This is a genomic window from Bradyrhizobium sp. ISRA464 (assembly GCF_029910095.1).
In the GTDB taxonomy this organism is placed as follows: domain Bacteria; phylum Pseudomonadota; class Alphaproteobacteria; order Rhizobiales; family Xanthobacteraceae; genus Bradyrhizobium.
Genome location: NZ_CP094526.1, coordinates 7,301,199 through 7,358,869 on the forward strand (window position 1 = coordinate 7,301,199; position 57,671 = coordinate 7,358,869).

Sequence of the window (57,671 nt, forward strand, 5' to 3'; positions counted from 1 at the left end):
CACCCGCGATCGTGTTGATCGCGATGGTCGGCGGCGTCTCGTCAACGCTAACCGAATGTGAATCGGATGCAGCGGTGCTCGATCCAACTTTCACGGCCGCAGTGAGCGTGTAGCTACCGTCGGGGAGCAGGTTATGCGCCAGATCTCCCGCTGGAATCACCGCGGACCAGGTGCCGTTGGCCGCGACAGTGGCGGTGTAGTTGTGGCCGTTCAGCGTAACGATGAGCTGAGCGCTGGGCGTGAAGTGAGCCACCGTCCCCGTAACGGTGACCCCAGCATTTGCATCGGCGAGATTGATGAGCCAGGGATTCGATTGCGTAGGTTCGATTGGATTAATGTGGACCGTGAACGCGCTGGGCGGGTCGACTGCAATGAAGTCGCTTGGATTGAGCGCCGTGACCCCTGAGACTTGGAATTTCAGATCGGCGGCGCCGTCCCCGTTGGTATCAGCATAGACATAGACCCCACCAGATCCGTCGGGGGTGTACCAAACGCCGTAGCCATTGCCCGATCCCATCGAGGATGTGTTCGCCGGCTGCGCGCCGAACCAGCGGAATTCCGCAAGCCCAGCCGCGAACGCGGTCACGCCTCCCGCGCTCGAGACCGACTGGTCGTTGATCAGTTGGCTGAAATCGATTTTGTCGGTGCCAACCTGGAAATTAGTGATCTGGTCCCAGGTTTGAGCGAGCTGTCCGCTTGAATTCAGCTGCCCCGCGACGGGCGAGTCAGTCGCCTTTGCAAATACGAAATAGTCAGAACCGATTCCGCCGGTGAGAACGTCTGCACCGCTCCCACCCTGGATGATATTGTGAATGGCGGCGTTGCTTGCGATGCCCTGAATATTATCTTTACCGGCGCTGCCGTCAATCGTGTCGGTGATCAACTGCGTGGTGCCGGTGAACAGCGAGACGTTGTTCACCTTCAGATTGTTGACCTGCGTCACGAAGTCAGCAAGTGAGCCGGTGAAGCCCTCAAGCAACGGCTGCGCGGATCCCGTGACCGTCTGACCGGTAATTGGGTCGAATTGACTAACGGGCGTTCCGTACTGGTCGGTCTGCTCAAGAAAGAAACCCGCCGGAAGCCCGCTCTGATAGTAGACGGAGGCAGTGCTGTTATAGCCGATGGTGTAAAACGACGAACCGACCTGGAACGTGAGCAGGAGCTGGCCCGCCTCGAACGCCTGTTGAATCGTAACAGTTTGGGTCGCATTGGTACTCGTCGTGAGGAATGTGCTGATATCGGCCCAGTAGATGTACTCGATGCCGCTGGTGTCATTGGTCTTGATCGCGTCAAGCACATTGAGGTTGTCGACCGTCGTGCCGGTGCTGGTATCCATGATGCCCTGGTAGCTGACCATGCCTTCGCTTGTGATGGGAGCGACTGCAGTTGTGTCGAGAGTCCAGCTTCCGCCTCTTTCAGAGGATCCGACGAGATTGCTCGAGCCTCGTACGCCAGCTTGCGTGCATTGCGCGATGGCCGCCACGAGCGCCCTGCCGCGGGTGCCTCGGGCCGTTTGGCAAGACCACAGCCGAATCTCACCATCGGCAACAGCTGCCCCGATCAGGGCAAGCTCATCGATGTGGTCCGGAAGCGTTTCAGGCGACAGCGATCCGGAGCTGAAGGCGATTTCGCCGGGCTTTCCGTGCGCGATGACGTGAATGGCTTCCAGAGTCCCCCTGCCCTTTAGCGCGCCAGCGATCTGTCGCATCGCAGGCTCGTCCTTCGAGAGCACGATCGGCTCGACGTCGGCCCGCATGCCTTTCAGTAAGGTTTGGAGGTGATCGATGCCTGGATCGATAAAAGCGATTTCGCGCTTGGGTGTAGCGCTGGTCATGCCTGAATGAGCGGGCTCCATGGCGCGATCGGTTGCGTTGGGGATCGGCCTCGCATTCGTGTTCAAACGGCTGGTCATGAAAAGCTGCTCTCTCAAATCGAGTGGATGAATGCTTTGGTGTAAGAATCGGTGGAAATCGCGGGATAAGCGGCCGCTGCGTCGGGCAGGCTGCATGTCGTGGAGGTGCGCGATTGAGGGCGCAGCGCCCGATGGCGCAGACGCGAAGCATCGGCAGGCGAGCCAGAATGTCGGCAGCCGAAGATCATTCGATGCGCAGCGGCCTGCCCGGGGTAGTGACGGCGGGCTCGATACTTCGCAGGACCTGGCGTGTACACCCGCGAGACGGGTCCGGAAGTGGACCGATGGAACGGCGGCTCGGCGGCCTTTGCGACAAAAACGACGCAACACAACGCGCAACTCCCTCACTCCGCAATCGCAGAGCAGGCGCGAAACGCATTCGCCTCCAGCCTTCACCGAAAGTGCCGCGCCCCCAAAGCTAAACTGGAGCGCATGGACCGAGTAGTTGCCGCTACTCAAATCCGCTCAGTGGCTCGATCTACGTGAAAATGCTTCCGAACGCTCTCTTCGACCCCTGCTCGGCTGGGGTGAGCGGTACCGCAGCCGCCCACCCTGCGTAAAAACCCTGTTCGAAAATTCTTGCTTTGTATCGTCTTTGGATTTGCCGCCGGACCCCGATGATGCCGTTGGCCGGTGACAAAGCCTTACGTCTAATTCTGGACACTTTGACGCAAAATTGCGTGACCGTCTATATGTCATGCGCATTGAATGCATTTTCATCATTAACTGCGTTCGTCTGATACTCCCGTAGGATTACGGACGCTTCTGGTGGAAACCGGCATGGGAAATCCTGCCTGCTTTGAGCGCCTATGTCATCGTCTCGCATGACCGGATCTGGCGCCCCGCGAACTCATCATCATTGCGATATTGATGCGTATGGGTTCTGCGGGATATCCGGAAAGATTTTTCGGGAGATCCCGAACGGGCTCCCATGCGCTGGGACGGAAATCCAAGAGGCGCCTTCACGACGGGTGAACCGTGGCTGCCGCTCGAGACGCATGGCTCGCGCAACGTTGGCGAGCAGCAGTCGACGAATGCTCGACGTTGCATCTCTTTCGTCGGCTTGTCGGCGTTCGATGCTCGTCCGTGCCTTCGTCAGGGCGGCTACCAACGGGTTCGGTCGCGCAGCGACGTTACTCGCGTTCAAGCCGATAATGGACGGAGGTGAGCTGCTCATCCTGCTCAACGTCGCCGCTGAGCCGAGGCGCTGGGCTTGGGGGCGACCAGAGCCAACTGTTGTCGTTAACTGAGCCAACCGCATCGCCGCTGCTCTCGAACAGCCATCTATCTTGCTTCACGGCAATGAAGGAATGATCATTCACTTGCACCACTCGATTCCTGTGATTGGTTAAGCGGGCAATTTCCAAAGTTCATTGAACATGCGCCCCTGCATACCGAAGCCAGTCGGTGACCTTTTCTTGCTGTAGCACCCGCGTCCGTCACGTTTGGGGCGTTTCGTCGATTTCGTTGCGGTGTTCTCGCGGAGAACGGCGCTGACACCGACCAAAGCTCGATCCATTCTTCTATGCGACCTTTCGACGATTGAGAGCGAAGCCTATAGCCAGAGCCGCGATCATGAGTACTTGGGCCGCGACCGTTTGGGTGGTCGGGAACAGGCCGACCAGCGCGATACGCGGCACCAGGCGTAAAGGTGCGATGCTGACGATGCCGGCCTCTTGCAGGGCGGCAATGCCCTTGCCGGCCAGCACGACCGTCAGGACCGCCATGAGCCACGAGCTGTAGGTGAAAAACTTGCCGATCGGCAGCCGGCGGCTATAGCGCAGCATCGCCCACGCGATGAGCGCCAGCGCCCCACACGCGCTCAGCGCGCCCGCGAGGATCATGCCGCCGTTTCCCTGGGTCCACAGCGCTGCGTAGAAGAGGATCGTCTCGAACACCTCTCGGTAGACGACGATGAAAGCGAGCAGAAACAGAAACCAGGCCGAACCACCGGATAGCGCCTTCGCCACCTTCTCGCGAATGTAGCGTTGCCATTGATCGGCTTGCGCCTTGCCGTGCATCCAGATGCCGACCGAGAGCAGGACGACGGCGGCGAAGACCGAACCGAATCCCTCCGTCAGCTCCCGGCTCGCGCCGCTGATCCCGATCACCCAGGTCGCGACGACCCAGGTCAGGAAGCCCGCGACGAGGGCGCCTACCCAACCCGCATGGACGTAGGGCATGACCTCCATCCGCTCGGCCTTGCGGAGGAAGGCGATCATCGCAACGACGATCAATAGCGCTTCCAATCCCTCCCGCAGCAGGATTGTCGCCGCTCCGAGAAACGTCGAGAGGCCGCTTGCCGCATCGAGCGAAAGCGACGCCTCGGCGTCATCGAAAAGGTTGTCGAGGACCTGCACGCGCCCAGCCGGCGCATCCGCGCTTTCTCCGCTCTGGATGGCGGCGCGGTAGTCGCCCATCGCCCCCTCGATCCGCTCCATGAGCGGACGATCGCGCGTCCCGAGCGTCGGCTCGACCGGCTCGAAGCCATCGAGATAGGCGGACAAGGCCAGGTCACCGGCGTGCTGGCGATCCCCCGCTCGATAGGCGGCAAGGCTCTCGGCGAGACGCCCGCGCACCAGCGACAAGGATCCGCCCTGCGCCTGCGTGACCACCTCGGGATGACGACGCAAATACGCCATGAGCGCGTCGGCCTTGTCCTGTCCGATCTTGCTCGCAAGCGCTGCGGGCGTCGTGCCGACGAGCGCCTTCAGATCGGGAACCAGCAGGTGAAGCGAGGCGTCTTGCTTCCACAGCCGTTCGCCTACGGCCGCAGCGGCCTCCGAGAAAGCGAAATGAGCGGCGTAGAGAGCCAGAGCCCAACGATCATCGCTCGGAAGGGCGTCAAAGCTCGGCATCGCCGTCCCATCAAGACCCTGCGTGATGACCTGGTAGAGGGCGAACACGCTTCGTTGGCGGGCGCGGTCGGCATCCGTGAAGGCGATCGGCGGCGTATCAAGCGTGACGGCATCTGATCCATGGCCGTCGCCGGCCTCGCCATGGCAGGCGGCGCAGTTCTGACCGTACAACGTCGCGCCACGTGCGAAGTCCGGAACCTTGTTCGGCGCCAACGGCACCGGGTAGGCCGCCAGCAACGCAGCCGCCAGGCCATTCGCTATACCTGCGACTTGCTCAGCATCAGCGTTGTCTGCGATGGCGCGTTGCAGGCGGGCGGCTTCCATGGCAAGCGCTTGCCGTTCCGGCTGACGCGGGAGCGCGGCGAGCTTTGCGGCAACGGTGGCCGCGAACTCCTTCTGCTCGTCGTACTCGGAGGGACTTGACACTACGCCATGCGAGACGGCGCCGGCGTAATCCACCGCGATGTAATCCAATAGTCGCCACGTGGTTTCGACGTCGCTCGTCTCGGCCCTCGCGGCGCTAAAGAAAGACAGAGCCAACAGCATGGCGAGCAGTGCTAGACGCGATGGCAAGGATAGCGGCCTCACGGGATGCCAGGTTGAAGGTTGGGTCCGACAACGGTCGTACCGCCGGTCGCAGGTCAGTGCAATTTGAGGCGTTCTAATCACGCTCCAGGTCAACTTCTTTTGAGGCTTGTCCGCTCGCTTTCTCGCTTTGCAATCGCCCCGCGAATGCCAGTAGCGGATTTTCCGATCGAGATAAAGCTTTACTATCCCTCGAAGATCGGACGGCATGATGGCCATGATTTGAGTGTCGCCCAAGCGGGGCGAAGAGCTTTGCCTGTGAATGGCTTTTGCCGTCTGATTGTCGGCCTTGATGAGGCTGAATCGGCTTACTTCTCTTTCACGGCGATGGAAATCGGCAACGTCGAAGGTGGCAGGCAGATTAGTTTGGTGCAGGCCTGAGCCGTGACGGCGCCTTGAATCGCGTCAATCCCCTGCAGACTGCCCTTGGGAAACGTGGCGACGATCGCGATCGAGCCTTCGTAAACATCGAGGCCTTCGGGCGCGAACCGGGAGGTAAATCGAACCGATTTCGGATACTCAACGTTCGCCGGCTTGACACCTTTGAACTCCAGGGCAGTCGGAATCAGGAAGTCGTAAGAAGCCGGGTTGGCGTTGATGTGGAAGTTGTCATCCACCCTGACCGTGACGACGATCGCATCTCCGTCCGGGACCGATTTCACGGAAGCGGCCACCTGAACGTGATCGGCCGAAGCGAGCTCCCGGAGATCTCCCGGCGGATTTATCCCCGTCGTCGCGTTTGCAACCGCCGCGCTTTCGCGGCTGGATGGGAGCGGAAAACGATTGAGGGTGGTGATGGCAGATGCCCATGCTCCCGGACGATCCTGGAATTCACCGCTCAATTGGCGGACGGCGTTCGTCGCTGCGGTGAGATGGCGCGCTTCACTGGAGGCCTTATACAACCTGAGAAGAAGATCGATGGCCATCGACGTGCCGGACGGCATTTCCAGGTCACCCTCATCTCCGATCGCGATCAGAACGCCATTTTCAGTGTGCGTGGTCAAAAATGATCCATCCGGACGACCAAACCGACCGAGCATCTGGTCGGCGAGCTCAGCCGCGCGCTTCTGCCAGATTTTCTCGCCGGTCACGTCGAGCAGTGCCATGAAAGCCGAGCCGAGCGACGCATAATCCTGCAGAAAGCCATCCGTTTGTGCCTGACCACGGAAGACCTCATGCTGGAGCGTGCCGGTCCTTTGGTTAAAGGCGAGCGACCAGAGCCGGTCGGCGGCTGCCTTTGCCCAACCGACGAATTCGGGCTGGTCCAGGATTCGTCCGCTTTCTGCGAGCGCGGCAATCGTGAGCCCGTTCAGCGCAACCACCATCTTTTCGTCACGCGCCGGTTGCGGCCGTTTCTCCCGGACCGCCATCAGCGCAGCTCGGTCCGATGCGAATGCAGCGAGCATCCCTGCAGTATCATTGAAGCCGACGTCCTTGAGCGTTTGGTCGATCGGTACACGCAGCCTCAAAATGGCCGGCGGCTCGCCATTGACGCTCTGCGGATGGGCGATATCAGGGACATCCGACCTCGGCAGCGGTGTCAATCCATAGACACTGAGAAACCGCTCGGCCTCTTTGGCGCCCAATATCGATACGATCTCGCCGTGCGTCCACAGATAGCCTGCCCCTTCCGCACCATCGAGCTGCGCATCACGCGCGGTGTAGAAGCCGCCTTCCGGCGCCATCATGTCCTTTGCCAGGTACCGGGCGGTCTCGAGAGCGATCTCCCGGTAGAGCGGCTTCTTGGCGAGCTGAAACGCCGTCGAATAGAGTTGCAGCAGCTGCGCATTGTCGTACAGCATTTTCTCGAAATGCGGGACCGACCATGACGGCTCGGTGCTGTAGCGATGGAACCCGCCGGCAAGCTGATCGTGGATGCCGCCGAAAGCGATGGCATCGAGCGTCGTCAACACGCTCGATAGGGCGTTTGGCGTGCGATTGAGCTGGTAGTCGGTCAGCAGAAGGGCAAGGCGCGGCGCATTGGGAAATTTGGTGCCGCTGCGATCCGCAAGCCCGCCCTGGAGCGGATCAAACTGCGACAACAACTTGTCTCGAGCCTTGGCCAGCCATGCGGCCGGATCGACGGGCGCCGTGCCGTGGCCGCTCATGGCCGACTGCAGACGATGCAGCGCAGTCATGACGTTTTCACCAACGCCGAGCAGCTTAGCCCGGTCGGACGACCATGCCTGATTGAGCGCGGCGAGAATGGTTGGAAATCCCGGGCCGGCGCGGGGATCATCCTTCGGCGGGAAATAGCTGCCGGCATAGAAGGGCTTCAGATCCGGCGTTAGAAACAGATTGTTCGGCCAGCCGCCGCCTCCGGTCATGATCTCGCGCGCAAGCATGTAGATGCGATCCACATCGGGCCGTTCTTCGCTGTCGACCTTCACGTTGATGAACCATTGGTTCATCAGTTTCGCGATCTCCGGATTGGAATAGATCGTCCGCTCGGCAACGTGGCACCAGAAGCAGGTGCTGTAGCCGATCGAGAGGAAGATCGGCTTGTTCTCCCTTTTTGCCTTGGCGAATGCCTCAGGACCCCAGGGATACCAGTCGACCGGATTATGAGCGTGCAACAGCAAATAGGGATCGTTGGAGTCGATCAGCTTGTTGGTGTGTTCATGTGGTGCCGCAGAAGGATTTTGTCCGCTCCCCGCCGCATCCTCGGCTAGCGCCGCATTCACGTGAGGCCAAGCCATGCCGGCCACGATAGCAAGGCGGATGCAATTTCGCATTAGGAGACGCTTGACCATCCCGACTACGAACCGGGTCATTGCAATTATCCTTGTTGACGATAGTCGCCACATGAGGCCGTAACGCGCTACGCCAGCACCACAACCTCGGCGCCAATCGAGGTGCGCTGATAGAGATCAATGGCGTCCTGGTTGATCATGCGAATGCAGCCCGAAGAGACGCTCCTGCCGATCGTCCAGGGCTCATTGGTGCCGTGGATTCGATAAAGCGTGTCCTTGTTGCCCTGCCAAAGGTACATGGCGCGGGCGCCCAGCGGATTGCGCGGGCCTCCGGGCATGCCGAGGCCGCCTTGCAGCTCGCTCACCCGTTCCATGAGCTCGGGCTGCCGCCACAGCATCTCCTTGGGCGGATACCAGTCCGGCCATTCCCGCTTGTCGTGGACCGCCGCGACGCCGGACCAGGCGAAGCCCGCGCGTCCGACGCCGACGCCGTAGCGGAGCGCTGTGCCATCCTCCCGCATCAGGTACAGGAAGTGACGGTGCGGATCGACAATGATCGTTCCCGGAATCGCATCGGTCGAGTAGTTGACCAATTGGCGGAGGTAGCGCGGATCAATATCGGATAGCTTGACCGCCGGAACAGGAAAGGGTTCGCTCTCGATCCGGCCATAAATGGCCGCGTATTGAGCGAGGTTGATATCGGGTTGCAACCCGGTTTGGGTTGGCTCATTTGCCCGCTCTCTCGACATAGGCCCGAGCTGCGATCCAACCGATCCCTCGCACCAGAGATCGCGATCACAGTTTTGAGCTGAGGCGCGACTTCCGATCGAGGCGGCGATGAGTGTGATGCAGAACGTACGACGGTTCATTGCACCCCTCCGGTGTGCTCGACTGTGGAGAGCGATGGAACCAATTCACGCACTTGGCGGCGCGCCACCCTGGCCGGATGGCAGCACCACCACGACCCTCCGCCCCACATCTTATTATTCCATTTATAACTGGAATAGTGTAGTCCAAAAAGAGGCGATACAAGGGCAGAGGCGATGGCGGAACGCAGACCCAAGCTTTTGGCTTTCGAGCAGTTTGCGCTGTTGGCGCGCGCGTTGGGCAGCGAGCATCGTCTGGAACTGCTCGACATCCTGATTCAGGGTGAGCGCAGCGTCGAACGTCTTGCCCAGGCCGCTCACCTTACGATCAACAACACCTCCCAGCACCTGCAGCAACTGCGGCGCGCCGGTCTGGTGACCAGCCGTAAGAGCGGAACGCAGGTCATCTATTCCCTGACCGATCCCGAGGTAATCACGCTGATCAGGACACTGCGACAGGTTGCCGAGCGCAACATCGCCGAGATCAGCCAGGTGATTGCGCGGTATTATCGCGACCGCGACAGCCTTGAGCCGGTTTCGCGAGACGAGCTGCGCGCTCGCCTGCGTAAGCGCGCGGTCGTCGTACTCGATGTGCGTCCCGCAGAAGAATATGCCGCGGGGCATCTTCCCGGGGCAGTCAGCATCCCGGTATCCGAGCTCAAGCAAAGGCTGAACGAAGTCCCGAAAGGACAGGACGTTGTGGCCTGCTGCCGTGGTCCATATTGTGTCTATTCGTACGACGCCATCGAGATTCTCCGCCCACTGGGTTTCCGTGTGCGGCGTCTCGATGGCGGGTTCTCCGAGTGGCTGGCCGCTGGCCTTCCTATCGAGAGGCGGGCTGCGTCCAAGCACTGAAGGCGGGAGACGTTTCGTTGCGGAATAGCTCGATCGCATTCCGCGATGATAATGCGTTTTGGAGACGCTGACCCCGAAATCACAATCAGTACAGCCAGTCGCCGCCGATCAAGGAAGCACTAAGCGCCCTACCCTGCTCCCATAATGCTCGGTGAACCACAGCGCGCCGTCTGGCCCGGTCGTGATGCTGTGAGGTCCGCTACCATCCGAGGGGATCGTGAATTCGGTGACTGAGCCGGTGGTCGTGATCCGGCCGATTTTGTTGCCAACGACGCAGCGCGGGCCGGGCTGACGAATGCAGCTGGCTACCGGCGCCCCGAGGCAACTCCGTATCAACCACGGCAGACACAATCTCCTCGAGGTCGTTCTGCGCTAAAACGTGCCCGCCATCGTCAGCCGGAACGTCAGCGGCTCGACCGGATGCAGCACGTAGTCCATCACCCCGTTCTGGCACACCGCGACGGGCGCGCCACTCGCGCTACAGAGATTGAAGAGCCTGTCGGTCTTGAGCAGCGACCCATAGGCGTAGGTGATCTGGTTCGCCTTGGTATCGAAGAGATTGAGCACGTCGAGCTGGATGCGCCAGCCATTGTCGGTCCGGTAGCCGAGCCGCGCATTGACGATGCTGGTGGCTGCGGAGCGGAACGCGTTGTCTTCCGTCAACGGGCTCGCGGCGAGATAGCGCCAGCGCGCGGCGCCGAACCATCCGGTCTTCTCGCCGAGCGTGACGCCGGCGGAAGCCACCATCGCCGGCGCATTCGGGATGTAGTTGCCCGGCGCGTTCCCGATCTGCGCCTCGGGATAGCCTGCGAGCGAGGCGTAGACCGCCGCCTGTTCACTGTCGTCGCCGCGAAAGCGCGCATGCGTCATCGCGAGATCGGCGTCGATGTCGATCCAGGATTTCGGGCGATAATGGTTGGTCCACTCGAAGCCATAGCGGCGGCTGGCGCGGGTTGCCTCGGTGTCGCCGGCATCGCCCGAGAACAGGATCTCGGAGTCCTGGTCGAGCATGAAGACGCTGAGCGAGGTGTCGAGGCCAGGGACGAGCCTGCTGCGGACGCCGACCTCCGCGCCTTTGGTGCGCACCAGCAGCGGCGACGGCGTGAGCTTTGTGGCGGGATCGCTCGGGTCTTCTGTCGCCGTCGCGCCGCGCGCGTCGTTCGAATGCATGCCGTAGCCGGCGCCGAAGAAGAACTCGGTCTGATTGAAGGGACCCAGCACCATCCGGAATTTCGGGCTGCCGATCGCCGCGTTCACACGGCCCGAATTGTTGGGGTCGACGTCGGCAGCATAACAGTCGCCGCGCCAGCCGACGGTGGTCCTCAGCCAATCGGTCCAGCGCACGGTGTTCTCGGCATAGACGCCGACACTGCCCTCGCCGGCCTTGTCGCTGCGGATGTTGGAGAGGAAGCCCCGCTGAAAGGTGTTGGTCAGCGCCAGGTCGATCGCGTCATAGCGCGATTGCAGGCCGATAGTGGTCTGCATCGGCAGTCCTGCGAAGGAGCCGTTCAGCGTGCGCGCGACATTGGCGCCGGCCATCAGCCGATCGTCATGCTGGTGGAACTGGTCGCCGAGCACGGGATCGCTGAGGAGATAGGTGAAGTTGTTGAAGAGATCGAGCTGGCTCTTCACGACATAGGCGTTCGCCTTCCACCCACCGATATCGTCGCTCTGCGCCACGCGCGTCGAGAGCGCAAATCGATTGGCGTTGCCGCTATCGCTGGGATCCTCCGATCCGAATCGGTCCAGAATGCCGCTCGTGATCGCGCGCTGCGGCACCTGATCGGTCGAATTCCACCCGTTGGAGTATGCCATGCCGGTGACGGAGATTCCGTCGGCCGACGTGCCCTCGCTGTAGCGCACGAGACCGTTCAGCTTGCGGACGTTGTCCGGATTGTCCCAGGGACCGTTGTAGGCGCCGATCTCGCCGGCGACGAGCAGGGATCCGTCGCCAACCTTCGCCGAATCCATGCCGAGCAGACGGCGGTAGCCGAAGCTGCCGGCCGTCATTTGCGCAAGGCCCCCGGCGGTGCGGTCGATCAAGCCGATTTGCACGCTGCCCACCGAAGCGAAATCCCCCTCGTTGGCGAAGTACGGACCTTTGCGCACGTCCATCGCGCCGATGGTCTCCGGGATCAGCCAGTTGAGGTCGGCGTAGCCCTGGCCATGCGCATGCGTTCGCATATTGACGGGGACGTCGTCGACATGGATCGCGAGATCCGTTCCGTGGTCCAGATTGTAGCCGCGCAAAAAATACTGGTTGGCTTTGCCCTCACCCGAATGCTGGGTCACGATCAGTCCTGGCACGGCCTCGAGCACCTCGCCCGGTCGTGTCGCCGGACGCGCGTTGAGTTCTTGCCCTGATATGGTGATCTGGCTCGCCATGCTCGGCGGTGAGACAGGTCCGGAGCCGACGTTAGGTGCGCCCGGCACCGCAACAGGCGCCGGCTCGTGATCGGATGCGGTCCTGTGTTGCGTCGGTCGCGCGTTTGTCCCGGCGATGAGTCTGGAAGGCCTGTCAGCTCTCGATGGCTTGCTCGACGCTTCGATCGTGACAGGCGGCAGGACAGTTGGTGGGGTCGCCCCGGTGATATCCGTGTTCGACGTGTCGGGAGCAGGCGGTGACTGCGCCCAAGCCGATGCCTGAAATGCCAGCATCACCATTGCTGCGAGCGACAACTCGCGCCGAACGCCGTGCACGCACCGCCCCCTCACGGCGCTCGCAAGAGCGCCACGTCTACCGGCTTGGGTCCTGCGGACCGTCCGGAGCTCTGTGGTTTTGTGAAGGGCCCTTAACCCGATCAGGCGACAGTATGATGTCAGCTACTAAACGTCATACCGACCGAGAAGCTGAGGGGCAATGTCTCGGCTTGTCAAATGGCCGTCATGATGAATGAAATAATCTGCAATCGAGCCTGTGCTCTGACGTGATCGCTTGCCGATTTCCCGGCGGGTTGGGATCGCGGGCACATTCATCCACACGCTTGCACCGTCTCCCCTCGGACGTGAGATGCGCGCGATCGGCGGTCCCTTGCGGCTGTCTTGGATCTGAAACCAGGGACGAAAGCATGCAGTCCGCCGTGAATGTCGAGACGATGCGTTCACGAACCGACGCCGCCGTAGCGACCGACACGGAGGCGCCGACAGCGCCGGCGGGCCGAACCGTCCCTGGTTGGCCGCTCATCGCTATCGTCGCGACGTCCGGTTTTGCCGGCCTTGGTTATGAGATCGTGTGGACGCGCCAGCTCAGCCTCGCGCTCGGAACCGAGATGATGGCGGTTCTCGGATCGATTGCCGGCTTTTTTGCCGGGCTTGCGCTCGGCGCCTTCACCCTCGACGGCCTGATCCGTCGCGCATCCTCACCTCGACACGTCTATGCCGTCCTCGAAGCGGTGGTCGGCACATGGGGCTTGGCCGCAATCTGGCTGCTTCCCGCTGCGGGTCGCATGCTGGCCCTTCTGATCGGGACCGCCCCGCCGCCGGTGCTGCTGTGGGCCGCTAGCTTTGCACTGCCGACGCTCGCGCTGCTACCCGCAACCGTCGCAATGGGCGGCACCCTCGCCGCATTGGAACGCATGACGCGGGAAGCTCGGCGCAATCCAAAGGTCAGTGCCGGCGTCTACGGCGCTAACACCGCCGGCGCGGTGGCCGGAACACTTGTCTCCTCCTTCCTCCTGATCCCTTCGCTTGGATTCTCCGGGACCTTGATCTGTCTCGCCGGACTGAACGGGCTGTGCGCACTGGCCGCCCTCATGACCGGATGGACTCGCGATCGCAGCCCGCCCGAATTCGAGAACCCGATCAGGCTCGGTTTCGGCGACCTGCGACTCGGCGCCACGCTCTTCACCACTGGCCTGTTGGGAATCGCGTTCGAGGTCCTTGTCGTCCGGCTTGCCGCACAGCTCATGCAGGACACGGTGTATACGTTCGCCGGTCTCTTAGCGGTCTATTTGCTCGGCACGGCGGCCGGCGGCCTCATCTGGCAGCGAGTCGGACGCCATACCGGAAGCGAAAGCCTCGTTCCGCTATTGGCCGGAACGGCGGCCGCCTGTCTAATCACCGCCGTCTTCACGCCTTTCATTGCCAGGATCGCCGATACCGCGGGCGAAGCCGGAATCGCGGGCGAGCTCGCGATTGCGATGGTGCTGTTCCTGTTGCCCGCCACCGCGATGGGTGCCCTGTTCGGCCACCTCGCCCAACAGGTGCGCGATCGGCGAGGGTCGCTTGGCTGGGCGGTGGGCGTCAACAGCATCGGGGCGGCGATCGCCCCGCTGGTGGCAACTCAAGCCCTCATCCCGGCATTCGGCGCCTGGACCTCGCTCGTCCTGATCGTGCTGGGTTACCTGCTCCTGCTGCCGATCAGGCGCGCTGCAGTGCTTCAAGCGGCGATCCCCGCATGTATCGCTCTCGCCCTGCTGCTTCGGCCTGCGCCAACCCTCGTCAAGGTACCAGCTGGAGGCAAGCTGCTCGCCGTCAGAGAAGGGTCGATGGCGACCGCGAGCGTCGTCGATGATGCAACCGGCGCTCGTTATCTGGAGGTCAACGGCCGCTTCCGCATGGGCGGCACGAGCTCCGTCCGCTCCGACCATCGCCAAGCCATGCTACCGCTGCTGCTGCATGAACGCCCGCGTAAGGCGTTGTTTCTGGGTATCGGGACCGGTGCGACGGTGGCTGGCGCCACGCAGATGCCTGACCTCAAGGTCCAGGGGGTCGAACTGTCGCGCGAGGTCGTCGACCTATTGCCCTGGTTTGCCAATCCGGCCGTCACCGGTGAACCGCCTAGGCTGACCGTCGCAGACGCGCGCCGGTTCGTGGTCGCCGATTCCGACAGTTACGACGTGATTGTCGCCGATCTTTTCCACCCAGCGCTCGACGGAAGCGGAGCGCTTTACACCGTCGAGCATTTCGCAGCCGTCAAGGAGCGATTGGCGCCGGGCGGTATCTTTTGCCAATGGTTACCACTATACCAGCTCGATCTGCCGTCCCTCCGCGCGATCATTCGCGGATTTCTTGCGGTCTATCCCAACGCTTCGGCGTGGCTCAATCATTACAGCGTCCGCACGCCAATGCTCGCCTTGATCGGTCCGAGCAATGAACGCCATCTCGATTTGGGCGCGCTCGCAGCACGGCTGCTCGATCCTCGCATCCGGTCGGCTGTTGGCCCGCTGGGATTCGACACACCGATTGACCTGCTTGGTCAATTTCTCGGCGGCCGGAACGCCCTCGCTTCGTTTGCCGGAGAGGGCCCGCGCAACAGCGACGACTATCCCTTCGTGGCATTCGATGCACGGCGAAATGTGCTCGCACTGTCGGCGCCGCCATGGTCGCTGCTGCTTTCCGTCGTCCGCGCAATTCGGCCCGAGCCGGCCGAATTGCTGGCTCCACCGGAACGCGAAATCTGGAGCGATCGACTGACCGCTTACTGGCAGGCGCGAAATCGCTTCCTTGAGGCCGGTGCGGCCCTGCCGGGTGATCCTCGCGGTACCGCGCTGATCGCCGCCGCGGCTCCAGGACTACTGGATTCGGTTCGCCTCAGTGCCGAGTTCGACCCCGCTTACGGGCCTCTGATGGGCATGGCGAAATCCTTGATATCATCCGATCGCGCGGCCGCTGCACGCCTTCTGCGCGCAATCAACGATGCGGCGCCGTCGCGCACGGATGCCAAGGAGCTGCTCGCCCGCGAATTTGGCGAGTAGCGGATGCCACGCCCGACAGGGCCACTTAAGGCGCAAAGGTGATCCGGTAACCCCAGCAATCAAGCTGGTTGGGGATTGCGTTGAAGGCGATCGTCATCCGCTGCTCGCCTTGGTTCGTCGGCACCTCGTGATAGAGGTAGCTCGGAAAAAGAACCAGATCGCCCGGTTCGACTTCAGGCAGCTTGTACTTGCCCGCGTTGTACGGTCCGATCGTCGCGCTGCGCGTGTGATGGCGGAAGGAAAATTCAAAACCGCCCGGAGGCCGCACAAACACCGTGTTGCTCGCAGGATGCGAAGGCGTCAGATAGAGAATACCCGAAATGAAACTGTTCGCGTGGGAATGCAGCGTCTGGTTTCCCCCTGTCTCGAGCATGTTGGTCCACATCTCCTTGACCGACCATGTCAGCCTCTCGCCGAACAGCAATTCTCCAAAATCGATGAGCTTGGGGATCGTCCGATCGGCGATTTCCTGAAACAGATTGTTTTCGCGCGGATCGGCAACCTGGGTGTGGAAGAGCTGTCCCGAACGCAGATTGGTTTCGATCTTGGCGCTGCGGATGACCGAAGCCGCCGCGTCGATCAGTTCCGGAGGAAGAAGTCCCGGCGAACGCATCACGGGAATCGGAAAAAGCCCCTCGATCTGGTCCATATTTCAAAGCCCACGCCGGTACTGAAAATGTGAGTGGACGATAAAGCGGGTGAGAATGACATTGAGATGACGCACCCGCCCGCAAGTGCACATTCTCACAAGGAAAATACTTCAGTTGCCCCGACCTGATTGAAACTTGCTACCAACTTCGGTGGGGTACTCGTTGGGGCCAAGCACATTCAGCTTCGTTCCCAAGGGATAGTCGTGACGCAACTCCCGGACTTCCAGGATCGCGCTCTCGGCAAACTCCATGCATTCGTCGAACTCACCATTGCCGGCTTCGGCCAGCGCCCGCTGCAAATATCGTTCGGCAAAATAACGGGACATATGCTGCACGGGCAAAGTCTCCGCCAGCGCACGCGCCTCCTCCACCTTTGCATGACATTCTTCGCTGGTGGGTTCAGAGCCGGCAGCAACAGCCCGAGCGATGCCCGCCGGCGCAGCGCCCCACGCCAGGTAGGCGGCAAAACAGAGCGCGAACATATTCATCCGGCACAACATAGGTCGATCCATAGTCCTGATGGCCGGAAGGCGCATGGCAAAAGTCCCGTCACTTGTCTCCGGACAAGAAACTGGCGGGGCACAACGTGCCCCGCCAGCGATAGCTTCAGTTAGAGCTTAGTTCTTGCTGGCAAGGTTCTGGGCGAGCTCCGCGTTCTTTTCAACAAGCAGCTTCGGAGAACCTTCCGGCCGGACAAAGATCGGATTGGCGTAGAACCAGAGGTTCGAGTAGGCCTGAACGTCGTGGGTCACCTTCTTCACGCCGTTGACGGCCTCCATGTGCGCCGGGCAGGCCGCGTCGGAGCAGTCCACCTTGGCGTTGTTGGAGTCGAGCAGCGGATTGCCGGCGCTGTCAGTGACGTTCGGCGTTGCGGGCGGAATGTTCGTTCCGCGAGCACGAATATAGAACGGTGTGTTGCCCGCCACGAACGTGGTCGTGAAGCGCAGCCGGGTCGAGCCGTCCTTCTGCTTTTCACTGTGCATCTGCGTGGCAGAAAACTGCTGCGAGATGGCCGTGGTCGTGTTGTACACGATCGCCGCGCCGGCAACACCCGCAGCATTCGGCTGCGGCCCCTTATAGAGCGGGTTGGTCGGATCGATCGGACCGGTGATCTGACCGGTGATCAGATCGACGTGGTCGAGTGACGGCTTGTTCAGCGGCTGGCTTATGCCGGCCTGAGCAAGCAGCGGGTTGTTGAAGCTGTACGGACTGTTGTTCCTGGCCGGAACGGTCATCTCCATCTCGACCTGGATCTTGTCGCCTGGCCTCACGACCATGGTTTCGCCCATCGTCTTCCAGCCGCCGTCACGCGGAGCCTTGGCGCGGAACACCATATCCGGTCCGATAATGTCGCCATTGACGGAATACGAGTTGCCCGAACGCATGCCGTCGATGATCGACTGCGACGAGAAGTTGTCGGTGTTCGGAACGTAGAGCTTGGTGTATTCGCCGGGCATGAAGTCCGACGACGTGGATGCGTCACGAGCACCATACACACCACGCTCGTGCCAGTCGGAGCTGACGAAATTGAAGAAGTTGCGGCCTTCACCGAGCATACCGTCCCACAGGCCGCCGACCTTGGCGGTGTAGACGCCGGCCATGCCGTACGTGCCGCCACCGACCGCGCCCGAGCCGTAAGAGCCAGAACCGCCGTTGAGGCCGCCCTGCGCCATGTGGCCGGGCGATTCGATGCCGAATGCAACCGTCGGAGCCGCGTTGTTGAAATCGCGGAAGCTCTCGATGTTGAAGCCTTTGTTGCCGGTCGAGCTGAATGGCCCCTGCCGTTCGGTATGGGTGGGGATCGCATACGAATCCCGCGGGTGGTTCGCCTGCAGCCACTTGAGGCCCGCAAGCGCCTTGGCATGACCGGCATCGCCGGAGTTGTTGACGTTGTCCTTGCCGGTCCAGACCTGCTGATTGTTTGCGTCAACCGGACCAATGGCGTCGGTGTCGCTGCGGTCGAAACGAAATTCGAATTCGGCCATCTTGCTGGCGTTGCCGGAATTGTAGCCGGCCGGGGTCTGACCGGAGAGCACCGCGACGTCGGTATGCTCGTGCCCCGGGGTGACCCATTCCAGACCCTCGACCAGAACCTTCCTGTACATGTGGGTGCGGCCGACAATCATCGGATATTCGACTTCCTCGATCGACTGCCAGCGCCACATGTTGTTGCCATTCGGCGTGCCCTTGAGGCTGGTGACCGTGACGCCGTCAATGGTCTGGCCGAGCGTCTGATCCCAGGTATGAGTGGTGTCGCCCGGAAGATTGGCGCTGTTGTCGCTGAAGCGGCAGTCACGGTTGCCCGAACCGCCATGGTTGCCAAGCGTGAACCAGTCGAGATCGAAGTTCTGGCCGCCGCTGGCGGCGACACCGGAAGCGACCGAACGATCGACGGAGTACTTCGCCGACACCGAGCCGTCGGCGCAGGTGTTGTGGTTGTGCATGTCGCCCGCGACATACGGATTGCCCTTCGGCTTCGGATCAGCCGCAGCCGTCTGCGTCAGCGCCAGCGAGGCAGCCGCTGCAGTCACCAGGATTTTGGAAGTAGATGCCATGATAATAGCCCCAGTAAATTTTCATCGATATTGAGGACGATGCTGCTCGCGCAATCTCCGCGTCCGCGCCGGACCAAAGCAAAACTCGAATACAGTTTGGTGAAGGTTTTATTTTGAGTGGCCGTCGCGAACCGAATTCGCTGAATTTCTAGCTCAAAGAATTTTTCGCGATTTTTTTGTCGCGGTCGGTGACAAGACATGCAGCCCGTTGCATAAGACTGCCACCGTCAACAAGCGAACATCGCAAGATGACAGCTTTGTGAAACAGATATGTCGAAGTCAGTGATGTCCGACGCCACGCAAGCTTTCGCAATATCGCCAAGCCAACAGACCGATCGCTGTGCAGAAAATGCTGCAGATACCGCAACACGCCCCTCACGCTCGATTGCGTCATCGGTCATGCAGTTTCTGCAGCGCGAACCGCTGGTGCATTTCGCCATTCTCGGCGCATTGATCTTTGGCGCCGATGCTGTTCTGCATCCGCCCGCGAAGGATGACAAGGCCATCACGGTAACCCGGGCGCTCCGTCAGTCCTTCATCGATGGTTTCGACGAGGACAAGGAGCGCACTCCCACCGATGCCGAACTGGCAAGCAGAATCGAGAACTGGGTCGCGGACGAGATCCTCTATCGTGAGGGGAAGGCGCTCGGCGTCGATCGCGGCGACGACATGATTCACGACCGCATCGTCTTCAAATTGAAGGAATTGCTCCTCGAGCAGGTCCACGCCGCGCAACCGACCGAAGCACAATTGCGCGGGTGGTTCGCAAAAAATCACGAGCGGTTCGACCAGCCCGAGACGGTCGGCCTCTACTACACGCCCGCCGCCGATGAAGTGACCGCGCGACGGTGGCTCGACGACATTTTGTCGCAGCGCGAATCCGAGGAGATCCGCAATCAGACGCGAGCGATTCTCGCACGCCCGGTTGCGAGCCTGTCTCCTGCCTTCGGCGAAGCCTTCCGCGACGGACTCTTGAAACTGCCGCAAGGAGAATGGAGCCTGCTGCAATCGAAGGACGGGTGGCACGTGGTCCGCCTGGATTCCCATCGCGAGGGTACGCTCGCCAAATTCGAAGACGTGAAGGAGCAGGCCACAAAGCTCTGGCTCTCGGAAGAAACAAACCGACAGGCATGGGAGGCAATCAATCGCCTCAAGGCCAGCTATAAAGTGCGTTACGAGTGATCGCCATGCGATGTCTGTGGGGGTTGCTCGTATTCGCCGCTGTCATCCTGCCGTCGCAAATCAAGGCGCATGAAGCCTCGCTGGGCGTGCTGCAGTTCCGAGAGGTGCGGCCCGGTGCATTCATCGGCCGCTGGCTCGCCGAGCCGGGCATCGGCGCGAATCGCGTCGACTTGCGGGTGCCACCGCACTGCTTCCTCCAGATGCCGGAGATGAATTGCGGAAAGAAAGGACTGATTGGCTCGATCAGCATTCCCAATCTCGGCTCCGGCCTGTCGGCCGTGCTGATCAAGGTTCTGCCTATCAAGGGCGAGCCGCAAAGCTATACGCTTTCAGCCGCCAATCCGTCCGTTTCGCTGCTGGGCGGCGATGCGCCGACATGGCAGACCTGGCTCGAACTCGCCAAGACCTATGTGAACTACGGCATCGACCACATCCTTCTCGGAGCGGACCATCTGCTTTTTGTGCTGGGATTGATCTGGATCGTACGCGGCGGCTGGAAGCTGGTGAAGACGATTAGCTCCTTCACCATCGGGCACAGTGTCTCCCTGGCCCTTGCCGCGTTCGGCGTGATCGGCCTGCCCGAGGCCCCGCTCAACGCGTGCATCGCGCTGAGCATCGTGTTCGTCGGCGTCGAGATCGTGAAGCAGCAGCGCGGCGAGATCGGCCTGACCGCGCGCTATCCCTGGGCCGTCGCGTTCGCTTTTGGTCTGGTCCATGGCATCGGCTTCGCCGGCGCGCTGGCGGGACTTGGACTCGAACGCCGTCTGCTGCCTGCGGCACTGCTTTTCTTCAACGTCGGCGTCGAAATCGGACAGGTCGCTTTCGTGCTGCTGGTGCTGGCCTTGATGTGGGCGCATCGGCGGCTGAACGCCGTGTTGCCGCGCTGGGGCGATGCTCTCCCCGCCTACGGGATAGGCTCGATCTCGATGTTCTGGTTCTTTGGCCGGCTTGTCCGGGTTCTGGTGATCACATGACAAGACGATTGCGAACCATGTCGATTGGTTGCGCCAGCAGGATTCTCGCAGCCAGTATGGTCCTGCTACTCGCGCAGCCGGCGTTTGCACATGAGCAGTCAGGCGTCGGCGGCGGCCTCACGCAGGGGCTGCTTCACCCTCTGACCGGCATGGACCATCTGATCGCAATGGTGGCCGTGGGAATTTGGGGCGCGCAGCTTGGTGCGCCTGCCCTTTGGGTGCTGCCCATCACATTCCCCTTGGTGATGGCGCTTGGCGGTGTCCTCGGCGTCATGAAGATCCCGTTGCCGGTGCCGGAAGTGGTGATCGCCTTGTCAGCCCTGGTCCTCGGCGCGGCGGTTGCTCTCAGGCTGCGCGTGCCGTTCGTGGTGGCGGCCGCCATCGTTGCGGTATTTGCGATCTTTCACGGCCACGCACATGGAGCAGAGCTTCCGACCTCTGCGAACCCTTTGGCTTACGGCCTCGGGTTCGTCATTGCCACAGGCCTGCTCCACTTGTGCGGGATCACGATCGGAACATTGACCCAGTGGCGCACGGGTGAACTCCTGATCCAGGGGCTCGGAGCGATCATCGCCCTCCTCGGAGGTTATTTCCTTGTCCAAACTCTTGGAGCGGTCGCATGATCGCTGCAACCCGGCGGATTTCGATCGCGGTCGGAGTTCTGTTCGCAGGCATGCGGCCGGCGGGCGCGCATATCGTCTCGTTGCGGCTCGGTGATTTCTATGAAGGCGCCCTGCATCCCCTTACGGACCTTCAGGACCTGATCTTGTGGATCTCGCTCGGTGTGCTGGCCGGGTCGCTCGGAGCAGCAAGGGGGCGCTGGTTGGTCCTGGTCTTCCCGGTGGGTCTGTTGACCGGGCTGCTCTCAGCCCACGTTCTCGGCACATTTGCGGGAGGCCCTGCCGTGAACGCCTGCATGACTCTTCTGGTCGGGCTGCTGCTCGCGGCTGCGTTGCGCATTCCCACGCTCCTGTTGTGCACGATGGCGTTCGTCCTCGCGGTCATCCGTGGAGCGGCAAATGCCGGTGACCTCGTGCCGCAGACCGATCGACTCCTGTTTGCGGCTGGACTGGCCGGCCTCGGCTATGCCGTGATCACGCTTGTCATGGCATTGACCGTCACGTTCAGGGAAACTGGCTCTTCGATGGCATGGCACGGCATCGCAATCCGGGCCCTCGGAGGCTGGATCGCGGCAGTCGGCATGATGATGACCGGCCTCTCGCTCGCCTCGTGAATTCGCGTCGCGAACTTTGCGGGACGGAGCTCAAGTCGCGCGCCAGGCTCGGCAGCGCACACCAGGTTCGGCGCGTCAAGGGAACGCGAGCGGCCCTCGCCTGAACACGCGGCACGATAGACAACGATGGACACGAGCCAGGCGATCACGAGCAGCCCGACCACCGCGAAGGGATCAACGGCGACGAGCATCCGCGTCAACGGGCTCGACTGCGCCAGGCGACGGCCGGGCCGCCCATTACGCAATCAATTTATTTCTGTCATGTTCCGTCGCTAAGTAGTTCGCCTTTATGGGATGTGATCGTCTTCGCGAACGATCTGAGGCGTCAACCCCGGTCGGAATGGCGAAAACAAATATGGTACGCGTCGGCAAGGGCCGGTACCCAACGATCCGTCGCAGCCTCGGTGCTGCATTTCTTCTGACTTCACTGGGCCAGCTCGCGTCCTGCAACTCGGCGACCATCGGCAACGGCGTGGACGCGGCCCAGGTCGACATCTCCGACAAGGTGCGCTCGCTGGACATCCTGCCGCGCCAAACGCAGCCGGTGGGCATCGGAACGCGCACGGCCGGCCAGGACGGCGCCAGCCTCCGCCCAGTGATGTACGAAGGTACCGAAGTCGGCGCCGTTTCCGACGACCGTCCGCAGATGGCGGCGGACGGCAACGGATTCGATCTCAATTTCGAGAACACACCGGTCGCGACGGTTGCGAAGGTCGTGCTCGGCGACATCATGCATGTCGGCTACACCATCGATCCGCGGGTTCAGGGGACCGTCAGCCTCGCCTCGGTCCGGCCGGTGCCGAAGTCCGACATCGTCTTCGTTCTGGAAAACGCTCTGCGGTTGAGCGGCATCGTGCTTTTGCGCGACACCACCGGCTATAAATTGACGCCGCTTGGCGATGCGATCGGCGCCGGACGAATCGATACGGCCAGCGGCGGCCTCGAACCCGGGTTTGGCGTGTCGGTCGTCCCCTTGCAATATGTCTCGGCGCAGACGCTGCTCAAGCTGATGGACAGCTTTGCCACCAAGGCGGGCGCGGTCCGAGCCGACGTCACGCGCAATCTCATCTTGATTCAAGGCACGGGTGCCGAGCGCCGTACAGCCGTCGATACCGTGCTGAGCTTCGACGTCGACTGGATGCGCGGCCAATCGGTAGGGATCTTCCCGATCTCGAGCGGCTCGCCTGCGCCCATCATCGCGGAATTGGAGAAGCTCGTCGATTCCGGAGAAAACGGTCTCAGCCAGAACGTCATCAAATTCGTGCCCATCGCGCGTCTCAACGCCGTCATGGTCGTCACGAAGAAGGCCGACATACTGCGCTCCGCGGCGAGCTGGATCAAGCGGCTCGATCGCAACGACACCGCCCGCACCACGGTCCACGTCTACCGGGTGAAGTACGGCGAGGCGCGGCAGATCGCGCGGGTTCTGACCGACATGTTCCTGGGAGGGGCCTCCTCCAACCTGCTGGACAGCGTCGACAACCAGATGGCACCGGGATCCGGCGGTACGACGCTGTCGAGCGGCGACCGCCTGTCGCTGAGCGGCAACGCCCCGGCGACCATGAACAGCTTCGGTTCGCGAAGCGGCCTTGGCACGGCCGGCGCTGGCCTCGGCGCGCAGACCGCCACGGCCGTCCAAGCTCAGCAGGCCGCCAGCGCGAGCCAGGGCGGAGCCGGGACTACGCCGCTCGACAGCAGCCGCGGCACCGGCAACGAACGGCCGATGATGCAGGATGTGAGGATCACGCCTGATACCGTCAACAACACGCTGCTGATCTACGCCGACCAGGCGAATTACCGTATCATCGAAACGACACTGGTGCAGATCGATCAGCCGCAGTTGCAGGTCGCCATCGATGCGACGATCGCCGAGGTCACGCTCAACAATACCCTCGCCTACGGCGTTCAGAGCTATCTGACCAGCCGGAACCTCGGGTTGAAGCCGAACACCGGGTCCATCCTCAACACCCAGGCGTCGAGTGCGCCCGCGACCACCGTCGATCCTGCGACGGGCGCCGCCACCGTTGCCGGGTCTGTCACCAACGCCTTCATCAATCGCGCGTTTCCCGGCTTCAATTTCCTGATCGGTTCGGAAACCCAGCCGAGCTTCGTCCTCGATGCCCTGCATTCGGTCACGAGCGTCAAGGTGCTGTCCAACCCGTCGCTCGTGGTCATCAACAACCAGGTGGCGACGCTGCAGGTCGGCGACGTCGTGCCGGTCTCCACCGGCAGCGCGACGGTGCTGACGACCAGCAACACGGTCGTCAACACCATCGACTACCGCAACACCGGCATCATCCTGCGAGTCTCCCCGCGCATCAGCGTCAACGGCAGCGTTCGGCTCGACATCGAGCAGGAGATCAGCAACGTGCCGCCAACCAGCGCAGGCAGCCTGACGCCGACAGTCTCGGAACGGCGGGTGAAGAGCCAGATCTCGGTGGCGAACGGGCAGACGGTGCTGCTGGCCGGCCTCATCAGCGAGCAGCAGAGCGGCTCCCGAAACGCGATTCCCGTGCTCGACCAGATTCCCGGGCTTGGCGACGCCTTCGGGCATCAGAGCAACGGGACGCAGCGCACCGAGCTGATCATCTTCATCCGGCCCCAGATCATCCGCGACGGATCGGATGCTCATATGGTGGCCGAAGAGCTTCGATCCAAGCTGCGGCGCAGCATCGCCACGACCTCGACAAATGCCCCGATCACGACCAGCCTCCACTGAGCGCTTCGTACCGTTCTCACGCCACGCGCCGTGCTGCGATGCGCGCGACCGCTGCTGCTCGCCGCGCTGTTAGGCGCGATTGCCGCGCCGGCCGCGCGCGCCGCCTCGCTGGCGCAAGGCGCCGCGGCGTTCAATCGCGGCGATTACGTTCGCGCCTACCGCGAGCTTTCGCCGCTCGTCCGGCTCGGCAACGCGAAGGCGGCAGGGCTGCTCGGCTTTATGTATGACCATGGGTTCGGTGCACCGCAGGCCTACGAGGCCGCGGTCGACCTCTATACGCAGGGCGCGATCCAGGGCAATCCATTTGCCCGGGCCATGCTGGGTTGATGTAAGATCAGGGCCACTGCGTCCGGCAGGATTTCGTCCTGGCTTATACTCGCTGGACCTCGCAACGGCCCGCACCCATGGGCGCGAGCGGAGCGCCTATGCGAGATTTCGCGGCGCGGTCGCGTCGAAAATGTCGCGGAACGAGATCGTCACCGGCCAGCGCCTCGCCCTCGGCTGGACTCCGCTCGTTCCCGCCGGGCGAACCTAGCCTTTACGGCTCGCACCCTGAACGTCGAAAGACCCTAGACCCTAGAATTGCGTTGGCGAGCAATGTCGCAGCCGTTTGAAGGCAAGCACGCCCCTCAGGATGCTACTTTAGTCTCACCCAAGAACAGGGCCTGCCAATCCCCGCCCCGATGGAGATGTGCTCAACGTGCGCTCACCAGAGCTCATCGTCGATGCGCTGTAGTTGCTGCTCTCTCCGCCAGTCTCGACGACGGCCGGCCGGCCCGCAGCGCAGCAAGCACGTCGGGAATGACTGTCACCCGGGCCGTCATTGAATTTCAAATCCACCACTCCCAAGTGTCTTGGTGAGACTAAGAAAACGGAGGACTCGGCTCACAAACAACAGGGAGGACCTCATGGCCCGCATAACTCGACGCAAGCTTCTTGCGCTTTCCGGTGGGGGCGCAGTCGCGGCAAGGACCGGTGGAATAGCTTCAATTCTCGCCCTGAAGCAAGCGCCGGCCTACGCACAAGGGACGACGATCCATTGGCTGCGCTGGAACGATTTCGTTCCTGCGTCAGACGAGGTGCTGCGCAAAGTGATCACACCCGAATGTGAGAAAGCGCTTGGCATCAAGCTCAACATCGAGATGATCAACGGCAATGACATCCAGGCGCGCACCACCTCGGCAATTCAGTCCGGCAATGGGCCGGACGTGATCTGCGCGCTCAACAACTGGGCCCAGCTCTATCCCGAGAGCGTCGTCGATGTGAGCGACGTGGCCGAGGAGATCGGCAAGGCGCAAGGCGGCTTCTACGAGGAATCACGCGTCGTCGCCAATGACGGCAAGAAATGGATCGCGGTGCCGTGGTGTGTACTCGGCGCGCAATTGGCGTACCGCAAGTCCTGGTTCGCGGAGATCGGTTACGACGCGCCGAAATTCCCACAAACCTGGGAGGAATACCGCGAGGCCGGCAAGAAGCTCAAGGCCAAGGAGCGGCCCTTCGGTCAGGCGGTCAGCCACAGCTTTGGCGACCCGCCGACTTATGCCTATCCGTATCTTTGGTCATGGGGCGGCAAGGAGGTCGAGGCGGACGGCAAGACGGTGGTGCTGAATTCGAAGGAGACGGTCGATTCCGTCAACTTCGCCGTCGGCTTCTGGAAGGACGCCTATGACGATGGCGGGCTCGCCTGGGACGACAGCAGCAATAACCGAGCCTTCCTCGCAGGCACGATCAGCAGTACATTAAACGGCGCCTCGATCTATATAGAGGCCAAGCGCAAGCCCGGGGTCTATCTTACCGAAACCGGCACGCCGCTTTTTCAGGATATCCTCCACGCGCCGCTCCCAAAGGGCGCCGCCGGCCAGTTCGGCTATCATCTGCCGATGTCGAACATGCTGATGAAGTATGTGAAGGACCCAAAGCCCGCCAAGGAGTTCCTGCGCTGGATCACCTCGAAACCGGTCTATCAGCCGTGGTTCGATTCGCAGCAGGGTTATTCAGTTGGGGCGACCACAATCTGGGAGAAGGACAAGCTCTGGGACAAGGACCCCGTGATGTTGCCGTTCCGGACAGCAGCGCGGGCCGGGCGTTTCCCCGGTTATGCCGGACCGGCCGACCGGAAGGCAGCCGAGGTGCTGAGCAAGTACATCATCGTCGACATGACTGCCAAGGCGATACAAGGCATGCCGGCGCAGGACGCGGTGAAATGGGCGCACGACGAGGTTGCGAGGGTCCATGCCGCTTGAAGCATCTGCCTCGGCGCAGTAGGTTTGTTGCCGCCCGAGTGCTGCCGCCTGCGGGCGCTGCGCTCCGGCCGACCGTTCGGAGAGGTGCTCGATGGTCGTCGAATCCGTCGTCGCCGCAAAACGTTATGCTACCGCGCCGCGGCGCGGCGCCGTCACGCGAGTCCTCGAGAACGAGCGCTGGTTCGCCTTCTTCTTACTGCTGCCGACGGCGGTGCTGCTTGGCCTATTCATGGCTTATCCCTTCGTCAAGGGCGTGCTGCTTGCCTTGAGTGACGCCAAGGTCGGCGTACCCGGCAGCTTCGTCGGACTGCAGAATTTCGCTGCACTGCTGAACGACAGCATCTTCAGGATCGCAGTCTGGAACACCATCGTCTACACGGTGGTGACGACCGTGTTTAAGCTGGCTCTGGGCTTGTGGCTTGCTCTGCTGCTCAACCGGCATTTCAGGGGGAAGGCCGTAACCCGCGCCTTCGTCCTGTTGCCCTTCATCATCCCGACCGTGCTGTCGACCTTTGCGTGGAAGTGGATGTTCGATCCGACGTTCAGCGTTATCAACTGGACTCTCTTTCACCTTGGCATCATCCGCACCCGCATCAACTGGCTGGGCGATCCCGGACTTGCGCTCATCTCGGTGATCATCGTCAATATCTGGCGCGGAGTTCCGTTCTACGCGATCAGCTTGCTGGCAGGGTTGCAGACCATCAACCCGGAGCTGGCCGAGGCGGCAGCGATCGATGGAGCGCGACCTTGGCAGCGCTTCCGCTACATCACCTGGCCGCTGTTGCTGCCGGTCACCATGGTTGTTGTGTTGTTCTCGGTGATCCAGACCTTCGCCGATTTCCAGCTCGTCTATGTGCTAACCGGCGGCGGACCGGCCAACGCCACGCAGCTCTTCGCCACGTACGCCTATCAGATCGGCGTCGGCACGGGTCTGCTGGGCGAGGGCGCGGCGATATCGCTCGCCATGTTTCCGGTGCTGCTCGTCGTCGTCGTCGTGCAGCTCCTCTATATCCGCCGCGTGGAGATACACTGATGATCGAGGGCGCGCGTTGGCGACGTTGGGTCTTCTTCAATCTCCCGCTCGCGCTGTTCGTGCTCGGGCTGCTCTTCCCGTTCTATTGGATGGTTGTGACGACGGTGCGGCCGGACGCCGAACTCTATCGGCCGTGGATGGCGCCGAACTACACACCCTTCTGGACGCTTCATCCTACCTTTGACCACATCCGGTACCTGCTGGATGAGACGCTGTTCAGCAGGTGGATGCTGAACACCTTCTTCATCTCCGTGCTTGCGACGGCGATCTCGCTTTTCTGCGGGCTCCTCGCGGGTTACGCTCTCTCCCGGCTTAAATTTCCGTTCGCCGGCAGCCTCGGCACCGGCATCTTCATCACCTATCTCGTACCGCAGACGCTGCTGTTCATTCCGCTCGCCGATATCATCCGTAACTTTCGCCTCGGCGATACGCCCTGGGCGCTCATTCTTACATACCCCACGTTCCTCATCCCTTTCTGCACCTGGCTGTTGATGGGCTACTTCAAGGCGATCCCGCGCGAGCTCGAGGAATGCGCACGCATCGACGGCGCGACGCGGTGGCAAGCGATGGTCTACATCGTCTTCCCGGTCGCCGTGCCGGGCATCCTCTCGGCCGGAATCTTCGCCTTCACCCTGTCATGGAACGAGTTCATCTATGCGCTCGTCTTCCTGTCCTCGCCGGAGCAGAAGACGGTCTCCGTCGGCATCACGTCGGAGCTCGTCCGCGGCGACGTGTTCTACTGGGGTTCGCTGATGGCCGGCGCCCTTCTTGGTTCCGTACCAGTGGCGCTGATCTATTCATTCTTCGTCGAGTATTACGTCGCCGGCATTACCGGGTCCGTCAAGGGGTAACCACAATCCGCCGAAGGGTGAGCCATGGCTCGGGTCATCATACGGAGCTTGAACAAGAGGTTTGACGGAGTCCATGCCGTCAAGGACGTGAATCTCGAGATCCATGATAAGGAATTCGTGGTTCTCGTCGGTCCCTCGGGCTGCGGCAAAACGACGACGCTCCGTATGGTGGCTGGCCTCGAATCGATTACTTCGGGTGAGGTCCTGATCGGCGATCGGGTTGTCAACGAGCTGCCTCCGATGGATCGGGACATCGCCATGGTGTTCCAGAACTATGCCCTTTACCCGCACATGAGCGTCTACGACAACATGGCCTTCGGCCTAAAGATGCGGGGGTTCGACCGCACCGAGATTGCCAAGCGCGTGCAGGCTGCCGCCGAAATCCTCGGCATCCAGGAACACCTGCAACGCAAGCCGCGGCAGCTGTCCGGCGGCCAGCGGCAGCGCGTCGCGTTGGGCCGCGCCATCGTACGGCATCCGCAGGTGTTCCTGTTTGATGAACCGCTATCGAACCTCGACGCCAAGCTGCGCATCCAGATGCGAGTGGAGATCAAGAAGATTCACGTCCGCCTCGGCACCACCGCGATCTACGTGACACACGATCAGGTCGAGGCGATGACGCTCGGCGACCGCGTGGTGGTCATGAAGGATGGTGTCGTTCAGCAGGTGGGGGAACCGCTCGAGCTCTACAACGAGCCCGCTAACCGCTTCGTCGCAGGCTTCATCGGCTCCCCAGCCATGAATTTCGCCACGGTAGAGATGGCCGACGCTGAGGGTGCCCTCTGGGCTCGCCATGAGGGCATCCGCATCAAGCTGCCGGCGGGGATCGGGGACCGGCTCCGGCAGTATGTGGGAGAGAAGGTCACACTTGGGATTCGGCCGGAGGATCTTCGCGTCGCGTCTAGCAGCGACACGGCGGACCTTAGCTTCGATTCCGTGGTCGAGGTCATCGAGAAGCTCGGCTCCGAGATTCTCCTGGACGTGAAGGTAGGCCCCAACACGATGGTGGCCGCAGTGGAGCCGACCGTCAAAGCGAAAGTTCATGACCGCCTTCGCCTCGCGGTGAATCCTGACCGGCTATACTTCTTTGACGGAGTGTCGCAAGCGGCAATCTGAAAGCTTTTCACGTTGACCGAGTTTGCCGCTACCGCCTGGTGCTGCTGGTCGGCGACGAGCCCTATTACAGCCGCGTCGGCTTCAAGCCGGTCCTGATAGGGCGCGTCACCATGCCGCGCCCGGTCGACGCCAGCCGCATCCTGGTGTTCGAGCTCGTCGACGGCGCATTCGAGGGCGTGTCGACGCCCGCCGGCGCCACTAGAGCAAGGCGCTGGGCTAGGTTGGGGCATGTGCTCACAGGGCCGACAAAGCCAGCATCGAGAGCAGCAAGCCCCCGATGCCGGTGGTAGCAAGTGCCGTGATGAGGGCACTTCGAGAGCGAGTTTTCCCGTTTAACCGCTTCCGCCTATTGCTGCACTCTGCAGAGACATCTGACACTCGCGAGGCTATCTCGGCTTTTGCAGTGTCACGCCATAATGGCTGTAGATTTTGTCAATTGTACCGTCAGCACGCAGCCGCTCCAACGCGTGATCAATTGCCTCGCGCAGGCTGTCATCCGGGCGGACCATGCCAACCGCGACATTCCAGCTAAGGCTCGGCTCGCTCTCGTCGAGGCCCAGGATGCGAACGGCCTTTTCGGGGTGCGTCAGATTGTAGTAGCCAGCCACCGTCGGCGTGACCGCCGCGGCATCGATTTCATGGTTGGCCAGAGCCTCGAGACTGTCGGCTTCAAACCCGAAGGTCGATGTCGGCACATGCCGCTGACCGATCATCATGGCGGCGACCGATCCGACCTGAACCCCGACCTTGGAGTGCTCGTCGAGACTCTTGAACGAGGTGAGCTTGCTCGACGCGGGCACCGCAAGCGCGACACCCGTGTGATAATAGGGTTTTGAAATTCTCAAATGGGTTTCGCCTTGAGCTTCGGGATCGGCAATGACATCCAGAACAATGTCGCAGCCCGCACTGCGCATCTGATATTGCGTAATAGTCCAGTCGGGCCGCAGCGAGACGCCGAGCTCGCGGGCCAAGGCTTGCCCCAGTTCGATCTGAAACCCGGGAGGATCACCGGCCTTGCTCGCGAACGGAAGCGAGTTGGGATGCGCACACAGGCCGATCACCCCGGCCGATCGGATGGCGTCGAGGGATCGTGCGTGCACTGGAGTCGTCAGTTCGACAATGATGCACACTAAGAGAACTGTCTTCATTACGTGTTCCAGTGCGGATGGCTCGGATCTCGGCCGGCTTCAACCCTCGTGAGGCTTGAGACCCCGGATGTACTTGATGATCTCATCGATTTGCGCATCGCTGAAGGTTGCTCCGAACGCAGGCATCGCGCCCGCCTTGCCGTTCTTGATACGGTTGCGAAGAAAGTCGTCGTCGTGGGAGTCGTTCATGAGCTGCGGCCCCTTGCCGGCCTGGCGGCCTCCGTCGGAGTGACAAAAGCCGCAGGTCGATGCGAACAACACTTCGCCATTGACATTCTCATTTCCCCCGGCAGCGCCGCCAGGCTGCTGCGCTTGGGGCTGTTGCTGCGCCAGAGCCGGCATCGCGTCTGCCAAATAGGCCAACGCCATCACCGGCAACAGCGCCACGATTTGCCACTTCAAATTCATGACGTCCGGCTCCGTTGTCGTGAAGTCGCTCCTCCCGCTTCAACGCACTGGGAGCGAGCTTGCGCCCGCTCCCTGACAAATCGTGCCACTAGCCTATCTCAGGCTGTAGACGATCAGGGCGCCGTCGTCGCGCGGCATGCTCTTGTAAACGCCGCCGAAGGTCGGTGCGTAGTCATCCGACAGCATGCCGCCGAAGCCCGCGGTGACGGCGATATATTGCTTGCCGCCTACGTCGTAGCTGATGATTCCGCCCTGATGACCCGTGCCGTCGGAGTGGTTCCACAGCTCGGTTCCTGTCTCGGCATCGTAGGCATGAAGGATACCGCGCGAGTCAGGCACGAACACGAGATTTCCCGCGGTCGACAGGACGCTGCCGAGCGGCGGCTCGGGGTAGCGAACTTCCCACTTCTTAGCCCCCGTCACAGGATCGCGCGCATCCAGGTGGCCATAAATGTCGCCGCTAGGAGTAGGCGCCAACTTGAAGTCGGCGCCGATGTTCAGCTGGGCCTGTGGGACGGTCACCGGCGTCGTCTTCATGACCGTGAGGTTCATGCACCATTCCTGGCCAAGCTTGTAGTAGAGGCCCGTCTTGGGATTGTAGGAGCCTGAGTTCCAGCTGAAGCCGCCACCAATGTATGGGCACAGCGGCGGGTCGACTTTCCCCGCCGTGAAGTCGCGGCGGCCAATCAGTTCGCCGGTCTTGGGATCGATGTTCTTGACGAAATTACTGTTCTCGACGAGCCGCCAGACGTTCTTCAGGCCGGCGTTGCGGTCATAGACAAAGACGTAGCCGCTCTTGTTGGGGTGCACGACGAGCTTCTGGCCGTCGCGTTCGAGCATCACGAACTCTCCGACGGCGCTATCGAAGTCCCAAGCATCGTGCGGCAGCTCCTGATGATAGAATTTCAGCTTGCCAGTATCGATATCGAGACCGATCACCGAGCTCGTATAAAGGTTGTCGCCCGGGCGAGCACCCTGCGTCTTGTAATCGTTGCCCGACCAGTCGTAGAGCGGCGCCGGGTTGGCGGTGCCCCACCAGACGGTGTTGGTCTCGGAATCGTAGGTGCCCGGCATCCAGCCGCCACCCCCGCCGGTGCGCCAGGACTCATTTCCCCATGTCTTCATGGCTTCGTCGGTGCCAGCAACCGTCAGAAACTCCCATTTCTTTTTGCCGGTGGCGGCGTCGACAGCAAAGATCGGGCCGCGGCCCGGCCATTCGCCACCCTGCGCGCCGATGATCACCGTGCCTTTGGCATAAAGCGGCGCACCGGTGAAGCCGACGGTCAGCTTCTCGGAGTCGAGCAATTTGTTCTCCCACTCGACCTTTCCGGTCTTCATGTTCAGCGCGATGAGACGACCATCTACCGTGCCGACATAGACCTTGCCTTCACCGATCGCGACGCCACGATTGTAGGGGGAGTGGGTCTGCCGAGCGATCAACGCTTCGTCCAGTTCCGGGAAATAGGACCAGATCACCTCGCCGGTGGCGCCATTCAGTGCAAAGACACGACTATAGGAGCCCGTGTAGTAGAGCACGCCGTCGGCCACCAGCGGCATTGACTGTAACCCGCGGGTGGATCGTCCCGGAATATGGATCCAGGCGACGCTCAAGTTGCCGACATTGCTGGAGTTGATCTGGGAAAGCGGACTGTAGTGATAGGATTTGTAGGAGCCGTGATAAGTCAGCCAGTCGTTCTGACCGCCAGCTTCGATTCGAGCGGTATCGACCGATTGAGCTGACGCTGGTCGTGCAGCAAGCGTCGCGCTTATGGCCACGACGACAGGTAAAGAGTAATACCCCCATTGCCTTTTCATGGGAACTCCTCCGCTTTTCCATTATGTTGGATGCTGGACGCGAGCGGCGCCCACGGTCGAGTAGGCGTATCGGCTCCTCACGATCACACACGCGCCAGCACGACCGTTTCACTACTTTCGCAGCTGCTGGTGCCCACCGCGTCGCTCCGATAGCGTACGATGGATTGAATCCACTGCCAATCGTGAAGTCGATGAGGTATGACTGTCAGACTGTCAGCATTGCTGACCGTCTGACCGAACAAGCCAAATGGCATTCACCGGAAAATCTTGATGTGCCAGACGCTGGAGCAACAGTGCGAGCATACGCAAGGTCGCGCTCTTCCCGAAGCCACTGCCTTTTTACGACGCGGCACCGACGTACGACGCTTCGAATAGAGCGACGTCCTGGGGCGGCCTTCCCATAGATCAAATAATTGCGTTGGTGAGGATTCGCTGGTAGCGGCGTTCCTGCCAGACTGATGCTCGTGCGAGCTCTGAGCGAGGTCAATGAACGACCGCAACTATGCCGGAAGGAGGATACCGGTGTTGCGCAAAATGCACTAAGATGCCCATACGCATCACCGAAAACGCATGCGCTGAGCGATTTGCAGAGCGCGTTCGCTCTGTCGGCATGGGACACGCTCTAGCTATCGCGTTCGCATCGAGACGTGTGGATGGCAGCTGAACAGCTCTCGATTTTTTCCGATAGAATGTCAGTCGCGTCGGCGATCAGTGTGGCGTCCGGCGCGTCGTGCGTACTTCAACGAACTGATCGACGCGGGATATCGCTTAAGGCGATCCTTTCGGGCTGACGCCGGCTTGGCAGCGGCAGCGAGGATTCTAGCGAAGCGAATGAAAGGCGGTCTACCTGAAGTTGCTCCATCGAACTCGCCGGCCTTATGCCGGATTGCAGTCAGATCATCTCCCTTCCACCACAAACATGCGGAGGAAATCATGACAACTCCACTTACGTTTCGTGACCATGACAACAAGGCTGGCGGCCTCGCGCGCCGCACCTTGCTGAAGGGCGCGGCGGCCGCGCTCGCTGCGACCGCGGCAACCAAAGCTTCCGCCGCTGAGATGGCGGCGCCGCTCGGAGAGACTGGCGCGCCGACCAGGCTGACCGGTCGGCTGCCGTTGGGGCCATTGCCCGGAAGCCGCTATCCCGATCCCCACGTCGAGAATGCCAAAAAGCCGCAGGTCTCGTTCGGCGCCGCCGGTTTCCCAGGCTTTGCCGGTACTACAGCGGTCGAGCGCGTTGCAACCGGAATGCGCTGGGCTGAGGGGCCCGTCTATTTCGCGGCCGGCCGCTACGTGCTGTTCAGCGATATTCCCAACAACCGCATCATGCGATTCTGCGAGGACGACGGGCACTTGAGCGTCTACCGCCAGCCCTCGATGAACTCGAACGGCAACACCATCGATCGGGAAGGACGCTTGATCACGTGCGAACATAGCGGGCGCCGCGTGACCCGGACCGAGCTCGACGGCTCGATCACGATCATCGCCGACAAATACAACGGCAAGAAGCTGAACTCGCCGAACGACGCGGCTGTCGCATCCGACGGTTCAATCTGGTTCACCGATCCGGTGTACGGGATCGGCGGCTATTACGAGGGCATCAAGGCCGAGCCAGAGCAAGCGAAGCATAATGTCTTCCGTGTCGACCCGAAGTCCGGCGACATCAAGGTCGTGGTGGATGACTTCGTCGAGCCCAATGGCATTGCATTGTCACCCGACGAGAAGAAGCTCTATGTGATCGATACCGGATTCACGGATAGTCCGAGCAACCCGTGCCATATTCGCGTGTTCGACGTAGACGTTGCCACCGGAAAGGTGTCGAACGGCAAAGTCGTTGTGGAGATACCCAAGCCTGGCATTACGGATGGCATGCGCCTTGATACCGCCGGCAACGTCTGGTGCTCGTCAGGCTGGGGGGATCCGAACGAGGACGGGGTGCGCTGCTACACGCCGGGCGGCGATCTGCTCGGCAAGATCCACATACCTGAGACCGTCGCCAATCTGTGCTTCGGCGGTCAGCAGCGAAATCGGCTCTACATCTGCGGCTCGACGTCGCTCTATGCGGTCTACACGAGTGCGGTGGGCGCGTTGAAGCCGTGAGGCCGGCAAATATCGGCAGCCAAATCCTAGGAGTCGTCCGTCAAGAAAACCCATTTGAGCGCTGGCGAGCCGACGAAGAGCCGGCCTGAACGTGGAAGCGTCAGCCAGGCGAGGACGAGATTGTAGGCGATAGCGTGAGGACGAGGTTGACGACCTTGTCCTCGCGCCCTGAACCGCCGAGCGGGCCAGAAAATTCGCGCGCTGTTCCACCCCCATACACCTCTATAGCCCACACATTCGTGACTCGCTGTTCCCAATCTTTCCGACCGTGACCGACACTTGCCTCGACGTCGGCCAACGGGGAAGACCCGCATGGCCAAAGCGGCGCTCTTGACCCGAATGTATGGTCCGGCCGCGCGTTGCAAGAGGTTTCGGCAACCTGTCAGATGCGGTCTTGCATCAATGTATCCGGCCTCTGATTGGAGCGTGCTGTGCTCCGGGCCATCATGGATATCAGCACGCATTCGAGCTGATTAGCGGACAGGCCTCGAACGGGCCATTCGGGTCACCAGTGTTCGCATGCGCCGGGAAGACCGATCTTCCATCGTCGTCGCATCCTCTCGCAGACCTCGGCGGGTAAGGGATGTTGGTTACATCATCTCGATAGCTCCTCACTTCGCGCTGTTCCTTTGTTCGTGCCTGGCGGTCGTTCCTTCGTCCCGGCCTGCGCGCGCAGACGCGCCGCGCGCAAGGGGCCGTCAAGGCCGGCCGTCGTGCTGTCCTGACGTCTTGCTCTACGCTGCCAGGCTGCGCCTTGACGGCCCCGAGCACGGCGCGAGGATCGGCCAGGTCAGGACGCCGTCTCCTCAGCCTTGACGCACTCGAAGGCACGTCCTTTGTTGAGAACCGCCCAGGCGATCCGGGCGAGCTTGTTGGCGAGCGCAATCGCCAGCACGTTGTGATGCAATCGCTTCTTGGCAGCTTCGATCCAAGATTTGAGGCCGTAGCGCTCCCAGCACTTCACCCTGACCAGCACCACCCATGCGGCTTGGACGAACAGCGCGCGTAGGTAGCGATTGCCGCGCCTTGATATCTTGCCGAGGATCGTGCGGTCGCCGGTCGATATCTGCTTCGGCACCAGTCCAAGCCAGGCGCCGAAGTCGCGGCCTTTCGAGAACACGTCTCCACTGCCAATCGCGGCGACCATTGCACTCGAGATAAGCGGTCCAATGCCGGGCACTGTCATCAGTCGCTCGCAAGCCTTATCTTGACGAGCCAGCGTTTCGATCTCGCTAGACAGCCCCTCGATACGCGCATCCAGCCGGCGCCAGTCGCCCGCCAGATCCTCGATGATGCGTAACATGCGAGGCGAGAGCACATCGGTGCGCGTCGCGAGGATACCCGGCAACTCGGATCGCAGGGAATGCAGGCCTTGGCGTACGGCGATGCCCCGCTCCAGCAGAAACGCACGGATCTGATTGATGACGCCGGTACGCTGACTGACCAATCGATCGCGGACGCGGTGCAGCGCCTGAAGGTCGAGCTGATCGGCTGTCTTGGTTGCGACGAATTTCATGGTCGGGCGTTGGACAGCCTCGGCGATGGCTTCCGCATCTCGGAAGTCATTCTTCTGTCCTTTCGAATACGGGCGCACGTCTTTCGCCGGCATCAAGCGAGCGTCGTGGCCGAGCATTTGGAGCTTGCGACTGAGGTGATGCGCGCCGACGCAAGCCTCCATCCCGATCAAGCAGGGCGGGAAGTTGGCGAGCCGTCTTTCCACCTGGCTGCGTGACCACTTCTGCCGCAGCACGATGGCACCGCGGTGATCATGACCTACGAGGTGGAACGAGTTCTTGCCGATATCGATGCCGATCACGGCGACCGCTGTGTTGAGGTTCCGAGACATGGCGTGCTCCTTGACCTGAGCGCCCCTTGCCAGCTTCTCGCACTGGCGGGGCCGGAGCACGGCCGGACCATTCCATTCTGATGTCCCCAGTCAAGCACACAGCGCACGGTTTTCTCATCTCCACGAGGACTCATCGTGAAGTTCTTGCGCCGATGGATCGTGCAGAGGAGAAGGCGGGACCCAAAGACGTCGGTGAACAGGCTCTGATGCGCGGGTTGGATACCGCATTTCCGTTTTTTCGTCTGGGGCTGTCCTGGTCTAGCGTCGGGCGTCGATCGGATGATCGGCCACATAATGGGTTTCAGGATTTCCCCTGCCGTGGTCCCACCTTCACCTCTGCACGATTGATGTCTGCGACTACCCCTGATCCTGATTGCAACAAAAGGGGGCTGTGGGCCGGTCGAGCGCACCTCACGACTCGAGCGGTCCACAGCCCCCAACGACGTTACGCCTGTCGAGGTGGCATGAGCTCGCGATTGATTGCCCAAATGAAGGCGGATAGCTCTCGGGCAATCGCCGTGACGATTACGGTTCGCCGCTTGCCCTTCCGCTCGAGTGAGCGGAAGCGTCCGCACAATCTGGTTTGCGCTTTCCACGCAATCTCTCGCGCGCGTCTCGGTGCGGCCTCCACCTTTGGCTGCTTGTCTCGGCTCACGCGCGGCGGATATCGATAGCTCCAGGCCGCCTCCACAAGAATACGTCGCGCCCGCCCATTACCGGCTTTGGTGATGCCGCCTCGCTTGACCTTGTCACCAGTCGAGTTTTCCGTGGGCACCAGACCCAGATAGCCCATCAGCTCGCGCGGATTTTGAAAGCGGGAGAGATCACCGATCTCGGCCAGCACCCCCACAGCCGCAATGAGATCAATCCCCCGCATCGCCTGCAGGGCCGCGACAACCTCGGCAAGCGACCACTCGGCCACCACCTCGCGGATGGCATCCTCCAAACGCTCCATCCGCTCACTTTCCTGGCGTATCCCCTCAAGTAACTCTTCGAATGCGATGCGCTGCTCGCGATGCTCGAGCTTCTGCGACATCAGCCATCTCATGTGGGCTGGTCCCCACGTTGTCTTGCCCGGATAGATGCGTCCCAGCCGCAGCATCAATGACGAGATCTGTTGACGCTTGCCCTGGAGGTCCTTCTTTACTGCCTGACGGGCGCGCGAGAGATCGCGCATAGCCTCATGGCGCTCGTCCGGCACCCACACCGCGGTGAGCTCGCCCGCGCGCAACAGCTTGGCGAGGCTTACCGCATCGCGCCGGTTCGTCTTCACTCGATCGCCGGCCTTCTTCGGAACGAGCGAGGGAGCCACCACCAGGCAGTCATGGCCGAGGCTCTTGAGCAGTCTGTAGAGGCCATATCCTGTCGGCCCTGCTTCGTAGCAAAATGTCAGATGACAGCATTTCGCTGCAAGCTTTGCCACCAGCTTTCGGATCGTTGCCTCCGTGGCAGAAAACTCCCCGAGATATCGTACCTCGCCGCCACGGCCGCCTTCGGCAATGGCTATTGCATTGCGCGATTTTGACGTATCGATTCCGACAAAGACCTCGGTATGATGACCCACGACTCGCCCTCCTTGTTTGAGGCTCTGCCCGGTCCATCCAGGCAACCCTCGTCGCAACATCGAAGGTGAGTCGCCTCATTTTGTGGAGGGGACATACAGTCTAGCGGTCGTCACGTGGCTGCCCGGCGCGCTACTCGAAGATCAATGTTCCACTGTGATCGATGCATCCGCAAATGGTCGCAATCTTCGCTGTACGGTTTTCCATGACGCCTCCCGCAAATCGTTGCACGAGCATTGACCGTCCATCGCACAATTCGACCCTACTGCCCTCAAGTGCGGCCAACAGGAGTGCGCGCCCAGGGAGCATATGACAAATTGCTCTCGGCAATTGATGCTAGGCTGCATTCTTCTCCCGCGGGGGAAGCTGCTTACGCCACCGCTTTGGATAGCATTGTATGCAACTCAATAAGATAGAGCCGCCGGTCACCGTCAGCGGGCCGTCTTGCCAAGGACACTGCGGCGGTAAGCCGCTGATCCGACCATCGCCACGCGCCTCACAGCCACTGGGCAAAGCCTGCGCACGAGCACCCCAGAAGAATTCGCTGACGCGCTCGCTGCGCAACGACGGCGAATGGAGGAAATCGTTCGCCTCGTCGGCAAGAATCCTGGTTGAGCGATTGATCATGGGAGGAACCTGTCGATTGCGTTTTTGTGCGCGATCCAACCACGCCTCGAATCCACCGAGTAGGTTTCTACCGAGTAGGTTCAACTCCCGGGCTCGCAACAGCCGGTTCTTGCAATTGGTCGAACGGGAAATTCCAAGTTAGTTTCATACACGCGTTGGTCGAACAACACTTACGCCCGTGGTGAACGCGGCAGTTCGACCTGAAAGCCCTTGACCAGCCAGTCGAACAACAGGCCATAGACGACAGCGAGCGGAAGCCCGACAATGGCTGTCGCCGCCATCAGTGCCTGCCAGTAATAGATATCGCCGCGGATCAATTCGGTCGGCACCCCGGCGCTCACGGTGCGACTCGCGGTCGAACTGACGAACACGGCCGCATAGATGTAGTCGCTCAGCGACAGCGCGAAAGCGAAGACGATGCAGGTCGTGATGCCCGGGACGGCCAGCGGCAGCGCCACGCGGAAGAAGACGCCGATGCGGCTCCAGCCGTCGGTCAAGGCCGCCTCCTCGATCTCGCGCGGAATCGAACGGAAGAAGCTGAGCAGGAGCCAAGTGCAGAACGGAACCGTAATCGTCGGATAGACCAGAATCAACGACCACACCGTGTTGGCGAGGCCGAGCAAAGTCACGACCTCGTAAAGCGGGATGAAGAGCAGCGTAGGGGGAATGAGATAAACGAGAAAGATCGCAATGCTCGAATGCTCGCCCCAATGCCCCATCAGTCGCGCCAGGCTGTAGGCCGCAGGCACCGCGAGCACCAGCGTGATGGCAACGACGACGACACCGATGAACAGTGAATTCCAGAGAAAGACCGGATAATTCGTCTCGGTGAACAGGAAGCCGATGTGGCTGAGCGTCGGGGGAAGATTGAACAGAAACGGATTGTTGGCCGGATCGTACAGATCGGCGTTGCGCTTGAAGGCGGTGATCAGCATCCACGCCGCCGGAAAGATTGCGAAGGCGCAGGACAATAGCAGCGCAGCGTAGAAGCCGACCATGCGAAGCGTTTGTCCCGTGCGCATCGGTTGCTACTCCTGCCTGCGATAGGCCATGCGCAAGGCCAGGATGGAGACGGCGAGCAGCACCGGGAACAGAAACAGCGCGATTGCAGCGCCCTGGCTTAACGCTCCACCTTGGATGCCTTTAAGATAGGCCCAGTAAGGGAGAATTTCGGTCGTATATCCGGGTCCGCCCCTGGTGGTTAGCGCCACCACGGTCATGTCACCGAAGATCACGAGAACCGTGAACAGGATGGCGACTGTGAGCAGGATCGCCAGCGCCGGCAAGGTGATCTGAAACAAGATACGGAAATAGCCGGCACCGTCCAGCTCGGCCTGCTCGAACAATTCGTTCGGAATGGCTGTGCGGCCCGCCAGCACGATGATCGTGGACAGCGGCAGCGTGCGCCAGACATTGATGATCACGACCGCGCCAATACCAAGCCATTCGCGCCCGAGATAGAAGAGATTGTTGGCCGGACCGAGCACGGTGCCAGGGCCGAGCAGGCCGACCGCGCGAAGGATCCAGTCGATCGGGCTAAACTCCGAATCGAGGAGCCAGAGCCAGCCGACGGCGGCAAGCGCGACCGGCATGGCCCAGGGCAGGATGAGCAGGATTTGCGCAAGCCGCTTGCCGGGAAAGTCGCGGGCGAGCAACTCCACCTGGAGGATCGTCAGGATCGTGAGAAGCGCCAGTGTCGCCACGGTGATGATGATGCTGTTACGCAAAGCGAACATGAACGCAGCGTCGTGGACGACGCTGATGAAATTATCGAGGCCCACAAACTGTTGAATAGCGGGATTGCCGACGGTCGCCTCACTGAGGCTCAAAGCAATGGCAAGGAAAAACGGCACCGCGACAAGTGCGATCACATAGATAACGGCGGGCGCCAGCATGATCGCGCCGACAACGCCGTCACGATCGGCTATTCCGATACGTGCCTCCCGTTGCGGCGGCTTCCTGTATCCGCCTGCTCCGCGTCCGCTGAAGCCTTCCTTGTTTCCCACGGTCACTTCCTCCCTGCGGACCGCTTGGCACGTCGCGACGCAGCGCCCTTCCACGTCGCAAAACTGCGCTTCAAATTGGCGCGGTAGCCGTGCGTATGCCGGTTTGAATGTCGAAAAACCGTAGCAGTGAGCGCGACACCACGAATTCCTGCACCTCGCCTACCTTCACTTTGCCGATCGTTTCCTGCCGCAGCTTGCACAGCACCTTGGCGTTCTTGAATTCGCCATCCGCGCTGCCGTAAGCGAGCCATTCGGAGCCGAGAAACTCGATCCGTGCGACATGCACCTGGAACGTGGCAACATCCTCGGATTCCGGCACGGCCGCTCGCGGCGTGAGGTGCTCCGGGCGAAAGCCGACGATTGCAGCGCCGTGCTCCAGCAGGTTCATCGGCGGCGTACCGATGAACCCGGCGACGAACGTGTTTGCTGGTTCCGCGTAAAGCTCTTGGGGCGAGCCGATCTGGCGTAGCGCGCCAGCCTGCATCACCGCGACACGATCGCCAAGGCCAACGGCCTCGACCTGATCGTGAGTGACGTAGACGGTGGTGACACCGGTGCGGTCGTGCAGCTGGCGAAGCTCGGCGCGCGCCAGCGCCCGCACCTGCGCGTCGAGCGAACTGAGCGGCTCGTCGAAGATAAAGAGAGAGGGTTTGCGTACGATTGCGCGCGCCAGCGCCACCTTCTGTTTTTCGCCGCCCGAAAGTCGCGCCGGGCGGCGGTGCAGCAAGGATTCTATGCCAAGTATTCCCGCCGCCCAGCGAATCAGGCGCTCTTGCTCCGCCCTCGCCACTCCGCGCGCCTTGAGGGGAAAGGCTATATTGTCGGCCGCCGACATGTGCGGATAGAGCGCATAACTCTGAAAGACCATCGCGATGTTTCGCGCCCGCGGGGGCAGCTGAGTAATGGGCCGGCCGTTGAGAAAGACATCGCCGGCGGTCGGCTTCTCAAGGCCCGCGATCGATCGCATCAACGTCGTCTTGCCGCAGCCGGATGGACCGACGATGGTAAGGAACTCTCCCTCCCGCGTCGTCAGGTCGATACCCTTGAGGGCCTTGAAATCACCGAAGTGTTTCGTAAGCCCTCTGACTTCCAACACGGCCACGGCGCTGATCCTCGCTAGTCCTTGCTGGCTTCGCGGCCGCACCCGACGTAGCCAAGCCGTTTCCATTTTTCGACGATCTGCTGCATCTGGGCCGCGGTATCCTTGACGGCCTGCTCCGGCGTTTTCTCGCCGCGCGCCGCCTGCGCCATCATCGTCGACAGCAGGAACGTGTTGTAGACCTCACTGGTGGCTGGATTGGCGTAGCCGGGATAGCCGAGCCATGCGGTCCAGGCGAGCGCTCCTCTCAGCACCGAAAGCTTGTCGGGTGGGTCCGAGCCCCACGGATCGTGATCGATCCAGCCGCCCTTCTGCTCGAGCTGCGATACCGTCGACGGATAGGCAGGGAAGTCATAGAGTTTGCTGTAGTAGGTATCGCTGCTGTAGTTGGCAGTGAGATCGAGCATGAACTTCTTCGCCGCCAGAATCTGGTTCTTGTCAGTCACGTATTTCGGAAGGACGTAGATGAACCAGACATGCGCGGTTTGGTGCACGTCGCCGGTCGGACCTTTCAGCCCCGGCCTGAAGCCTGTGTCGGTCGCGTTCTTCGGGTTGGATTCCTGCGCCGTCCGATAGAAGGAGATCGAGTTCTGGATGTAGGAGGCTCGACCGGACACGAACGCCTGATTGTTCGAAGCCGCGTTCCAGGAAAACACCTCCGGGGTTTCGGCAGCGTGGAAGAGCTTGGCCTGATACTTCACCGCATCGAGCACGTGCGGCGAATCGAGCGTCACGTTGCCACAAGCGTCCTGCACGGTGCCGCCGAACGACCAGATCAGCGAACGCGCATAGAACTCCGAATCGATCTCAGGCGACATGCCGACGCCAACCGGAATTCCCGTCTTCTGGTAGATTTTCTGGCCGCCCTTGAAGAGATCGTCATACGTGACCGGTCCCTGTGGATAGCCGGCATCCTTCCACAGCGAGATGCGATAATCGCCGGGATCGACGACCCAGCCCACGCAATAGGCGTACCATTCCTGTTTGACCGGGAGATAGGCCTGGTGGGTGCACGGGGCGACGCCCTTACCATACGCCGCCTTGGCGGCGTCATTGACATCATTCAGGGGCTGCAGACCCTGGATGAAGGCGGCTGGCGTCGCGTTCATCTGCATCAGCGTTGGCCCCTTGTTGGCGGCAATCGCGGCCGCGAGTGTCGAGTTCAGGTCGGCGTAACTGATGTGCTGCACGGTGACGTTGACGTTGTGTGCGGCTCCCCATTGTTGAGCATAGGCGTCGAACCATTTGTCGTAGCGCGGAACGAAATGGCTCCATTGCGTGATCGACAGCGTCGTGCCAGCCGGGAATTTTTCGGGAAAGGTCAGCGCCCCGTATTTTACCGGGAATTGTATAGGCGACGGCTTGACGCCGGAAGTTGGTTCATTCGGCGTTCCCGCCGCGGACAGGTTTGCGCTCGCTCCGAGCACACACAGCGCAGCAGCGGCAACGGACACCGCTAGAAGCGCTGGGCTATTCCACCGCTTGGTCATGGTTTCTCTCCCTTTGCCCGAAACATCTTGGACGGGATCGAACTCTTATTCTTAGCTCCTTCTTAGCACCTTTGTACACGTTTTGTTCGACCGCCCTCCGGCGCTCACCTGCGCCCAATGGACCATCAATTAACGGGAATCGGCAGCAGGAGTTTCTGCGACAAAGGGCTAAGCCGCCGCATCTGGCGCGGAAGCGCTGCACCTCGCGATTGCGATGATGGTAACGCATATCGCAAGGTTGCACTGACAGCTTCCAAAGCTCGTCGCTTGACTGCCCCGCCCGAGTGGTGCTGCCGGTTGCGCCATGCCGTGGCTCCGGCCACAATAGGGAGCCGAGATGAACCGACAGCGATAACGATAGGGGCCGCCTGTGATCGAGGTCAGGCCAACCAGCGAAGGCGATCCACTCGAATTCGAGGTCATCGTCCGCGTGGGCGTGGGAAGCGGCGAGACACGCTATCGCGTCACGATGGCAAGAACCACTTGCGAACGGCTGACGAAGGGCTCGTACACGCCGGAGCGTTGCATCGAGGCGGCGTTCCAATTTCTGCTTGATCGCGAGCCGAAGGAGTCGATCTTGCGACGTTTCGACATCACGGTAATCTCCCGTTACTTTTCGGAGTTCGAGCGCGAGCTGCCACGCTACCTCTCTCAATCGTGATTCGGCCGTTGTTCCATTACACGGAACGGCATAGGCGCGGCTCGTCAAACGGCGTATATTGCCGGGTCCTTCGCGCAAATTGATCAACATGACGTGGAGGTGGCCATGAAATATGTGCTGCTCGGAAATCTGAACTCGGAGTGGGCGGGCAAGCAATCGGAGCGGATCGGCAAAGCGAGAGCAAAGCTCGACAAACTGGGTATCAAGATCGAGGCGATCCACTACACGCAGGGCTACTACGATTTCGTCGACATCGTCGATGCCCCGAATCCAGAAGCGATGCTCGCGTTCTCCGTCTGGTACTCCACCCAGGGTTTGGGGAGGATCCAGAGTATGCCGGCCTTCAACGCAAAGACTTTCGAAACTGCGACCAAGGAAGCAGCGGGCTGAGCGCAGGTGTTGCCAGGAGGGTTGGTTAGTGCCATCGCAGTTCAGGCATGGCGGGCGTGCCACCGACTCCCGTCTCGACCACACATGACATGGATCGGCTCCGCAGAGAATTTCTCACGCTGGCCGGCAAAGCCGCCGCGACCGTCGGCTGCGAGATGGCCCTGCGTGCTGCACGCGCAGCGGCGGCTTCGACTTCCGGTGCGGGTACAGTTTTCGACGTGCGTAGCTTCGGTGCTGTTGGCGACGGCAAAGCCATCGATTCGCTGGCGATCAATCGGACCATCGAGGCAGCGGGCAGCATGGGCGGCACGGTTTATTTTCCCGCCGGTCGCTATGCCTGCTACTCGCTTCGCCTGAAAAGCGCAGTTGCGCTTTACCTTGATCAGGGCTGCGTGATCATCGCCGCGGACACCCCGCGCGAGGGAACAACTTCAGGCTACGATCCAGCAGAATCGAACGAGCCCTGGGAGGCGTTCCAGGACTTCGGACACAATCATTGGCACAACAGCCTGATGTGGGGCGAAAACATCCATGATGTCGCAATCTTCGGGTCCGGCTTGATCTGGGGGCGTGGGCTTGCCCGCGGACATGATGATCCCGAACTGCCGATCGCCGAGGCCCCCGGCGTGGGGAACAAAGCGATAGCCTTGAAGAACTGTCACAACATCATTTTCCGCGATCTGTCGATGCTGGCCTGCGGACACTTCGCCGTTCTGGCGACGGGCGTCGATAATCTGACGATCGACAATCTGAAGATTGACACCAATCGCGACGGAATCAACATAGATTGCTGCCGTAACGTGCGCATATCGAACTGTAGCGTAAACTCGCCGTGGGACGACGCAATCTGCCCGAAGAGCTCGTTTGCTCTCGGCTATGCGCGCCCGACCGAGAACGTCACGATAGCCAATTGCTACGTCACGGGCGGCTACCAGGTCGGCTCGCTGATCGACGGCAGCTTCAAGCCTTTTCCCGACACTTACGAGAACCACGTTTGGCAACGCACTGGTCGCATCAAGTTCGGCACGGAATCGAACGGTGGATTTAGGAACATTGCCATTGCAAACTGTGTCTTTGAAAGCTGCCGCGGCCTTGCGCTCGAGACAGTCGATGGCGGAATCATGGAGGACATCACCGTGACAGGGGTCACCATGCGCGACATCCGCAACGCGCCGCTATTCTTGCGTCTAGGATCACGCCTGCGCGGCCCCACTGGCATTCCAGTTGGCACGCTCAAGCGCGTGCTGATTAGCAATGTCACCTGCAATGCGCCCCAAAACGATATGCCATCGATCATCAGCGGTGTTCCGGGACATGCGGTCGAGGACGTCAAGATCAGCGGCTGTTACTTTCTGCACAAGGGTGGCGGTACGGCTGAGATGGCGGAGCGCCAACCGGTCGAGCGGCCGAACGACTATCCCGAGCCTGCTCTGTTTGGCCCCCTGCCGGCGCAGCACTTCTACATACGTCACGCGCGCAATCTCGAATTCAGCAATGTCGAGCTTCGAGCCGCCACCGTCGACGCGCGCCCATCGTTTTGGCTCGGTGACGTGAGCAGCGCTGACCTCCTGCACGTCAAATTGCCCAGCGGGATCGGTCCGGCCGTGTCGCTCAATGACGTTTCCGATTTCCGCACCCTCGCCAACCGCGGACTGAAGGACGTGTCGATCGAAGGTCCGATCTCACATATGCAGCTCTGAACAGAAGGCTCCTTACTTCGGCCGTGCCGCACGGGAAATCGAACAGAGCGTGGAAAATCGTAGATTAGCGTGCAAAATCACAGGATTGGTAGCGGGGGAGCGCTACCGCCTACCGACCCCGCCCATGAACCGCTGTTCCGAATACGGGCTGCATGACTCAAAAACGCCCGTCCAGCGGCCTCCCGGCGATCTGCTATCCAAGCCCGGCCCGGCCCGAATAACGCATGGGGTGACTCCGGCTGCCGGGACGCGCGGCACTGGTGTGACAACTTGGCCGACCGGAACAATTCCACCCACTCGCTGCTTATGGATACGCCAGCGCGGAACGCGGTCCCTGATGGTTCATCCGCCAGCCCCGGATATCAGGGGCCGCGCACTTCGCTCGCGAGGCCACATTATGGGTTTTGTCCAATGACCGAAGCGACATTGTTGGGCGTAGCGGGTTTGCTCTATGGGCCGCTATCATCGCGGTGTTTGAGGTCAATGCGGCATGGGAACGAAGCCAGCTACGACGGCGAGCCCGCGATCAAGGCCGCACCGAGATAACCCTGTAAGCTTTCGCGCGCTTGCGGCGCTGGCATTCACGGACCGTATGGGCGCTTCATCTCTCGCCCTTCCTTTTGAGAGATCGCCCCACAGGGGCGAACATAGCCCTTCAACGCACCGGATGCCGACCCTTTGCATCCGGTGCGTTGCGCACAAGATGGAACTTATCAATGTTTGCGCCGCGCCGTTAGATGGCCTCGCGCAATTTGCAATCCGGTTAAGCCCTCAGTGCAATGTACCCTTCGCGGTACCCACGGCAACCTCGCCGAGGAAAATCGAGTGCAGCCGTTGTCATCGTCTCAACCCGTTTGCGCGGTCCTATGGTTGAAGCATCTTGATTGTCGAGATCGGCCACTTCCCGATGTGGCCTCTGATCGATATGCGCAGCCCATGAGACTCGTCCAGAAACACATCCTCGACGGTCCCCGCAGTCCCATCGGTTAGAACCGCAGCCCTTCCGACAAGTTCAGCCTCCGCTTGCACATACTCGCGCAGGATGACGGTGGCGCGGTGTTTCACGAACTGCAAAGCAGCCTCGGGTTGATGAGCCCTACGTAACAAGGACATTGCTTGGTCCTCCGTGAACGCACGTGGAGGGCGCGGTCCCGACCGGGGCTGGAATGGCCAAGACCGCGCTTGCTCCGCGCTGGCGTGCAAAATGTCATTCAATTACCGGATGGTGCGAAAGGTGCCGAAAGTCATGCGACGCTCCGGAACATTTCGCTCCTTTGGCGCTTTGTAGCGGCCAACGGAGCGACTCGGATGATCCCAGCAATTTTAGCGATCTATAGCGTAACGGCGCTGCTCGCCCTCTTCGGTCCTTGGGGATGAGATACGCATTTCGGACGATTGAAGGCTTCGATCAGAGCGAAGCCCTTGGCGTGTGATGCTCGGTTCAACGGGCTTTCCTGAGGGCAAGGTTGCGGCCGGTTCCCCTCGAAACGGGCTACGTTGATCACGACTCTTTGGGCGACTCCGTAGGATACCGGAAACCTCTTCCCTCCGCGCGGCGAGTTGCGCTAGGCTCACAACCAAGGCGAGAGGCGATAATGGCGAGCAAGGTTGTGCGCGTCGATAGGATAGAGCCGGCGATCCTGCCGCGCCTTCGTCGCGTGCAAGCGTGGCGCAGAGCACGGCTGCAACGCCTGCTCGCTGATCCTGACATCGCAAAGAATGATCCGGAGCGGCGGAAGTCCATCAAGGCCGCGCAGCACTACACGGCTGTCTCGATGCGCGCGGAAGCCATCCTGCGGGGCCTGATCGAGCCGGAGAGGTCGCAGGCCCACCGGTCCGAGCGCTAGGGATGACGCATGCCGAGCACTGCGAGGCCGTCCTCATAGCCGCGTCGCCAAGCGGCCTCGCCTAGCATCCTGATCAAGTCGCCTACGCCACCCCGACCACAGGTATCTCGTATCTCGCGGGACTGCCGAGCCCCAACGGATTGATAATTTGCCGAGCGCCCGCCGCGTGGATGAGGCGAGGCGCTTGCCGGATGATGCGATCGAGATCGTGATGCGCGGCGAGGAGAAGGAGGATCGGGCGGCGGCGTTAGGATTGGGCACATTAGGGGAGCGCCGACCGACTAAACTCGGCTGCCTCCCTCAATAGAAGCCGTGATAGCGCATGCAGCGGTACCATCTGTAAGTGTGCCATCCCCATCGCGCAGCGCACACGTGAGACCAGTAACGGTAACCGCCGTAGCCGTAGCCTCCGATCCACCACGGGTACGCGTACCACCATCCGTGGTAGAAATAATGAAACCTTCCATGCCTGAACCGATGGCGGGCGAAACGACCGCCGCTAAAGGCAAAGCGCCTAAATTGCGGTCCGCCGGCGAAACGATGAACCGCGCCGAAACGATGGACGGCCCCGAAATGACGGGCGGCCCCGAAATGAGGGGCGACGCGCGGTGCCGCGAAATGACGCCTGAATTGATGAGCGCCGCCACCGCCGAAGCTGGGACCGCCGCCGAAGCGCGCACCACCACCGCCGAAGTGCGGACCGCCGCCGCCGAAGTGCGGACCGCCGCCACCGAAGTGCGGACCGCCGCCACCGCCGAAGTGCGCGCCGCCACCGCCGAAGCGGGGACCTCCGCCGCCGAAGCGCGCGCCGCCACCGCCGAAGTGCGGACCACCACCGCCGAAGCGCGCGCCGCCACCGCCGAAGTGCGGACCACCACCGCCGAAATGACCGCTATCATGCGGCGCGGCAATCGCGACCGGCGCACAACTGAAGGCAAACGCCGCGATCATTGCCAGCATTGCCCTGCGCATGGCTTCCTCACTGTCTCAGCCCATCGAAGTTAACGCGCGGCAGGCGGAATGGTTACATGAAAATACGGCAATGTCGCTTCGTTGGCCGACCGCCCGAAGTGGCGTTTATGTCTCATTTCGGTGTGCAGGCGGGCCGCCGGTCACCAACATCCGCAACACCTACTGGCGCGCGTGGCTCAAGCCGGAGAACCGATGCTTGCTGCCGGAGGTGGCCCTGTCACAATCACGCAGGCCGGACGACGACAAGTCCGCGCGGGTTGAGATCACCCGCGACATCGTGGCCGAGGCGCTGGCACGTGCGGCGCGTGCCAAGGATTCGAACGAGCTCTACGACTACTACGACACCTCGCAACGCTACCTGATCCTGCGCCAGCGCGGGCCACGCGCCGGCTGGTTCGTCCGGGCCCAATGACAGATGAGGCGGATCGGCAACGCCAAACGCGAGCCCGGCGATAAGCAGTTTCTCACCGTGAAGCAGGCGCGCGACAAAGCTGGGGAGCGCGACTATGCGATGCGGTCGTGCCAACGCCCTCGCACCAAGGGATGGACCTGGGCCGACCTTGACCGCGAATTTCAGGCCTCGCGGCAAATCAAGCGCATGAGCGGGAAGCGCGTCAAACCGCCGGCCGCCAGCACCCGCGCGGACGTCAAGGGTTGCTTCGACAAGCCCCAGCTCGTCGCCTGGCAAAACAAGAGACTGTCTGATCTGACCGACGTAGACCTGATCGAACTGCTTGACGTGATCCACGTCGAGAGAGGGCACGGCGCCTCCAGCAAGGCGCCACGCCGGCGTTACGTGGCTGACGCCGGTTGCGGAGATATGTCGGAAGACTATTCGCCTGGGCGTACAAGCCTGCGCGTGAGCTCCCAGGCTAGGCCAATGAAGACCACCGTCCAGGCAGCCAGCGCCACCACGAAGAACGCTGGTGCCAAGGGTGCGAGGAACGGAAGTGAGAGCGCCGCCGCCATGTGCTTTGTCGCGACTGCGTACATTCCCAATGGGAATACGGCTCCCCAATAGAGCGGATCATAGCGCAACGGAAATCGCCGGATCACGTGTTGCCACACCTCAAGCACGAGCAACATTGGAATCCACCATGTGCCCGTAGCCCAGTAAAAGATGGTGAAGCCTTCGATGAACGGCAGCAGCGAGGCGAGAAACGGTGCATCCGGCGCGTTATGCACCAGCCCTGCGCCGGCCAGGGTCGAAATCGCCATCGCCCCCATATTGATCCAGTAAGGAGGCGTGAGATCGCCCGGGGAGAAGACAAAGAAGGTTTCGCGGTAGAAGATGAGTGAAATAATCCATATGTAGAGCATTCCACCCCACAACCACATCGACAGAGCAAAGAAATTCAGCTCCAGCCGAAGCGGTTGCGACCACTCACCGGCAATCGAAGCCGCCAGGACGGCGATCGACTGCGCAGCGACGACTGCGATCAGCCAAGCGCCGGTCAACCCTTTCTCCAATGTAGGCTTCTCGCGCTTCACCGTGATGGCCGCGAAGATCGTATAAGTCAGGCCGACCCACAGCGCGGTGCCAATCACCAAGAACGCGGTCGCAGCCGTCAGACTACCCACCGTGAGCAGAAACTGAACGCCAAGGATGCAAGACCCGGCGACCGCTGCGAAGAAGCCGGGTCCAAGTCGATGATCGGCCATGTCGGCAAGAGATAGTCGCGGATACCGGATCATCCGGACCGCGGTCAGACAGGCCACAACGACATAGGCGGCGAGATTGAACGCAAACAATCCTGCCGCAAGGATTGGGAACTCGAAATCCCAAGCCCCGATCGAAACGACTCCAGTCGCCATGACGAGCGCGAAATAGGCGGGCGATAGATGTTCCACCGCAGTCACCCAGGTCGAACGCCTCCCAATCTATCGCAAGATATAGGGCGGCTGCGCGTGGCAACAAACAACAAGGTATCTTGAAGCAAAAATGCAGGAACCGCGCGGCCCGATTGAGACGGCGTCTCACCTTCCTCTTCGAAGGCACACTTCAGGAGTAGGACGATGCGCCCCCTTGGCGCGCCGCAACGATGTCGGTTGTCGTCCCTTATAGCCACCGCGGGAATCGCGCGGGCTGCGAACCGGTATGACTCAGGCGAGCGCACTGATCGAAAGATTGGGAACAGAGGTCAAGGAAGCGCGAGTTGGTGTCGCTCTGGCTTCGGTTCAACTTTCGCAGCTCATACTGCTTCATCTCCTGAGGGGGCATCGGGCATCCGTCGGCTATTCTTCGGAGAGTGCCTCCACGCTACATTTCGTCGTCAGTTTTGCTTGTCGCCAAAGCGCTACGCGCAGAAGCAGATCCTCTGACTTCAATCGGCCTTCGAGAGTTTGCGCATTATGTGACCGCCCGTCTCGTCGTTACTGAGACCAACGGTAAACCGATTCCTCGCTGCTGAAAGGAAGGGAGACGACGGAATCGTGATATCACGTCATCGGTGAGCGCCCAACGAAGATATCTTTCCGTGCGGTACTCGACTTCGAACAGATGACGGTACCTACACGCTTACCCTGAAGGGAGACTGGCGGACGCGAGGCCAAGGACAATATGTCTGTTAGATCACTAAAACGAGCATCGCCGTCGCTAGGCGCTTGGCCACCACACGCCGATGGCCGTCTACCGCGCGGCAAAATGCTGGGATCTTTTGGATTTAACTTATCGCAAACTTGGTGGTTTCGATGCTTTCTTGCGAGCGGCCATCTCAAAGGCGGTGGCCTTTCTCTCACCGGTTTCCTCGGAAGCATCGTAACGGTCAGCGCGCATCTACTGGAGGCAACGATCCTTGCCGTTGCCGCAGGCGTCTATCTGGCAGTACAGCCAGCCGCCGTGTCCAGCGGACACTATCCCGCACTTTGAACGATCGTCGCGTACATCGTCATCCATCAACTCGAAGGCAATCTGATCGTCCCGATGGTCCAGCATAGGTTGGTATTCCTGCCGCCCGCTGTCCTACTTCTGACCATCGTCGCGGTCACCGAGATATTCGGCATGATCGGTATCATCTTCGCTGCGCCTTCGTTACAGTCAAAAAGCTCCATGTGTGCGACGGCCTTGGACAACCCACGGACCTTCCGGGCGAGAGCACAGGCCGAACAGGAACCTATTCGTCTGCTCCCAATTGACGCGGAGGATATCCGCCGGTGAGCAATGGAACTCGCCCTATCCTACGGTTGGATGATACTCGTGCTTTGGTTGATTCTCCGCGCCCATGGCCAACGCGGTCTGCTGCCCGTGCTGTACCCTGTATCGATCCCCATTCGCGATCCACCGAGCGTATCGATTATCGTTCCGGCCCGAAACGAGGGCCATAACCTTCCACGCTGTCTCCACAGCTTGCTGCATCAGAACTACCGGCAAGATCGGCTCAACCTTATCGTCGTCGACGACAATTCCACGGACGATACGTTCGCCGTGGGCTGTTCCTTTGCCGGCAGATCCCGGAGCCTCAAGATCATCAGGTGTCCGCCGTTGCCGCCGCGCTGGTGCGGAAAGCCGCACGCCTGCTGGATCGGCGCACGAATGTCGCGTCTCGATGATGAGTGGGTTTGTTTCATGGACGCGGATGTCCAGGCCGGGCCGGAGCTGATCGGCAGCGCGGTGACGGCAGCTCGCTCGCAGCAGTTGGCTCTCTTGTCGCTGGCGCCACGTCAGCGGCTAGGTAGCTTCTCTGAACGTCTCATCATACCATGCGGGTTGTTCCTGATGGCGTTCCGCCAGGATCTTGAAACCGTTCAGTCGCCGCACAGCAACCAGGTTACTGCTAACGGGCAATTCATGCTGGTGCAGCGACACGCCTACGAATTTGTCGGAGGCCACGCCGCCGTCCACGATGCCGTTTGCGAAGATCTCGAATTGGCTCGGCTGATCAAGAAAGCCGGCGGCCGCGTTCTGTTGGAGGACGGCAAGCTCCTCTTGGCCGCCCGAATGTATACGGGCTGGAAAAGCCTCTGGATGGGCTTTTCGAAGAATGCGGTCGAAATGCTGGGCGGGCGCGCTGCTGCGTTCGTCACTGCATTGCTCGTGCTCCTGCTGCCGCCGGCTGGCCTCCTGCTTCCGACCATCGACGGCGTTGGCTGCGCCAGTGGACATGCGGCGGATTGCGTAGCGCTGGTCCCAGCCCTCGCTGGAACAGCAGCCGCGACAGGCCTGCATATTGCCGGCGCATTATATTTTCGTGCCCCGTTCTGGTATGGCCTGATCTTTCCACTCGGATACGCGGTCGGGGGGTGTCTTGCCTTCGAGAGCCTTCGTCGTCACTGGCGCAGCAACATCATCTGGAAGGGCCGGAGCTATCCGTGAATCAGCGAGCCCTCCGCACGCGGCCGGAAGCTCACCACGAGCATGTCAGCCGGATCTCGACTGGAATGATCCTTTTCATTATCAGCGCGACGGCACTTGCAGTCTACGAATTGCAACTGGCCCTGATACCCTTGGTCCTTGCCGCGGTCGTCAGCACATCTGCGCGCCCGCGATTGGCTGGGTAAGCGCCAGGGCTCACCTGCCCCGCCTGCCTGTTTCGATCGCCGCATTCCTAGTTATTCTGGCATTTGGTGCCGTCATTGGCTGGTTTGGAATTCCGCCCCAGGCTCGCGAGATGACACACACGGCCACCGACCTTCAGGGAATGCTCAATCACCTCACCGAAGCGCTGGTCGACGGCAACACGGTCAATGTGCTTGGCCAGCCAATGGATTCACGCAAGCTCGCAGCCGCAGTCGGTCAGGCCGTCCGCGACTGGATCGACAATGCGCGAGTGCTTTCGGTTATTGCGGGAAGCGCCTTTGTAGCCGGGTTCGGCTTCCTGCTAGCGCTGGTTCTGTTGTTCTTCTTCATGGTTAGCGGTCCATCGATCGTTCGGGGGCCACTGTGGCTCATCCCGCCAGGCGAACGGCCGTTGATCGAAGACCATATTATGTTGCAGGTCGATCCGGTGCTGAGGCGTTCCTTCATCGGCGTCGTCGCGGTCGTTTGTTTCGCCGCCGCGTTCGCCTACGCAGGATTGGGGCTCCTGCTCGGAGTTCCGCACGCTATGTTCCTCGCCCTGATCACCGGACTCCTTGAGGCGGTGCCGATCGTTGGCCCGACGATCGCGGCAGCGCTTGCCGGCCTCGTGGCAATTCAGCACAATCCAGGACTTGGAGCGATCATCGGATACGCAGTCTATCTCACTGCACTGCGACTTTCTATCGATCAGCTGTTCGGGCCCGTCGTGCTTGGCGCGGCTGGCCGGGTGCATCCCGCGGTTGTCCATTTTCTGCTTCCTGGCCGGAGGCACACTGTTCGGCGTAGTCGGGGTGATCACCGCAGTTCCAGTCGCACTGATCATCAAGGCAACGCTCTCGGCTCTCTATGCCCGCGAGCGGACTTCCATTACGAAAAGACGGACATCGGGAGACGGATCATGCAGCGAGATCGTCTTCTTGAGCTGACGCGACCCCGGTTCAACAATGACGCTCCGTCGTTTGCTGGGTATTGCTCGAGCGCGTGGGTGGAACTAAACGGATGAGCGGTGGCGGCATGATGATCTTGAGCCCCCTCGTTTCGATCATCGACAGCGCGCTTCGCGCCGGGCAGGGAATATTCGAGTACAGCAATTGCCCGCGCTGCGTCTTTCGATTGCAACTTGCGGCGGTCACCTGCGACATCGTTCTGGCGGATGGAACGTGCCTTTGCGCCGGCAGCCGCCTCATCAATCTCCATCTCTGGAATGAGCATCTCCCACCATTTCCGGCCCAGGGTCCAACGCTCGGCTGGGCACGACGAATGTGTCGTGACTTCGAAACATCCCTCGAAGAGCTTGCAACCTTCGTTGCAAGCAATCCCGCTCTCGAGGATATAACGGCCGTCGGTGGGAAAATGATGTTCGGCTCGACCGAGCAAACTCAGCTCGTCGCGCACTTTGCGGAACGATATGGCTTTGTCCGCGCACTCGACGTCCCGCGAAGCTCCTCGATTGCAGAAAGACTACATCTGATGGGCGAAAACATCCTGGTCTCGCTGATCGTGATCTCTCACAACCCGGCGGCGTTTCGACTCGACCGCCTCCGGCGCGACCGCGTACCGGTCTATCTTCACCGCGCCGAGCTCTTGAAGCGCTTCGGCGTTCGCGAGGGACCCGCATCCGTACATCAGCCGAGCGGCGAGCGTAAGCTCCCGAGCTTCGGCCCCACCGCAGACGATCGCAAATAACCGTGGCTGCCGAACCACGAAATCGCATCGCTCACGGCCACCACATGCGACCGTGCGCGATATCCGAGCTCCCGTTCGGCCTTTTCAGACGTAAAGAACATCTTATGCCGTGCGAGGCGAACGCCAGCCCACGTCGCAAGCGGCTCGTTGCCCGTCAGATATGCCCCCAACTCGCCCGCCAACGCGGCCGGCACCGCAACATACCATGGAATGCGAACCGATGGAGATCGCCGTCCGACCGACGCCGCGATTTCGGCGAGCAGCCGGGAGAATGGGACATTCTCGCCCCCGAGAATGTAGCGCTCGCCGATCCTGCCTCGCTCAAGCGCCGCCAGATGTCCACTCGCGACATCGTCAACGTGCACAACATTCAATCCTGTATCGACACAGGCCGGAATCCGCCCGGCTGCGGCGGCAAGGACCATCTTTCCAGTCGGAGTTGGCCTGATATCGCCCGTGACATTGGTAGCGAGTATCTCGGCGCTATTCCATAGCGAGAGCCTGTAGTCGGCTGCCACGTGAAACAAATATCGACACCCGGCACAGGCCGGTCGGAGCGAGGAGTTCTCTCTCAAATCAACCTCGACAAATTCCACGCCGCGTACACTCAAATCCCGATATTGGCTGTTTCGTCGGATCAGGGCCCTGACATGGAAACCATCACGCAGCAGCGCGCGGAGCACGGCGGATCCAACGAAGCCGCTGGCGCCGGTGAGCAATACGTTTGCGGATGTATTCATGAATGTTCTCCGAATCCTGCGAAGAGACTTACTTTCTAGAGTTCAATTGCTCGGATGCTGGAGCCAAGGACCTCAGAGCAGCAAAGAAGGGCTTTGCGAGCCAGCCGCCAGTCTGCCGAAAGTTTGATGACGTCGAGCGTGTCGGAAGGGCGCCCAAGCAATAGACGACTGAGCCGCCATCGACTGATCTCGCCATCACTCGAAACGCAGGCAAGGGCTGTCGGCGGGACGTTACGCCCTGCGGCGTCGATCACGACACGAAGAGCAACGAACCGCATTGAGTTGGCTGCGGCCAGGCGGGCGATCAGGTGAGACTCCATATCGACGGCCAATGCGCCGGATCGAAGCTGCAGTTCGTTTCGCGACGCGCAAGCCAATATGGGCATATCAATTCCGATGATCGGACCGTACACGGCCGTTGGAATCGCCGAAAGAAGCCACGCTGACCAGACATCGTCCGTCGGGACGCTTCCGTTCGGCGCGACGATCTCCGAACCGACCACGATTCTGCCGGATCGTAAGTCGGGACACAGTCCTCCCGCGACACCGTAGCTGACAATACCGCGACAACCGTCAGCTGCAGCGTGCTCGACGAACTCCGAGAGGTCAGCAGAGCCCGGCCCCCACGCTTCTCTGTTGAAATAACGCCCAACGATCTCGGCCTCGATCGCGAGAGCCGCACAGACGATTGCCTGCCCGGTTTGAGCGGCTGTTCTAGGACCTCGATGGAGCCTGGTTATCGCCATTGCGGAAATAGCTCACGAACAGGCAGGTACCCACGCGGCGCGCGATCGGTCTCTCTCCGAGTCACTGCTGATCGTGGCTTGTCGAGATAACATCGCTGCCACAGCTTCGTTTCTACCTGCCAATCCGACATAAGCCGCTCATGCGGAAAGCAACCACCCTTGAACCGGTCAAGCCCGGCGCGCTTTAACATGCGTTAATCGGACGGGGCCGGTCGGCACCGCTCTGGAACGCTCCGAGCGCCCTCACGTTCGACTCATTGGACTGCGCGCCCTGCGGCCGCGAGGAGACC

41 protein-coding genes and 3 pseudogenes (1 of these 44 only partly in view) are annotated in these 57,671 nt (G+C 61.2%); 23 read left to right on the forward strand and 21 right to left on the reverse strand.

The genetic code is table 11. The features are described 5' to 3' along the window. The 4 genes and pseudogenes from MTX19_RS33790 to MTX19_RS33805 form a co-directional block, all read right to left on the reverse strand. Positions 1-1,357: the 5' end (the start) of an Ig-like domain-containing protein gene (locus tag MTX19_RS33790; RefSeq protein WP_348638239.1), read on the reverse strand. 8,144 nt of this gene lie to the left of the window's left edge; only the first 1,357 of its 9,501 coding nucleotides appear in the window; its start codon is at positions 1,355-1,357; its stop codon lies beyond the left edge, outside the window. Positions 1,358-3,435: 2,078 nt separating this feature from the next. Further along, positions 3,436-5,244, reverse strand: coding sequence for a cytochrome c/FTR1 family iron permease (locus MTX19_RS33795; protein WP_280981082.1), 1,809 nt, complete (start codon positions 5,242-5,244; stop codon positions 3,436-3,438). A gap of 419 nt (positions 5,245-5,663) precedes the next feature. Further along, positions 5,664-8,129: a thioredoxin domain-containing protein gene (locus MTX19_RS33800; protein WP_280981083.1), complete on the reverse strand. Its 2,466-nt coding sequence runs from the start codon at positions 8,127-8,129 to the stop codon at positions 5,664-5,666. Between the two features lie 47 nt (positions 8,130-8,176). Next, positions 8,177-8,710, reverse strand: a pseudogene (locus MTX19_RS33805) (L,D-transpeptidase); the annotation flags it as partial. A 381-nt stretch (positions 8,711-9,091) separates the two neighbouring features. Between MTX19_RS33805 and MTX19_RS33810 the strand changes: the two are divergent. After that, complete coding sequence (locus MTX19_RS33810; RefSeq protein WP_280981085.1) at positions 9,092-9,769, forward strand: metalloregulator ArsR/SmtB family transcription factor; 678 nt, start codon at positions 9,092-9,094, stop codon at positions 9,767-9,769. Positions 9,770-10,141: 372 nt separating this feature from the next. Here the strand turns inward: MTX19_RS33810 and MTX19_RS33815 are convergent, their stop codons facing one another. After that, on the reverse strand, positions 10,142-12,154 hold the full coding sequence (locus MTX19_RS33815; protein WP_280984969.1) for a TonB-dependent receptor: 2,013 nt from the start codon (positions 12,152-12,154) through the stop codon (positions 10,142-10,144). A gap of 1,097 nt (positions 12,155-13,251) precedes the next feature. On the opposite strand from MTX19_RS33815, the gene MTX19_RS33820 reads away from it, so the two are divergent. After that, on the forward strand, positions 13,252-15,465 hold the full coding sequence (locus tag MTX19_RS33820; RefSeq protein ID WP_348638372.1) for a spermidine synthase: 2,214 nt from the start codon (positions 13,252-13,254) through the stop codon (positions 15,463-15,465). Positions 15,466-15,490: 25 nt separating this feature from the next. On the opposite strand, the gene MTX19_RS33825 is transcribed toward MTX19_RS33820, so the two are convergent. The 3 genes from MTX19_RS33825 to MTX19_RS33835 all read right to left on the reverse strand — a co-directional run bounded on the left by MTX19_RS33825 (position 15,491) and on the right by MTX19_RS33835 (position 18,673). Continuing rightward, positions 15,491-16,114 (reverse strand): 2OG-Fe(II) oxygenase family protein, encoded by a 624-nt coding sequence (locus MTX19_RS33825; RefSeq protein WP_280981087.1) that lies wholly within the window; start codon positions 16,112-16,114, stop codon positions 15,491-15,493. A 111-nt stretch (positions 16,115-16,225) separates the two neighbouring features. Then, positions 16,226-16,603 carry a hypothetical protein gene (locus MTX19_RS33830; RefSeq protein ID WP_348638240.1) on the reverse strand — a complete coding sequence of 126 codons (378 nt, stop codon included), beginning with the start codon at positions 16,601-16,603 and terminating at the stop codon, positions 16,226-16,228. Between the two features lie 129 nt (positions 16,604-16,732). After that, a complete protein-coding gene (locus tag MTX19_RS33835) occupies positions 16,733-18,673 on the reverse strand; it encodes a hypothetical protein (RefSeq protein WP_280984971.1) in 1,941 nt (646 codons plus the stop codon). Between the two features lie 282 nt (positions 18,674-18,955). Here MTX19_RS33835 and MTX19_RS33840 point away from each other — a divergent pair, with 282 nt between their 5' ends. The 11 genes and pseudogenes from MTX19_RS33840 to MTX19_RS33890 form a co-directional block, all read left to right on the forward strand. After that, positions 18,956-19,852 carry a peptidylprolyl isomerase gene (locus MTX19_RS33840; RefSeq protein ID WP_280981088.1) on the forward strand — a complete coding sequence of 299 codons (897 nt, stop codon included), beginning with the start codon at positions 18,956-18,958 and terminating at the stop codon, positions 19,850-19,852. Between the two features lie 5 nt (positions 19,853-19,857). Then, the gene (locus tag MTX19_RS33845) at positions 19,858-20,826 is read left to right on the forward strand and encodes a HupE/UreJ family protein (RefSeq protein WP_280981089.1); all 969 of its coding nucleotides are present in this window, start codon (positions 19,858-19,860) and stop codon (positions 20,824-20,826) included. Positions 20,827-20,882: 56 nt separating this feature from the next. Then, entirely contained in the window at positions 20,883-21,449 is a 567-nt protein-coding gene (locus MTX19_RS33850; protein WP_280981090.1) for a HupE/UreJ family protein, read from the forward strand. Continuing rightward, entirely contained in the window at positions 21,446-22,060 is a 615-nt protein-coding gene (locus MTX19_RS33855) for a HupE/UreJ family protein (RefSeq protein WP_280981091.1), read from the forward strand. Before MTX19_RS33850 ends, MTX19_RS33855 begins: the two co-directional genes overlap by 4 nt. 340 nt (positions 22,061-22,400) lie before the next feature. Continuing rightward, on the forward strand, positions 22,401-24,779 hold the full coding sequence (gspD, locus tag MTX19_RS33860) for a type II secretion system secretin GspD (protein WP_280981092.1): 2,379 nt from the start codon (positions 22,401-22,403) through the stop codon (positions 24,777-24,779). A 30-nt stretch (positions 24,780-24,809) separates the two neighbouring features. Then, the gene (locus MTX19_RS33865) at positions 24,810-25,106 is read left to right on the forward strand and encodes a hypothetical protein (protein WP_280981093.1); all 297 of its coding nucleotides are present in this window, start codon (positions 24,810-24,812) and stop codon (positions 25,104-25,106) included. Positions 25,107-25,687: 581 nt separating this feature from the next. Beyond that, positions 25,688-27,022: an extracellular solute-binding protein gene (locus tag MTX19_RS33870; RefSeq protein WP_280985674.1), complete on the forward strand. Its 1,335-nt coding sequence runs from the start codon at positions 25,688-25,690 to the stop codon at positions 27,020-27,022. A 91-nt stretch (positions 27,023-27,113) separates the two neighbouring features. Then, positions 27,114-28,055, forward strand: a complete 942-nt coding sequence (locus MTX19_RS33875; RefSeq protein WP_280973835.1) for a sugar ABC transporter permease — start codon at positions 27,114-27,116, stop codon at positions 28,053-28,055. Next, on the forward strand, positions 28,055-28,906 hold the full coding sequence (locus MTX19_RS33880; protein WP_280973836.1) for a carbohydrate ABC transporter permease: 852 nt from the start codon (positions 28,055-28,057) through the stop codon (positions 28,904-28,906). Before MTX19_RS33875 ends, MTX19_RS33880 begins: the two co-directional genes overlap by 1 nt. 24 nt (positions 28,907-28,930) lie before the next feature. Beyond that, entirely contained in the window at positions 28,931-30,022 is a 1,092-nt protein-coding gene (ugpC, locus tag MTX19_RS33885; protein ID WP_280981095.1) for a sn-glycerol-3-phosphate ABC transporter ATP-binding protein UgpC, read from the forward strand. A gap of 29 nt (positions 30,023-30,051) precedes the next feature. Next, positions 30,052-30,204: pseudogene (locus MTX19_RS33890) on the forward strand (N-acetyltransferase); the annotation flags it as partial. Positions 30,205-30,408: 204 nt separating this feature from the next. Here the strand turns inward: MTX19_RS33890 and MTX19_RS33895 are convergent. The 3 genes from MTX19_RS33895 to MTX19_RS33905 all read right to left on the reverse strand — a co-directional run bounded on the left by MTX19_RS33895 (position 30,409) and on the right by MTX19_RS33905 (position 33,393). Further along, positions 30,409-31,170, reverse strand: a complete 762-nt coding sequence (locus tag MTX19_RS33895) for a transporter substrate-binding domain-containing protein (protein WP_280981096.1) — start codon at positions 31,168-31,170, stop codon at positions 30,409-30,411. A 39-nt stretch (positions 31,171-31,209) separates the two neighbouring features. Continuing rightward, entirely contained in the window at positions 31,210-31,578 is a 369-nt protein-coding gene (locus MTX19_RS33900; protein ID WP_280981097.1) for a cytochrome c, read from the reverse strand. Between the two features lie 93 nt (positions 31,579-31,671). Continuing rightward, on the reverse strand, positions 31,672-33,393 hold the full coding sequence (locus MTX19_RS33905; protein ID WP_280985675.1) for a PQQ-binding-like beta-propeller repeat protein: 1,722 nt from the start codon (positions 33,391-33,393) through the stop codon (positions 31,672-31,674). Positions 33,394-34,326: 933 nt separating this feature from the next. Here MTX19_RS33905 and MTX19_RS33910 point away from each other — a divergent pair. Continuing rightward, complete coding sequence (locus tag MTX19_RS33910) at positions 34,327-35,493, forward strand: SMP-30/gluconolactonase/LRE family protein (protein ID WP_280981099.1); 1,167 nt, start codon at positions 34,327-34,329, stop codon at positions 35,491-35,493. 790 nt (positions 35,494-36,283) lie between these two features. On the opposite strand, the gene MTX19_RS33915 is transcribed toward MTX19_RS33910, so the two are convergent. The 6 genes from MTX19_RS33915 to MTX19_RS33940 all read right to left on the reverse strand — a co-directional run bounded on the left by MTX19_RS33915 (position 36,284) and on the right by MTX19_RS33940 (position 44,123). After that, positions 36,284-37,339 carry an IS110 family transposase gene (locus MTX19_RS33915; protein WP_280979078.1) on the reverse strand — a complete coding sequence of 352 codons (1,056 nt, stop codon included), beginning with the start codon at positions 37,337-37,339 and terminating at the stop codon, positions 36,284-36,286. 445 nt (positions 37,340-37,784) lie between these two features. After that, the gene (locus tag MTX19_RS33920) at positions 37,785-38,903 is read right to left on the reverse strand and encodes an IS110 family transposase (RefSeq protein ID WP_280979077.1); all 1,119 of its coding nucleotides are present in this window, start codon (positions 38,901-38,903) and stop codon (positions 37,785-37,787) included. 795 nt (positions 38,904-39,698) lie between these two features. Further along, the gene (locus tag MTX19_RS33925) at positions 39,699-40,550 is read right to left on the reverse strand and encodes a carbohydrate ABC transporter permease (RefSeq protein ID WP_280981101.1); all 852 of its coding nucleotides are present in this window, start codon (positions 40,548-40,550) and stop codon (positions 39,699-39,701) included. A gap of 6 nt (positions 40,551-40,556) precedes the next feature. Further along, entirely contained in the window at positions 40,557-41,423 is an 867-nt protein-coding gene (locus MTX19_RS33930; RefSeq protein ID WP_280981102.1) for a sugar ABC transporter permease, read from the reverse strand. Between the two features lie 181 nt (positions 41,424-41,604). Next, entirely contained in the window at positions 41,605-42,636 is a 1,032-nt protein-coding gene (locus MTX19_RS33935) for an ABC transporter ATP-binding protein (RefSeq protein ID WP_280981103.1), read from the reverse strand. A 14-nt stretch (positions 42,637-42,650) separates the two neighbouring features. Next, positions 42,651-44,123, reverse strand: coding sequence for an ABC transporter substrate-binding protein (locus MTX19_RS33940; RefSeq protein WP_280981104.1), 1,473 nt, complete (start codon positions 44,121-44,123; stop codon positions 42,651-42,653). A gap of 370 nt (positions 44,124-44,493) precedes the next feature. Between MTX19_RS33940 and MTX19_RS33945 the strand changes: the two genes are divergently transcribed. From MTX19_RS33945 to MTX19_RS33955, 3 genes are all read left to right on the forward strand, one after another. Continuing rightward, positions 44,494-44,784: a hypothetical protein gene (locus MTX19_RS33945; RefSeq protein WP_280973847.1), complete on the forward strand. Its 291-nt coding sequence runs from the start codon at positions 44,494-44,496 to the stop codon at positions 44,782-44,784. Positions 44,785-44,889: 105 nt separating this feature from the next. Beyond that, positions 44,890-45,174 (forward strand): GYD domain-containing protein, encoded by a 285-nt coding sequence (locus MTX19_RS33950; RefSeq protein WP_280973848.1) that lies wholly within the window; start codon positions 44,890-44,892, stop codon positions 45,172-45,174. 89 nt (positions 45,175-45,263) lie between these two features. After that, positions 45,264-46,874: a glycoside hydrolase family 28 protein gene (locus MTX19_RS33955; RefSeq protein WP_280981105.1), complete on the forward strand. Its 1,611-nt coding sequence runs from the start codon at positions 45,264-45,266 to the stop codon at positions 46,872-46,874. A gap of 864 nt (positions 46,875-47,738) precedes the next feature. On the opposite strand, the gene MTX19_RS33960 is transcribed toward MTX19_RS33955, so the two are convergent. Further along, the gene (locus MTX19_RS33960; RefSeq protein ID WP_280981106.1) at positions 47,739-47,948 is read right to left on the reverse strand and encodes a PRC-barrel domain containing protein; all 210 of its coding nucleotides are present in this window, start codon (positions 47,946-47,948) and stop codon (positions 47,739-47,741) included. A gap of 521 nt (positions 47,949-48,469) precedes the next feature. Between MTX19_RS33960 and MTX19_RS33965 the strand changes: the two genes are divergently transcribed. The 3 genes and pseudogenes from MTX19_RS33965 to MTX19_RS33975 form a co-directional block, all read left to right on the forward strand. Then, a complete protein-coding gene (locus MTX19_RS33965) occupies positions 48,470-48,721 on the forward strand; it encodes a hypothetical protein (RefSeq protein WP_280981107.1) in 252 nt (83 codons plus the stop codon). A 465-nt stretch (positions 48,722-49,186) separates the two neighbouring features. Then, positions 49,187-49,726, forward strand: a complete 540-nt coding sequence (locus MTX19_RS33970) for a hypothetical protein (protein WP_280981108.1) — start codon at positions 49,187-49,189, stop codon at positions 49,724-49,726. A 94-nt stretch (positions 49,727-49,820) separates the two neighbouring features. After that, positions 49,821-49,898: pseudogene (locus MTX19_RS33975) on the forward strand (SOS response-associated peptidase); the annotation flags it as partial. A gap of 626 nt (positions 49,899-50,524) precedes the next feature. Here MTX19_RS33975 and MTX19_RS33980 read toward each other — a convergent pair. After that, complete coding sequence (locus tag MTX19_RS33980) at positions 50,525-51,553, reverse strand: tellurite resistance/C4-dicarboxylate transporter family protein (RefSeq protein WP_280981109.1); 1,029 nt, start codon at positions 51,551-51,553, stop codon at positions 50,525-50,527. A 1,300-nt stretch (positions 51,554-52,853) separates the two neighbouring features. Between MTX19_RS33980 and MTX19_RS33985 the strand changes: the two genes are divergently transcribed. From MTX19_RS33985 to MTX19_RS33995, 3 genes are read left to right on the forward strand one after another with little or no spacing between them, the layout of a single operon-like run. Further along, entirely contained in the window at positions 52,854-54,005 is a 1,152-nt protein-coding gene (locus MTX19_RS33985) for a glycosyltransferase (protein ID WP_280985676.1), read from the forward strand. Next, positions 53,938-55,212: an AI-2E family transporter gene (locus tag MTX19_RS33990; protein ID WP_280985677.1), complete on the forward strand. Its 1,275-nt coding sequence runs from the start codon at positions 53,938-53,940 to the stop codon at positions 55,210-55,212. Before MTX19_RS33985 ends, MTX19_RS33990 begins: the two co-directional genes overlap by 68 nt. Then, complete coding sequence (locus MTX19_RS33995) at positions 55,209-55,895, forward strand: hypothetical protein (RefSeq protein WP_280985678.1); 687 nt, start codon at positions 55,209-55,211, stop codon at positions 55,893-55,895. The genes MTX19_RS33990 and MTX19_RS33995 overlap by 4 nt, the downstream gene beginning before the upstream one ends. Here MTX19_RS33995 and MTX19_RS34000 read toward each other — a convergent pair. Further along, positions 55,835-56,635, reverse strand: a complete 801-nt coding sequence (locus tag MTX19_RS34000; protein WP_280985679.1) for an NAD-dependent epimerase/dehydratase family protein — start codon at positions 56,633-56,635, stop codon at positions 55,835-55,837. The genes MTX19_RS33995 and MTX19_RS34000 overlap by 61 nt on opposite strands. A 35-nt stretch (positions 56,636-56,670) precedes the next feature. Continuing rightward, positions 56,671-57,381, reverse strand: coding sequence for a hypothetical protein (locus tag MTX19_RS34005; protein WP_280981111.1), 711 nt, complete (start codon positions 57,379-57,381; stop codon positions 56,671-56,673). Positions 57,382-57,671 lie beyond the last annotated feature (290 nt).

What these genes read in the sequence shown, in the direction of transcription:
- MTX19_RS33965 (WP_280981107.1), top strand. Translation starts at nt 48,470, where the DNA reads ATGGCGAGCAAGGTTGTGCGCGTCGATAGGATAGAGCCGGCGATCCTG.
- MTX19_RS33910 (WP_280981099.1), top strand. Translation starts at nt 34,327, where the DNA reads ATGACAACTCCACTTACGTTTCGTGACCATGACAACAAGGCTGGCGGC.
- MTX19_RS33925 (WP_280981101.1), bottom strand. Translation starts at nt 40,550, where the DNA reads ATGCGCACGGGACAAACGCTTCGCATGGTCGGCTTCTACGCTGCGCTG.
- MTX19_RS33950 (WP_280973848.1), top strand. Translation starts at nt 44,890, where the DNA reads ATGAAATATGTGCTGCTCGGAAATCTGAACTCGGAGTGGGCGGGCAAG.
- MTX19_RS33840 (WP_280981088.1), top strand. Translation starts at nt 18,956, where the DNA reads ATGTCCGACGCCACGCAAGCTTTCGCAATATCGCCAAGCCAACAGACC.
- MTX19_RS33905 (WP_280985675.1), bottom strand. Translation starts at nt 33,393, where the DNA reads ATGAAAAGGCAATGGGGGTATTACTCTTTACCTGTCGTCGTGGCCATA.
- gspD (WP_280981092.1), top strand. Translation starts at nt 22,401, where the DNA reads ATGGCGAAAACAAATATGGTACGCGTCGGCAAGGGCCGGTACCCAACG.
- MTX19_RS33800 (WP_280981083.1), bottom strand. Translation starts at nt 8,129, where the DNA reads ATGACCCGGTTCGTAGTCGGGATGGTCAAGCGTCTCCTAATGCGAAAT.
- MTX19_RS33995 (WP_280985678.1), top strand. Translation starts at nt 55,209, where the DNA reads ATGAGCGGTGGCGGCATGATGATCTTGAGCCCCCTCGTTTCGATCATC.
- MTX19_RS33825 (WP_280981087.1), bottom strand. Translation starts at nt 16,114, where the DNA reads ATGGACCAGATCGAGGGGCTTTTTCCGATTCCCGTGATGCGTTCGCCG.
- MTX19_RS33855 (WP_280981091.1), top strand. Translation starts at nt 21,446, where the DNA reads ATGATCGCTGCAACCCGGCGGATTTCGATCGCGGTCGGAGTTCTGTTC.
- MTX19_RS33915 (WP_280979078.1), bottom strand. Translation starts at nt 37,339, where the DNA reads ATGTCTCGGAACCTCAACACAGCGGTCGCCGTGATCGGCATCGATATC.
- MTX19_RS34000 (WP_280985679.1), bottom strand. Translation starts at nt 56,635, where the DNA reads ATGAATACATCCGCAAACGTATTGCTCACCGGCGCCAGCGGCTTCGTT.
- ugpC (WP_280981095.1), top strand. Translation starts at nt 28,931, where the DNA reads ATGGCTCGGGTCATCATACGGAGCTTGAACAAGAGGTTTGACGGAGTC.
- MTX19_RS33850 (WP_280981090.1), top strand. Translation starts at nt 20,883, where the DNA reads ATGGTCCTGCTACTCGCGCAGCCGGCGTTTGCACATGAGCAGTCAGGC.
- MTX19_RS33985 (WP_280985676.1), top strand. Translation starts at nt 52,854, where the DNA reads ATGGAACTCGCCCTATCCTACGGTTGGATGATACTCGTGCTTTGGTTG.
- MTX19_RS33815 (WP_280984969.1), bottom strand. Translation starts at nt 12,154, where the DNA reads ATGGCGAGCCAGATCACCATATCAGGGCAAGAACTCAACGCGCGTCCG.
- MTX19_RS33900 (WP_280981097.1), bottom strand. Translation starts at nt 31,578, where the DNA reads ATGAATTTGAAGTGGCAAATCGTGGCGCTGTTGCCGGTGATGGCGTTG.
- MTX19_RS33830 (WP_348638240.1), bottom strand. Translation starts at nt 16,603, where the DNA reads ATGAATATGTTCGCGCTCTGTTTTGCCGCCTACCTGGCGTGGGGCGCT.
- MTX19_RS33940 (WP_280981104.1), bottom strand. Translation starts at nt 44,123, where the DNA reads ATGACCAAGCGGTGGAATAGCCCAGCGCTTCTAGCGGTGTCCGTTGCC.
- MTX19_RS33930 (WP_280981102.1), bottom strand. Translation starts at nt 41,423, where the DNA reads ATGCTGGCGCCCGCCGTTATCTATGTGATCGCACTTGTCGCGGTGCCG.
- MTX19_RS34005 (WP_280981111.1), bottom strand. Translation starts at nt 57,381, where the DNA reads ATGGCGATAACCAGGCTCCATCGAGGTCCTAGAACAGCCGCTCAAACC.
- MTX19_RS33955 (WP_280981105.1), top strand. Translation starts at nt 45,264, where the DNA reads ATGGATCGGCTCCGCAGAGAATTTCTCACGCTGGCCGGCAAAGCCGCC.
- MTX19_RS33870 (WP_280985674.1), top strand. Translation starts at nt 25,688, where the DNA reads ATGGCCCGCATAACTCGACGCAAGCTTCTTGCGCTTTCCGGTGGGGGC.
- MTX19_RS33810 (WP_280981085.1), top strand. Translation starts at nt 9,092, where the DNA reads ATGGCGGAACGCAGACCCAAGCTTTTGGCTTTCGAGCAGTTTGCGCTG.
- MTX19_RS33895 (WP_280981096.1), bottom strand. Translation starts at nt 31,170, where the DNA reads ATGAAGACAGTTCTCTTAGTGTGCATCATTGTCGAACTGACGACTCCA.
- MTX19_RS33875 (WP_280973835.1), top strand. Translation starts at nt 27,114, where the DNA reads ATGGTCGTCGAATCCGTCGTCGCCGCAAAACGTTATGCTACCGCGCCG.
- MTX19_RS33880 (WP_280973836.1), top strand. Translation starts at nt 28,055, where the DNA reads ATGATCGAGGGCGCGCGTTGGCGACGTTGGGTCTTCTTCAATCTCCCG.
- MTX19_RS33845 (WP_280981089.1), top strand. Translation starts at nt 19,858, where the DNA reads ATGCGATGTCTGTGGGGGTTGCTCGTATTCGCCGCTGTCATCCTGCCG.
- MTX19_RS33970 (WP_280981108.1), top strand. Translation starts at nt 49,187, where the DNA reads ATGCCTGAACCGATGGCGGGCGAAACGACCGCCGCTAAAGGCAAAGCG.